Annotated in this window: 56 protein-coding genes and 1 pseudogene (1 of these 57 cut by a window edge); 37 read left to right on the top strand and 20 right to left on the bottom strand. The window is 64.4% G+C overall.

Annotated elements, in window-relative coordinates; all coding sequences use genetic code 11:
- Together AC0L21_RS26990 and acnA are read right to left on the bottom strand one after the other, a co-directional pair.
- Nucleotides 1–129: the beginning of a DUF1223 domain-containing protein gene (locus tag AC0L21_RS26990; protein ID WP_473264758.1), read on the bottom strand. The gene continues 648 nt to the left of window position 1, outside the view; only the first 129 of its 777 coding nucleotides appear in the window; its start codon is at nt 127–129; its stop codon lies beyond the left edge, outside the window.
- Between the two features lie 234 nt (nt 130–363).
- Entirely contained in the window at nt 364–3,084 is a 2,721-nt protein-coding gene (acnA, locus tag AC0L21_RS26985; protein ID WP_473264757.1) for an aconitate hydratase AcnA, read from the bottom strand.
- Nucleotides 3,085–3,326: 242 nt separating this feature from the next.
- Here acnA and ccmA point away from each other — a divergent pair, with 242 nt between their 5' ends.
- From ccmA to AC0L21_RS26960, 5 genes are all read left to right on the top strand, one after another.
- Nucleotides 3,327–3,929, top strand: a complete 603-nt coding sequence (gene ccmA, locus AC0L21_RS26980; RefSeq protein ID WP_473264756.1) for a heme ABC exporter ATP-binding protein CcmA — start codon at nt 3,327–3,329, stop codon at nt 3,927–3,929.
- A 280-nt stretch (nt 3,930–4,209) separates the two neighbouring features.
- Nucleotides 4,210–4,878, top strand: a complete 669-nt coding sequence (gene ccmB / locus AC0L21_RS26975; protein WP_007598845.1) for a heme exporter protein CcmB — start codon at nt 4,210–4,212, stop codon at nt 4,876–4,878.
- Between the two features lie 91 nt (nt 4,879–4,969).
- Nucleotides 4,970–5,758, top strand: a complete 789-nt coding sequence (locus tag AC0L21_RS26970) for a heme ABC transporter permease (RefSeq protein ID WP_473264755.1) — start codon at nt 4,970–4,972, stop codon at nt 5,756–5,758.
- Nucleotides 5,755–5,940, top strand: coding sequence for a heme exporter protein CcmD (gene ccmD / locus AC0L21_RS26965; RefSeq protein ID WP_007598841.1), 186 nt, complete (start codon nt 5,755–5,757; stop codon nt 5,938–5,940). The genes AC0L21_RS26970 and ccmD overlap by 4 nt, the downstream gene beginning before the upstream one ends.
- A 24-nt stretch (nt 5,941–5,964) precedes the next feature.
- A complete protein-coding gene (locus tag AC0L21_RS26960) occupies nt 5,965–6,549 on the top strand; it encodes a DsbE family thiol:disulfide interchange protein (RefSeq protein WP_473264754.1) in 585 nt (194 codons plus the stop codon).
- Between the two features lie 58 nt (nt 6,550–6,607).
- On the opposite strand, the gene AC0L21_RS26955 is transcribed toward AC0L21_RS26960, so the two are convergent.
- Together AC0L21_RS26955 and ftsY are read right to left on the bottom strand one after the other, a co-directional pair.
- Complete coding sequence (locus AC0L21_RS26955; RefSeq protein WP_007598838.1) at nt 6,608–7,210, bottom strand: septation protein A; 603 nt, start codon at nt 7,208–7,210, stop codon at nt 6,608–6,610.
- Nucleotides 7,211–7,213: 3 nt separating this feature from the next.
- On the bottom strand, nt 7,214–8,161 hold the full coding sequence (gene ftsY, locus AC0L21_RS26950; protein ID WP_473264753.1) for a signal recognition particle-docking protein FtsY: 948 nt from the start codon (nt 8,159–8,161) through the stop codon (nt 7,214–7,216).
- A gap of 60 nt (nt 8,162–8,221) precedes the next feature.
- Between ftsY and AC0L21_RS26945 the strand changes: the two genes are divergently transcribed.
- Both AC0L21_RS26945 and AC0L21_RS26940 read left to right on the top strand, forming a co-directional pair.
- Nucleotides 8,222–8,923: an RluA family pseudouridine synthase gene (locus AC0L21_RS26945; protein WP_473264752.1), complete on the top strand. Its 702-nt coding sequence runs from the start codon at nt 8,222–8,224 to the stop codon at nt 8,921–8,923.
- A gap of 185 nt (nt 8,924–9,108) precedes the next feature.
- Nucleotides 9,109–10,218, top strand: coding sequence for a DUF2336 domain-containing protein (locus AC0L21_RS26940; RefSeq protein WP_473264751.1), 1,110 nt, complete (start codon nt 9,109–9,111; stop codon nt 10,216–10,218).
- Nucleotides 10,219–10,525: 307 nt separating this feature from the next.
- Here AC0L21_RS26940 and mtaB read toward each other — a convergent pair whose 3' ends face one another.
- Both mtaB and dapF read right to left on the bottom strand, forming a co-directional pair.
- The gene (mtaB, locus tag AC0L21_RS26935; protein ID WP_473264750.1) at nt 10,526–11,779 is read right to left on the bottom strand and encodes a tRNA (N(6)-L-threonylcarbamoyladenosine(37)-C(2))-methylthiotransferase MtaB; all 1,254 of its coding nucleotides are present in this window, start codon (nt 11,777–11,779) and stop codon (nt 10,526–10,528) included.
- Nucleotides 11,779–12,654, bottom strand: a complete 876-nt coding sequence (gene dapF / locus AC0L21_RS26930) for a diaminopimelate epimerase (protein WP_473264749.1) — start codon at nt 12,652–12,654, stop codon at nt 11,779–11,781. The genes mtaB and dapF overlap by 1 nt, the downstream gene beginning before the upstream one ends.
- Before the next feature lie 219 nt (nt 12,655–12,873).
- Between dapF and AC0L21_RS26925 the strand changes: the two genes are divergently transcribed.
- A complete protein-coding gene (locus AC0L21_RS26925; protein ID WP_473264748.1) occupies nt 12,874–13,641 on the top strand; it encodes a GyrI-like domain-containing protein in 768 nt (255 codons plus the stop codon).
- Nucleotides 13,642–13,646: 5 nt separating this feature from the next.
- The gene (locus AC0L21_RS26920; RefSeq protein WP_473264747.1) at nt 13,647–14,363 is read left to right on the top strand and encodes an SIMPL domain-containing protein; all 717 of its coding nucleotides are present in this window, start codon (nt 13,647–13,649) and stop codon (nt 14,361–14,363) included.
- A gap of 194 nt (nt 14,364–14,557) precedes the next feature.
- Here the strand turns inward: AC0L21_RS26920 and AC0L21_RS26915 are convergent, their stop codons facing one another.
- A complete protein-coding gene (locus tag AC0L21_RS26915) occupies nt 14,558–15,622 on the bottom strand; it encodes an MBL fold metallo-hydrolase (RefSeq protein ID WP_473264746.1) in 1,065 nt (354 codons plus the stop codon).
- A gap of 330 nt (nt 15,623–15,952) precedes the next feature.
- Here AC0L21_RS26915 and ffh point away from each other — a divergent pair, with 330 nt between their 5' ends.
- The 7 genes from ffh (at nt 15,953) to AC0L21_RS26880 (ending at nt 21,914) form a co-directional block, all read left to right on the top strand.
- Nucleotides 15,953–17,500 carry a signal recognition particle protein gene (gene ffh, locus AC0L21_RS26910; protein ID WP_027514978.1) on the top strand — a complete coding sequence of 516 codons (1,548 nt, stop codon included), beginning with the start codon at nt 15,953–15,955 and terminating at the stop codon, nt 17,498–17,500.
- 86 nt (nt 17,501–17,586) lie between these two features.
- Nucleotides 17,587–17,919 (top strand): 30S ribosomal protein S16, encoded by a 333-nt coding sequence (gene rpsP / locus AC0L21_RS26905; RefSeq protein ID WP_007598827.1) that lies wholly within the window; start codon nt 17,587–17,589, stop codon nt 17,917–17,919.
- A gap of 9 nt (nt 17,920–17,928) precedes the next feature.
- The gene (gene rimM / locus AC0L21_RS26900) at nt 17,929–18,507 is read left to right on the top strand and encodes a ribosome maturation factor RimM (protein ID WP_473264745.1); all 579 of its coding nucleotides are present in this window, start codon (nt 17,929–17,931) and stop codon (nt 18,505–18,507) included.
- 117 nt (nt 18,508–18,624) lie between these two features.
- A complete protein-coding gene (gene trmD / locus AC0L21_RS26895) occupies nt 18,625–19,380 on the top strand; it encodes a tRNA (guanosine(37)-N1)-methyltransferase TrmD (RefSeq protein WP_473264744.1) in 756 nt (251 codons plus the stop codon).
- Nucleotides 19,381–19,490: 110 nt separating this feature from the next.
- On the top strand, nt 19,491–19,877 hold the full coding sequence (gene rplS / locus AC0L21_RS26890) for a 50S ribosomal protein L19 (RefSeq protein WP_007604265.1): 387 nt from the start codon (nt 19,491–19,493) through the stop codon (nt 19,875–19,877).
- A 325-nt stretch (nt 19,878–20,202) separates the two neighbouring features.
- Nucleotides 20,203–21,609 carry a 3-isopropylmalate dehydratase large subunit gene (leuC, locus tag AC0L21_RS26885; protein WP_473264743.1) on the top strand — a complete coding sequence of 469 codons (1,407 nt, stop codon included), beginning with the start codon at nt 20,203–20,205 and terminating at the stop codon, nt 21,607–21,609.
- A 95-nt stretch (nt 21,610–21,704) separates the two neighbouring features.
- Nucleotides 21,705–21,914, top strand: a complete 210-nt coding sequence (locus tag AC0L21_RS26880) for a hypothetical protein (protein WP_473264742.1) — start codon at nt 21,705–21,707, stop codon at nt 21,912–21,914.
- A 110-nt stretch (nt 21,915–22,024) separates the two neighbouring features.
- On the opposite strand, the gene AC0L21_RS26875 is transcribed toward AC0L21_RS26880, so the two are convergent.
- The 3 genes from AC0L21_RS26875 to AC0L21_RS26865 all read right to left on the bottom strand — a co-directional run bounded on the left by AC0L21_RS26875 (nt 22,025) and on the right by AC0L21_RS26865 (nt 23,307).
- The gene (locus tag AC0L21_RS26875) at nt 22,025–22,576 is read right to left on the bottom strand and encodes a hypothetical protein (RefSeq protein WP_473264741.1); all 552 of its coding nucleotides are present in this window, start codon (nt 22,574–22,576) and stop codon (nt 22,025–22,027) included.
- A 147-nt stretch (nt 22,577–22,723) separates the two neighbouring features.
- Entirely contained in the window at nt 22,724–22,984 is a 261-nt protein-coding gene (locus AC0L21_RS26870; protein WP_473264740.1) for a hypothetical protein, read from the bottom strand.
- A 41-nt stretch (nt 22,985–23,025) separates the two neighbouring features.
- A complete protein-coding gene (locus AC0L21_RS26865) occupies nt 23,026–23,307 on the bottom strand; it encodes a hypothetical protein (protein WP_473264803.1) in 282 nt (93 codons plus the stop codon).
- Nucleotides 23,308–23,461: 154 nt separating this feature from the next.
- On the opposite strand from AC0L21_RS26865, the gene AC0L21_RS26860 reads away from it, so the two are divergent.
- From AC0L21_RS26860 to AC0L21_RS26845, 4 genes are all read left to right on the top strand, one after another.
- On the top strand, nt 23,462–23,863 hold the full coding sequence (locus tag AC0L21_RS26860; protein WP_473264739.1) for a metallopeptidase family protein: 402 nt from the start codon (nt 23,462–23,464) through the stop codon (nt 23,861–23,863).
- An 88-nt stretch (nt 23,864–23,951) separates the two neighbouring features.
- Nucleotides 23,952–24,557, top strand: coding sequence for a 3-isopropylmalate dehydratase small subunit (gene leuD, locus AC0L21_RS26855; RefSeq protein ID WP_018459795.1), 606 nt, complete (start codon nt 23,952–23,954; stop codon nt 24,555–24,557).
- Between the two features lie 81 nt (nt 24,558–24,638).
- Nucleotides 24,639–25,424 (top strand): glycosyltransferase family 32 protein, encoded by a 786-nt coding sequence (locus tag AC0L21_RS26850; RefSeq protein WP_473264738.1) that lies wholly within the window; start codon nt 24,639–24,641, stop codon nt 25,422–25,424.
- Between the two features lie 271 nt (nt 25,425–25,695).
- Entirely contained in the window at nt 25,696–26,115 is a 420-nt protein-coding gene (locus tag AC0L21_RS26845) for a hypothetical protein (protein WP_473264737.1), read from the top strand.
- Nucleotides 26,116–26,166: 51 nt separating this feature from the next.
- On the opposite strand, the gene AC0L21_RS26840 is transcribed toward AC0L21_RS26845, so the two are convergent.
- Together AC0L21_RS26840 and AC0L21_RS26835 are read right to left on the bottom strand one after the other, a co-directional pair.
- Nucleotides 26,167–27,867: a caspase family protein gene (locus AC0L21_RS26840; protein WP_473264736.1), complete on the bottom strand. Its 1,701-nt coding sequence runs from the start codon at nt 27,865–27,867 to the stop codon at nt 26,167–26,169.
- Between the two features lie 109 nt (nt 27,868–27,976).
- The gene (locus AC0L21_RS26835) at nt 27,977–28,858 is read right to left on the bottom strand and encodes an HpcH/HpaI aldolase/citrate lyase family protein (protein ID WP_473264735.1); all 882 of its coding nucleotides are present in this window, start codon (nt 28,856–28,858) and stop codon (nt 27,977–27,979) included.
- Between the two features lie 111 nt (nt 28,859–28,969).
- Here AC0L21_RS26835 and AC0L21_RS26830 point away from each other — a divergent pair, with 111 nt between their 5' ends.
- On the top strand, nt 28,970–29,611 hold the full coding sequence (locus AC0L21_RS26830) for a carbonic anhydrase (protein ID WP_473264734.1): 642 nt from the start codon (nt 28,970–28,972) through the stop codon (nt 29,609–29,611).
- 112 nt (nt 29,612–29,723) lie between these two features.
- On the opposite strand, the gene AC0L21_RS26825 is transcribed toward AC0L21_RS26830, so the two are convergent.
- Nucleotides 29,724–31,865, bottom strand: a complete 2,142-nt coding sequence (locus AC0L21_RS26825) for a C1 family peptidase (RefSeq protein ID WP_473264733.1) — start codon at nt 31,863–31,865, stop codon at nt 29,724–29,726.
- A 300-nt stretch (nt 31,866–32,165) separates the two neighbouring features.
- Here AC0L21_RS26825 and AC0L21_RS26820 point away from each other — a divergent pair, with 300 nt between their 5' ends.
- Nucleotides 32,166–33,341, top strand: coding sequence for a zinc ribbon domain-containing protein (locus tag AC0L21_RS26820; protein ID WP_473264732.1), 1,176 nt, complete (start codon nt 32,166–32,168; stop codon nt 33,339–33,341).
- Between the two features lie 9 nt (nt 33,342–33,350).
- Here the strand turns inward: AC0L21_RS26820 and AC0L21_RS26815 are convergent, their stop codons facing one another.
- Complete coding sequence (locus tag AC0L21_RS26815) at nt 33,351–34,385, bottom strand: aspartate-semialdehyde dehydrogenase (protein WP_007598796.1); 1,035 nt, start codon at nt 34,383–34,385, stop codon at nt 33,351–33,353.
- A gap of 116 nt (nt 34,386–34,501) precedes the next feature.
- Here AC0L21_RS26815 and AC0L21_RS26810 point away from each other — a divergent pair, with 116 nt between their 5' ends.
- Nucleotides 34,502–35,290 carry a hypothetical protein gene (locus AC0L21_RS26810; RefSeq protein ID WP_473264731.1) on the top strand — a complete coding sequence of 263 codons (789 nt, stop codon included), beginning with the start codon at nt 34,502–34,504 and terminating at the stop codon, nt 35,288–35,290.
- A gap of 156 nt (nt 35,291–35,446) precedes the next feature.
- Nucleotides 35,447–35,833: a hypothetical protein gene (locus AC0L21_RS26805; RefSeq protein ID WP_027514960.1), complete on the top strand. Its 387-nt coding sequence runs from the start codon at nt 35,447–35,449 to the stop codon at nt 35,831–35,833.
- A gap of 70 nt (nt 35,834–35,903) precedes the next feature.
- Here the strand turns inward: AC0L21_RS26805 and leuB are convergent, their stop codons facing one another.
- Nucleotides 35,904–37,016 carry a 3-isopropylmalate dehydrogenase gene (gene leuB, locus AC0L21_RS26800; protein ID WP_473264730.1) on the bottom strand — a complete coding sequence of 371 codons (1,113 nt, stop codon included), beginning with the start codon at nt 37,014–37,016 and terminating at the stop codon, nt 35,904–35,906.
- A gap of 227 nt (nt 37,017–37,243) precedes the next feature.
- On the opposite strand from leuB, the gene AC0L21_RS26795 reads away from it, so the two are divergent.
- Nucleotides 37,244–38,428, top strand: a complete 1,185-nt coding sequence (locus AC0L21_RS26795; RefSeq protein WP_473264729.1) for a YbfB/YjiJ family MFS transporter — start codon at nt 37,244–37,246, stop codon at nt 38,426–38,428.
- Nucleotides 38,429–38,585: 157 nt separating this feature from the next.
- Here AC0L21_RS26795 and AC0L21_RS26790 read toward each other — a convergent pair whose 3' ends face one another.
- The 4 genes from AC0L21_RS26790 to AC0L21_RS26775 form a co-directional block, all read right to left on the bottom strand.
- Nucleotides 38,586–39,368, bottom strand: coding sequence for a molybdopterin-dependent oxidoreductase (locus tag AC0L21_RS26790; RefSeq protein WP_473264728.1), 783 nt, complete (start codon nt 39,366–39,368; stop codon nt 38,586–38,588).
- Between the two features lie 15 nt (nt 39,369–39,383).
- Nucleotides 39,384–40,013, bottom strand: a complete 630-nt coding sequence (locus AC0L21_RS26785) for a cytochrome b/b6 domain-containing protein (protein ID WP_473264727.1) — start codon at nt 40,011–40,013, stop codon at nt 39,384–39,386.
- Between the two features lie 183 nt (nt 40,014–40,196).
- Nucleotides 40,197–40,751, bottom strand: a complete 555-nt coding sequence (locus tag AC0L21_RS26780; protein WP_473264726.1) for a fasciclin domain-containing protein — start codon at nt 40,749–40,751, stop codon at nt 40,197–40,199.
- A gap of 360 nt (nt 40,752–41,111) precedes the next feature.
- Nucleotides 41,112–41,873, bottom strand: coding sequence for an SDR family oxidoreductase (locus AC0L21_RS26775; RefSeq protein ID WP_473264725.1), 762 nt, complete (start codon nt 41,871–41,873; stop codon nt 41,112–41,114).
- Nucleotides 41,874–41,972: 99 nt separating this feature from the next.
- On the opposite strand from AC0L21_RS26775, the gene AC0L21_RS26770 reads away from it, so the two are divergent.
- Nucleotides 41,973–43,502 (top strand): malonate--CoA ligase, encoded by a 1,530-nt coding sequence (locus AC0L21_RS26770; protein WP_473264724.1) that lies wholly within the window; start codon nt 41,973–41,975, stop codon nt 43,500–43,502.
- Nucleotides 43,503–43,707: 205 nt separating this feature from the next.
- On the opposite strand, the gene AC0L21_RS26765 is transcribed toward AC0L21_RS26770, so the two are convergent.
- Nucleotides 43,708–44,568, bottom strand: a complete 861-nt coding sequence (locus AC0L21_RS26765) for a sulfite exporter TauE/SafE family protein (RefSeq protein ID WP_473264723.1) — start codon at nt 44,566–44,568, stop codon at nt 43,708–43,710.
- A gap of 520 nt (nt 44,569–45,088) precedes the next feature.
- On the opposite strand from AC0L21_RS26765, the gene sdhC reads away from it, so the two are divergent.
- From sdhC to AC0L21_RS26710, 11 genes and pseudogenes are all read left to right on the top strand, one after another.
- Complete coding sequence (gene sdhC, locus AC0L21_RS26760) at nt 45,089–45,487, top strand: succinate dehydrogenase, cytochrome b556 subunit (RefSeq protein ID WP_473264722.1); 399 nt, start codon at nt 45,089–45,091, stop codon at nt 45,485–45,487.
- A gap of 38 nt (nt 45,488–45,525) precedes the next feature.
- Nucleotides 45,526–45,900 (top strand): succinate dehydrogenase, hydrophobic membrane anchor protein, encoded by a 375-nt coding sequence (gene sdhD, locus AC0L21_RS26755; RefSeq protein ID WP_179950130.1) that lies wholly within the window; start codon nt 45,526–45,528, stop codon nt 45,898–45,900.
- Nucleotides 45,901–45,903: 3 nt separating this feature from the next.
- Entirely contained in the window at nt 45,904–47,754 is a 1,851-nt protein-coding gene (gene sdhA / locus AC0L21_RS26750) for a succinate dehydrogenase flavoprotein subunit (RefSeq protein WP_473264721.1), read from the top strand.
- 42 nt (nt 47,755–47,796) lie between these two features.
- The gene (locus AC0L21_RS26745; RefSeq protein WP_473264720.1) at nt 47,797–48,579 is read left to right on the top strand and encodes a succinate dehydrogenase iron-sulfur subunit; all 783 of its coding nucleotides are present in this window, start codon (nt 47,797–47,799) and stop codon (nt 48,577–48,579) included.
- 188 nt (nt 48,580–48,767) lie between these two features.
- Entirely contained in the window at nt 48,768–50,939 is a 2,172-nt protein-coding gene (locus tag AC0L21_RS26740) for an ATP-binding protein (RefSeq protein ID WP_473264719.1), read from the top strand.
- Nucleotides 50,940–50,992: 53 nt separating this feature from the next.
- Nucleotides 50,993–52,948 carry an ABC transporter ATP-binding protein/permease gene (locus AC0L21_RS26735; protein WP_473264718.1) on the top strand — a complete coding sequence of 652 codons (1,956 nt, stop codon included), beginning with the start codon at nt 50,993–50,995 and terminating at the stop codon, nt 52,946–52,948.
- A gap of 162 nt (nt 52,949–53,110) precedes the next feature.
- On the top strand, nt 53,111–53,935 hold the full coding sequence (locus AC0L21_RS26730; RefSeq protein WP_473264717.1) for an FkbM family methyltransferase: 825 nt from the start codon (nt 53,111–53,113) through the stop codon (nt 53,933–53,935).
- A gap of 21 nt (nt 53,936–53,956) precedes the next feature.
- Nucleotides 53,957–54,343: a VOC family protein gene (locus AC0L21_RS26725; protein ID WP_473264716.1), complete on the top strand. Its 387-nt coding sequence runs from the start codon at nt 53,957–53,959 to the stop codon at nt 54,341–54,343.
- A gap of 72 nt (nt 54,344–54,415) precedes the next feature.
- Nucleotides 54,416–54,913, top strand: a complete 498-nt coding sequence (locus AC0L21_RS26720) for a pyridoxamine 5'-phosphate oxidase family protein (RefSeq protein WP_473264715.1) — start codon at nt 54,416–54,418, stop codon at nt 54,911–54,913.
- On the top strand, nt 54,913–55,155 hold the full coding sequence (locus AC0L21_RS26715) for a hypothetical protein (RefSeq protein ID WP_473264714.1): 243 nt from the start codon (nt 54,913–54,915) through the stop codon (nt 55,153–55,155). Before AC0L21_RS26720 ends, AC0L21_RS26715 begins: the two co-directional genes overlap by 1 nt.
- Before the next feature lie 186 nt (nt 55,156–55,341).
- Nucleotides 55,342–55,624, top strand: a pseudogene (locus AC0L21_RS26710) (OmpA family protein); the annotation flags it as partial.

Here is a 55,624-nt window from a genome sequence, read left to right as displayed (position 1 = left end):
TTCGACAACGGCGCGGGGATCAGCTTCGGCAGGACGAATGACGGCGACGATAGCACAGAGACCAAGGGCTCCCGACCAGAGGGCGCCGGACCAGCGTGAAACCAGATGAGAAGCCGTCATTATTGTCATGTCGAACGCCGCACACCATTGCTCGTGAGAGGGAAATCTTACCGCCGGATGGTCACCGTAGTCTTACGGGCCTCGCACTTTCGTCCGCCAAAGTAACCGTCCAAAGCGTGAGGTTCTCCGCCGGGCGGGCCCATCTGAAGCCTGCCGCAAACGCGTGAAGGCGGCCTTGTGATAGGCCGCCTTCGTGTAACCTACTACTCACTTCGCAGTGAGCCACCGTTCACAAGTCCGCGCTTACGCCGCGAGCTTGCGCAGCACGTAGTGCAGGATGCCGCCGTTGCGGTAGTATTCGAGCTCGTCCAGCGTATCGATGCGGCAGAGCAGCGAAACGCGCTGCAGCGAACCGTCGCCGGAGACGATCTCCGCGGTCAGCTTCTGGCGCGGCTTGAGCTCTCCGACGAGGCCGCGCAGCGTGACCTTCTCGTCGCCCTTCAGGCCGAGCGACGACCAAGAGGTGCCGTCCTCGAAGGTCAGCGGCAGCACGCCCATGCCGACCAGGTTGGAGCGGTGGATGCGCTCGAAGCTCTGGCAGATCACGGCACGGACGCCGAGCAGACGGGTGCCCTTCGCGGCCCAGTCGCGCGAGGAGCCATTGCCGTATTCGGCGCCGGCGAACACCACCAATGGCACCTGCTCCTGCTGATATTTCATCGCGGCGTCGTAGATCGACATCTGCTCGCCGTCGGGCCAGTGCTTGGTGAGACCGCCTTCCGGAATATTGCCGTCGGCGCCCTTCAGCATGAAGTTCTTGATGCGGATGTTGGCGAAGGTGCCGCGCATCATGACTTCGTGGTTGCCGCGGCGCGTGCCGTACTGATTGAAGTCGGCCGGACGCACCTGGTGCTCGCTGAGATATTTGCCCGCGGGCGAGGTGAGCTTGATCGAACCGGCCGGCGAGATGTGGTCGGTGGTGATCTTGTCGCCGAACATGGCGAGGATGCGGGCCTCGACGATGTCGGTGACCGGCTCCGGCTCCTTCTTCATGCCTTCGAAATAGGGCGGGTTCTGCACATAGGTCGAACTCATGTTCCAGCGATAGGTCTCGCTCTCGACGGTCTTGATCTTGCGCCAGTTGGTGTCGCCCTTGAACACGTCGGCATACTTTTTCTTGAAGATCGACGCGGTCACGAACTTCTTCATGAAGGCGTTGATCTCCTTGGTCGTCGGCCAGATGTCCTTGAGGTACACCGGCTTGCCGTCCTTGCCTTCACCGAGGGGCTCGACGGCGAGGTTCTTGGTGACGGTGCCCGCGAGCGCGTGGGCGACCACGAGCGGCGGCGAGGCCAGATAGTTCGCCTGCACGTCCGGCGAGACGCGGCCTTCGAAGTTGCGGTTGCCGGAGAGCACGGCAGCCGCGACGATGCCGTTGTCGTTGATCGACTTCGAGATCTCCTCGGGCAGCGGACCGGAATTGCCGATGCAGGTGGTGCAGCCGAAGCCGACCAGGTTGAAGCCGACCTTGTCGAGATCGGCCTGGAGACCGGAATCGGCGAGATAGGCCGCCACCACCTGGCTGCCCGGGGCCAGCGAGGTCTTCACCCACGGCTTTGCCTTGAGGCCCTTCGCGGCGGCGTTGCGCGCCAGCAGACCGGCGCCGATCAGCACGCTCGGGTTCGAGGTGTTGGTGCAGGAGGTGATCGCGGCGATCACGACGTCACCATGGCCGATGTCGAACTTCTTGCCGTCGACGGCAAAGCGCTTCGCCGGCTCCTCGGCCTTCTTGTATTCGCTGGCGAGCGCGAGCGAGAAGCCCTCGGCCACGGACGGCAGCGCAATCCGGCCCTCGGGGCGCTTCGGACCGGCCATCGACGGCACGACGTCACCGAGGTCGAGCGTCAGCGTCTCCGTGAACACCGGATCGGCCGACTTGGCGGTGCGGAACAGCCCTTGCGCCTTCGCATAGGCCTGCACCAGCGCGACGCGCGCCGAGGCGCGGCCGGAGGTCTTGAGATAATCGAGTGCAGCGGCATCGACCGGGAAGAAGCCGCAGGTCGCGCCATATTCGGGCGCCATGTTGGCGATGGTCGCCTTGTCGGCGACCGAGAGATGGTCGAGGCCGGGGCCGAAGAATTCGACGAACTTGCCGACCACGCCGAGCTTGCGCAGCATCTGCGTCACGGTCAGCACGAGGTCGGTCGCGGTGACGCCTTCCTTCATCGCGCCCTTCAGCTTGAAGCCGACGACGTTGGGCAGCAGCATCGACAGCGGCTGACCGAGCATGCAGGCTTCCGCCTCGATGCCGCCGACGCCCCAGCCGAGCACGGCGAGACCGTTGACCATGGTGGTGTGGGAATCGGTGCCGACCAGCGAGTCGGGATAGGCGACCTCGAAGGTGCCGGTCTTCTTGCCGACCGTCATCTTCTCCTTCTTGGTCCAGACCGTCTGGGAGAGATATTCGAGATTGACCTGGTGGCAGATGCCGGTGCCGGGCGGCACGACGGAGAAGTTCGAGAACGCCTTCTGGCCCCATTTCAGGAACTCGTAGCGCTCCTGGTTCTGCTTGTATTCCTCCGTGACGTTCTTGCCGAAGGCCTTGTTGTCACCGAAGAAGTTCACGATCACGGAGTGGTCGATGACGAGGTCGACCGGCACCAGCGGATTGATCTTCTCGGCATCGCCGCCGAGCTTCTGCATCGCGTTGCGCATCGCGGCGAGGTCGACCACGGCGGGAACGCCGGTGAAGTCCTGCATCAGCACGCGCGCCGGGCGGAAGGCGATCTCATGCTCCAGCGACTTCTTGCGCAGCCATTTCGACACCGCGACGATGTCTGCCTTCTTGACCGAGCGGCCGTCCTCGTTGCGGAGCAGGTTCTCGAGCAAAACCTTCATCGAGTAGGGGAGTTTCGAAATTCCCTTCAGACCATTCTTCTCGGCCGTGGGCAGGCTGTAATAGACATAGGTCTTGGCGCCGACCTTGAGGGTCTTTTTGCATTTGAAGCTGTCGAGCGAGGTCATGTAGGAAATCCCAATTGTTAGTTATACCCGGCAGGGTATTTTAACACCGTCAGCGTAGGCAGGCTGAGTCGCTTGCAGGGGCAGGTTGAGTTGCTGCATCAAGTAGTTCCGGGCTTATAGAAGCTTTCTAACCGGGCCGCCACAGCCACAAACGTGCCGCAGCAATCCGCGAGCCAAAAATTCCCATGCGCTACCGCAAGTTTTCCTGAGGCCTGACGTTGAGCGGGTTGGTACGAGGCGAGATGCAGCTTTCCGGACATGGGGTCACATGCGTGCGGGGCGGCCGCGAGGTGTTTTCCGGGCTCGATTTCGGGGCCGGCTCCGGCGAAGCCGTGGCGGTCGTCGGCCGCAACGGATCGGGCAAGACCTCGCTGCTGCGGCTGATCGCAGGCCTGCTCATTCCGGCGGGCGGCACGATCGCGCTGGCCGGAGGCGACGCCGAGCTGACATTGCCGGAGCAGTGCCACTATCTCGGCCATCGCGACGCCCTGAAGCCGGCCCTGAGCGTGGCCGAGAATCTGACATTCTGGGCCGATTTCCTCGGCGGAGAGCGTTTCGACGCCGGCGAGAGCCTCGCCATCGTCGGGCTCGACCATGCCGCCGATCTGCCCGCCGCCTTCCTGTCCGCCGGCCAGCGCCGCCGGCTCTCGCTGGCCCGCCTGCTGACAGTCCGCCGACCGGTCTGGCTATTGGATGAGCCGACCACGGCGCTGGATGTCGCGGGACAGGACATGTTCTCCGGATTGATGCGCGAGCACCTCAGCCGCGGCGGCCTGATCATCGCCGCCACCCACGCCCCACTCGGGATCGATTCGCGGGAGCTGCGGATCGGGGGGATGGCATGATTCCCGTTGACCCTCAGTTTTCCAAGCGGCTTGGCTCCGCCCTCTCCGTTCCCTCCCCCCTTGTGGGGGAGGGTCAGGGAGGGGGGTGCCACGCGGCGCACTCTCTCGGTTCTAGCGGTCGGCAGGCGGGCGCTCTGTTGCTGGCGCCACGGACCCAACAACCATCTCTCCCGCGGCTACCCCTCTCCCCCGCCCTCCCCCACAAGGGGGGAGGGAGCGCAGTTTGCCCTGGGCACGAGCCGGGCTCTTACGGCCGTCTCGCCGAGGAAAGAGTCACCCCATGACCGCCCTGTCCGCCCTGATTCGCCGGGACATCAGGATCGCGCTCCGTGTTGGCGGCGGGGCATTGATTGGCGTGCTGTTCTTTCTGACCGTGGTGGTGCTGATGCCGTTTGCGGTGGGGCCGGATCTGGCGCTGCTGTCGCGGCTCGGGCCGGCGATCCTGTGGCTGGGGGCGTTGCTGGCGAGCCTGCTCACCCTGGACCGGCTGTTCATGGCCGACCACGAGGACGGCTCGCTCGACCTGATCACGATGAGCCGGACTCCGCTGGAACTCGCCTGCGCGGCGAAGGCGCTGGCGCATTGGCTCGCGGCGGGCCTGCCGCTGATCGTCGCAACCCCCGTGCTCGGCCTGCTGCTCAACCTCGACATGGTCGCGACCGGCGCGGTGGCGCTGACGCTGCTCGCCGGCACCCCGGCATTGACGTTTACCGGCATGATCGGCGCGGCGCTGGCGGTGACGCTGCATCGTGGCGGCTTGCTGATGGCCGTCCTGGTGCTGCCGCTGTCCATCCCGGTGCTGATCTTCGGCGTCGCGGCCTCGCAGGCGGTGATCGTCGGACCCATGACGTTCGGCGCGCCGTTCTCGATCCTGTGCGCGCTGTCGCTGGTCAGCCTCGTGATCGGCCCCTTCGCGGCTGCGGCGAGCCTGAAGCATGGACTGGATTGAGAGGGACTGGGCTGACCTTGACCCCGATCAACTTTCGCTGCGGACTTTCGTGCTGATTGCGTGAGCGCTTACCGGTGATTATCAGGATACCATGACGCTGATCGACCTCGCCAACCCCACACGGTTCCTCGCGCTGACGGCGCGGCTGTTGCCGTGGCTTGCGGCTGCGACAATCATCCTGCTCGCGATCGGGCTCTATCAGTCCGCCACCGCGCCCGACGACTATCAGCAGGGCGCGACGGTGAAGATCATGTTCATCCACGTGCCCAATGCCTGGCTGTCGATGTTCGTGTGGGGCGTGATGAGCATCGCCTCGCTGGGCACGCTGGTGTGGCGGCATCCGCTCGCCGACGTCGCCGCCAAAGCGGCCGCCCCGATCGGCGCCAGCTTCACCTTCCTCGCGCTGCTGACGGGCTCGCTGTGGGGCCGGCCGATGTGGGGCACCTATTGGGAGTGGGACGCGCGGCTGACCTCGGTGCTGATCCTGTTCCTGATGTATCTCGGCCTGATGGCGCTGTGGCGCGCGGTCGACGATCCCTCCCGCGCGGCGCGCGCCGCCGCCGTGCTGACCCTGGTCGGCGCGATCAACCTGCCCATCATCAAATTCTCGGTCGACTGGTGGAACACGCTGCACCAGCCGGCCTCGGTGATGAGGATGGGCGGCTCGTCGCTTGACAAATCGTTCTTGATTCCGCTGCTGGTGATGGCGGTCGCGTTCACCCTGCTGTTCGTCACGCTGCATCTGGCTGCGATGCGCAACGAAATTTTGCGTCGGCGCGTGCGGTCTCTGCAGATGATGCAGGCGAGCCGTGTGGCGTTTTCGGAAGTCGGCACCGGCTCGCGCGAGGGCAGCGCGTCAAAAGAAGTCGGGGCGGCATGATCATGTCGCTCGGTCCCTACGCGCCCTTCATCGTGACGTCCTATGCCGCGGCCGCCCTCGTGGTCGTGATCCTGATCGGCTGGATCGTGCTCGATTATCGTAGCCAGACACAGCGCCTGCGCGAGCTCGAGCGCAGCGGCGTGACCCGCCGCTCCGGCCGCAGCGCGACGGATCGGCCATGAGAGATCAAGCATGAGAGATCGATCATGAGCGAGCAATCGACGTCCGCTCCGCCGCAGCGCCGCACCTTCCTGATGGTGCTGCCGCTGATCGCCTTCATCGGCCTGGCGTTGCTGTTCTGGTTCCGGCTTGGCAGCGGCGATCCCTCGCGGATCCCTTCCGCGCTGATCGGACGCCCCGCGCCGCAAACCACGCTGCCGCCGCTCGAGGGATTGCAGGCCGACAACGCGCAGATCCCCGGCCTCGATCCCGCTGCATTCAAGGGCAAGGTCAGCCTCGTCAATGTCTGGGCGTCCTGGTGCGTGCCGTGCCACGACGAGGCGCCGCTCCTGACCGAACTGGCAAAAGACAAGCGCTTCCAGCTCGTCGGCATCAACTACAAGGATGCCGCCGACAATGCGCGGCGCTTCCTCGGGCGCTACGGCAACCCGTTCGGCCACGTCGGCGTCGATGCCAACGGCCGCGCCTCGATCGAATGGGGCGTCTATGGCGTGCCCGAGACTTTCGTCGTCGGTCGCGAAGGCACCATCGTCTACAAGCTGGTCGGGCCGATCACGCCGGACAATCTGCGGACGGTGTTGTTGCCGCAGATGGAGAAGGCGTTGAAATAGCCACCGTCATTCCGGGACGATGCGACAGCATCGAACCCGGAATGACTCCAACCACTTCCTACCCCTTCCGCACATCGCCCGCCTCGGCCTCGCTCGCTTCCAGCGACGCCGGCTCGAGGTGATAACGCTTGGTCAGCGGCATCTGGGCGATGGCGAAGATCATGGTGATCGGCGTGACGCCGAACACCTTGAAGTTGACCCAGAAGTCGGTGCTCTGGGTACGCCAGACGATCTCGTTCAACACCGCCATGCCGGCGAAGAACAGCGCCCAGCGCAGCGTCAGGATGCGCCAGCCCTGCGGCGTCAGATTGAACATCTGGTCGAACATCACGGCGATGAAGGAGCGGCCGAACAACAGGCCGCCGCCGAGGATCGCGGCGAACAAAGCGTAGATGATGGTCGGCTTGAGCTTGATGAAGGTCTCGTCGTGCAGCACCAGGGTCAGCGTGCCGAACACCAGCACGATGACGCCTGTCACGATCGCCATGATCGGGATGTGGCGCGTCACAACATAGGAGGCGATCATCGCCGCGACGATCGCGACCATGAAGGCGCCGGTCGCGGCGAACAGGTTGAACTTCGCATTGACGAAGAAGAACACGAGCAACGGGCCGAGCTCGGTCGCAAGCTTGAACAGCGGATGCGGCTGGGTCTTGTCCATTCTTCAGCTTTCGATTCCGGCTATCGCGCGGGCGAAATCGCGCGCGGTGAACGGCGCGAGATCGTCCACGCCTTCGCCGACGCCGATGAAATGCACCGGCAGTTTGAATTTCTCCGCGAGCGCCACCAGAATGCCGCCGCGGGCGGTGCCGTCGAGCTTCGTCATCACGAGACCGGTGACCCCGGCGGTGCGATGGAAGGCCTCGACCTGCGATAGCGCGTTCTGGCCGACAGTGGCGTCCAGCACAAGCAGCACCGCATGCGGCGCAGTCGCGTCCACCTTGCGGATGACGCGCACGACCTTTTCGAGCTCGTTCATCAGCTCGGCCTTGTTCTGAAGCCGCCCGGCGGTGTCGATCAGGAGCACGTCGACGCCCTGCTCCTTCGCCGCCGTCAGCGCGTTGAAGGCGAGGCTAGCTGAATCCGAGCCTTGCGCACCTGATATGACGGGCGTCCTGGTGCGTTCGCCCCAGACCTTGAGCTGCTCGATCGCCGCTGCGCGAAACGTGTCGCCGGCGGCCAGCATCACCTTGCGGCCTTCGGACGCGAATTTCTGCGAGAGTTTCCCGATGGTGGTGGTCTTGCCGGAGCCGTTGACGCCGACCACGAGGATGACGAACGGCTTCTTGCCGGCGTCGATCTCGAGCGGCTTGGCCACCGCCGCCAGCACCTTCTCGACCTCGGTCGCGACGACGTCCTTGACCTCGTCCGCCGAGATCGCCTTGTCGTAGCGGCCGGTGCCGACGGCATCCGCGATCCGCACCGCGACCGAGGTGCCGAGGTCGGCGCGCAGCAGCACGTCCTCGATGTCATCGAGCATGGCGCGGTCGAGCTTCCGCTTGGTGACGAGGTCGGCGACCGCGGTCCCGAGCGAGGACGAGGTGCGCTTCAGCCCGTCGGACAGGCGGCGCCACCAGCTCAGCTTGGGGGTCTCGGGGGTGGTATCGTTCATGGTGGCGGTGTGTTAGCCGTTCCGGCTCGCAAACGAAAGTCTTGACCGAAAGTGCTGCAATTGCTCGATGTTCCCGAATTGACCGCTGACGAAATCCTGGCGCGCGTGCTCCATCGCGACGGATTGATGCTGGTCATCGACAAGCCGGCCGGCCTGCCGGTGCATCGCGGACCCAAGGGCGGGGCCAATCTGGAAACCTCCTTCGACGCGCTTCGTTTCGGCCTGCCGCGGCCGCCGGTGCTGGCCCACCGGCTGGACAAGGACACCTCGGGTTGCCTCGTGCTCGGCCGCCATCGCAAGGCGACGGCGTCGCTCGGCCTGCTGTTCAAGCATGGCAAGATCGGCAAGACCTACTGGACCATCGTCGAGGGCGGCCCCACTGAGGACGAAGGCACCATCGACATGCCCCTCGGGCGGCTGAACGCCGAACGCGGCTGGTGGCAGAAGCCCGATCCCGAGGGCCAAAAGGCCATCACCAACTGGAAGGTGATGGGCCGGGGCGACGGCCTGACCTGGCTCGCCATGGAACCGGTGACCGGGCGGACTCATCAATTGCGGGTGCATTCGTCGGCGACCGGCTGGCCGATCTTCGGCGATAACATTTACGGCAACGGCCCGCGCTTCGGCGAGCCGAAGCTGCACCTGCATTCCCGCGAGATCGTGGTGCCGATCTCCCGGAACAAGGAGCCGGTCCGCGTGGTGGCGCCGGCCCCTCCCCACATGCACGAGCGGCTCCGCGCCTGCGGGTGGAACGGAGAATAGTGGCACTGTCGTTCACCTCTCCCGCAAGCGGGGGGAGGGAGCGCAGTACCTCCGCGGCGAAAGCGAGATGCCGCTCGAAGCCACCAGCTCTCCCTATAGTTTACGAAACGTTCAGTGCTCGTCGCTAATGATAACGGTTGCTTAGAACAAGCTTCCGTCAATCTGCTCAGGACGAGCTGCGCGTCATGTCCACGGCCGAGTTATCGATCATCGACGAGGTCGAGTCCGCGCTTCGGACTGGCTCCGCGGAAAAGGGCCTGGCAACAGCCCGCCGCGTCACCGACCTGTTCCTGTCCTCCGCCGGCAGTTTCGACGACGAGCAGATCGCGCTGTTCGACGACGTGCTCGATCGCCTGATCGGCACCATCGAGCTCCGCGCCATCGCCGACATGGGCGCACGCGTTGCGCTCGCCGAGATCAGCGCGCAGCTCGCCCCGATCGCGCAGGCGCCGCCATCGGTCATTCGCCGCCTCGCCAACAATGACGAAATCCGCATCGCCGGTCCCGTGCTGCAGGAATCCGCGCGCCTCGACGACGGCGCGCTGGTGCAGATCGCATCATCCAAGGGCGAACCGCATCTGCTCGCAGTCGCCGGACGCTGGTGGCTGAAGGAGATCGTCACCGATGCGCTGCTGGCGCGACGCTATCCCAGCGTCAGCCGCCGGCTCGCCGCCAATCCCGGCGCGCGCGTGTCCGGAAACGGATTTGCCGTCATCGTCGGACAGGCCGAGGCCGACCCCGAGCTCGCTGTCAGCGTTGGCGTCCGCGTCGATCTGCCGTCGGACCTGCGTCGTCAATTGCTGCGCTCGGCGAGCGATGCCGTGCGGACCCGCCTGTTGTCGCGCGCGCTGCCGCATCTGTTCGAGGAGATCCAGACCGCGATCGCCGCCGTCACCGCCGGTGTCGAGCGCGAGATGTCGGGCGTCCGCGATTTCGAAGGTGCCAAGCGCGCCGTCGCAGGCCTCAAGGCGGCCGGCCAGCTCAGCGAAGCGACGCTGCTCGGCTTCGCCACGCAACGGCGCTACGAAGAAGCGGTGGCCGCATTGGCCGCATTGGCGGGATCGACCGTGGAAGTGATTCGCCCGCTGATGCAAAGCCTGCGCGAGGACGGCCTGCTGGTGCCGTGCAAGGCGGCGCAACTCAGCTGGGAAACAACCGCGGCCGTGCTTCAGAGCCGGTTTGCGAGCGGCGCGATGAAGCCGCCCGATATCGCAAGGGCTCAAAGCCATTACGCGCGCATGACCCCGGAGAATGCGCGGCGGACGCTGCGGTTCTGGCAGGTACGGGCGTTGTAGGCGCTTGCTGCGCACCACACGCTTCGGTGTCATCACCCGCGAAAGCGGGTGATCCAGTATTCCAGAGACGTTAGTGGGATACGGAGAAGTCGCGGCGTACTGGGTCGGCCCGGGAAGCCCGGCCGCCCCCCCCGGTTTTTGGTTTGGGGCGCCCCCAAAAATGCCCCCCGACCCCGCCCCACCCCCCAACCCCCCCCCCCCCCCCCCCCGGCGCCGCCCCCCCCCCCCCCCCCCCCCCCTTTCTTCCCCCCCCCCCCCCCCCCCGCGCCGCGGGGCCCCCCCCCCCCCCCCCCCCCCACGACACCGGTTATGTGGTGAGGCGCTCGCCATCATTGCCCGCGATCCGCAGCGACACCACACTCCCCACACGCTCGCCCGCAATCGCCACCGGCAGATAGTGCTCCGTCCGTCCCTGCCCGTCGCTCTCGATCAGCACCTCACGCGTGGCGCCGATCTCGGCTTGCAGCCGCTGGCGCAATGCCGCTTCGCCCGTCGCACGTAGCCGTTTCGCACGCTGCTTGATTGCGCCGCCCGCCACCTGCGGCATTCGCGCGGCTGGCGTGCCGGGACGCGGCGAATAGGGGAAAACGTGGAGGAAGGCCAGGCCGCATTCCTCGACCAGGTCGATCGAGCGCGAGAACATCTCCTCGGTCTCGGTCGGAAAGCCCGCAATGATGTCGGCACCCAGCGCGATATCCGGGCGCAGGCGGCGGACCTGGTCGCAGAACGCGATGGCGTCGCCGCGCGTATGCCGCCGCTTCATGCGCTTCAAGATCATGTCGTCGCCGGACTGCAGCGACAGGTGCAGATGCGGCATCAGCCGCGCATCGCCGGCGATGGCATCCAACAGGTCGCTGTCCGCCTCGATCGAATCGATCGAGGAGATGCGCAGGCGCCTCAGCTCCGGCACATGCCGCAAGATCTGCTTCGTCAGCATGCCGAGTTTCGGCGCGCCCGGCAGGTCAGTGCCGTAACTGGTGAGATCGACCCCGGTCAAGACGATCTCGGCATGGCCGCGCTCGGCCAATGCCCGCACCTGATCGACCACGGCGCCCATCGGCACCGAGCGCGAATTGCCGCGGCCGAACGGAATGATGCAGAAGGTGCAGCGATGGTCGCAGCCGTTCTGCACCTGCACGAACACGCGCGGCAGGCCCCGCGCAAATCCGTCGACGAGATGCGGCGCCATCGCCTTCACCGCCATGATGTCGCTGACGGCGATTTTTTCGCTCGCACCGAGATCGAACGCCGCCCGCGCCGCGCGCCATGCGGACGATCGCATCTTGTCGTCATTGCCGACGACGCGGTCGACCTCGGCCATCTCGGCAAACATGCCGCTTTGCGTCTGCGCCGCGCAACCGGTGACGACGATGCGCGAACCCGGCCGCTCGCGCTTCAGCTTGCGGATCGACTGCCGCGCCTGCGCCACCGCCTCGTTGGTCACGGCGCAGCTGTTGATGACGATGGTATCAGCGAGTCCCGCGCCCTCGGCCTCGCGGCGGATCACCTCGGCCTCGAAGGCGTTGAGGCGGCAGCCGAAGGTGACGATGTCGACGCTCATCACCCGACCGGCGCGAACAGCGCGGGATCGAAATTGCCTTCATATTCGAAGGTCGCCGTGCCCGTCATCAGCACGTGATCGTCGCGCTCGCGCCATTCGATCCCGAGCTTGCCGCCGGGCAGCGTGATCTCGACATTGCGCTCGGCGCGCTTCAGCCGCGCCGCCGCAACCGCCGTGGCACAAGCGGCCGAGCCGCAGGCCCTGGTCAAGCCGGCGCCGCGCTCCCAGGTGCGGATCGTGATGTGCTGGGAATCGACGATATGGGCGAGCGTGATGTTGGCGCGCTCGGGGAAGATCGGGTGGTTTTCCAGCAGCGGACCGAAACGCTCGAGATCGTAGGCGTTGACGTCATCGACCCAGAAAATCGCATGCGGATTGCCCATGCTGACCACCGACGGCGAATGCAGGATCGGATTGTCGATCGGGCCGATCTGCAATTCGATGTAGCGGGTGTCGCGGAATTCCTGGTCGAGCGGAATGTCCTGCCAGCCGAACTTCGGCGCGCCCATGTCCACCGTATAAAGATCCGGCGCCGGACCCTGCCAGGCGTTGAGCAGGCCCGCGGCCGTCTCGAACGTTGCATTGGTCTGGCCGGTCTTCTCGAAGACGCGGCGCACCACGCAGCGCATGCCGTTGCCGCAGGCGCCGGCCTCGGAGCCGTCACAGTTGTAGATGCTGATGAAAGCTTCGGTGCCGTCGAAGCGCGGCTTCTGGAGCACCATAAGCTGGTCGTAGGGCACGCCGCCTCGGGCCGATGCCACTGCGCGGGCATCGTCGGGGGTGATCTTTGAGGTGGAATCGCGCATGTCGACAACGACGATCTCGTTGCCGATGCCGTTCATCTTGGCAAATGCGTGGTTGGCCAGCGCGCTCATGAAAATTCCCGAATTTCGCCTGCCTTATATGGCGATCCTTGGCGGCTTGGCCAGTGATTTGCCGACAAGAGCCAGGACGCTGCCATGACGCATCTGTCATGGGACGAATTCGGCGCTCGCGTGTTAGAACGGCGAAATTCGCGCGATCCGGGACATGCGGCCGGGTTAAGGCCTCGGGGACGCAAGGCCTTGGCGGATAAGCTATTGGGGAGAATAAAAATGTTCAGGTTTCGTCGTCTCGCTTTAGCCGCGCTGATCCCGGCAGCGGCCTTGTCGTTTGGTCTGTCCGCCACGCTGGCCCAAACGCCTAGCCCGGCGCCGGCCGCATCGGCGAGCCCCTCGCCGGCCCCGTCAGCTTCGCCCGCCCCGGCCGCGAGCGCTGCACCCGTGGCCACGCCCTCGCCGGCGGGCAGCGCCTCGCCAAGCCCTGCAACGTCCCCTGCCCCCTCGCCCGCCGCCAGTGCCTCACCCAGCCCGGCCACTCCGCCCCCGGCTGCCGCCGCGACGCCGGCTCCCGTGCAGACGGCCGATCCCTTCGGCCAGGAGACCACGCTCGAGTCCAGGAAGGTCGTGATGGTCAAGGGCACTGCCAATTGGGACTCGGCCTTCGACACGCTGATCGACGCCTTCAAGGCACTGAACACGCTGCTGGACAAGCAGGGCATCAAGCACGCCGGCAATTCGATGATCGTCTACACCTCGACCGACGACACCGGCTTCACCTTCCTTGCCGAGATCCCGGTCGAGCAGGACCCGAAGAACCTGCCCAAGGACATGAGCATCGGCAAATCGCCGGAGGGCAAGGCCCTGAAATTCGTCCATCGCGGTTCCTACGACAACATGGACAACACCTACGAGGCGATCACCAATCATCTCGACGACAAGAAGCTGGAAGCCAAGGACACCTTCATCGAGGAGTACCTCACCGATCCCCTGAAGACGGCCGAGGACAAGCTCGTGATCAATGTATTCGTGCCGCTGAAGTGAGACCGATGAAAAAGCCTGCCATCCTTTTGACCTCCCTTGTTACGTGCTTTGCCGCCGTGCTGCTGGCAACGCCTGCGCTTGCCGACGATTTTCCGTCCGCGATTTCGGTGAGCGGCGAAGCCACGATCTCCGCCGCGCCTGATCTGGCGCAGATCGACGCCGGCGTCGCCAACGACGCCAAGTCTGCGAAGGAAGCGTCCGACGCCAACAACGCCGCGATGGGCAAGGTGCTGCTGGCGCTGAAGGGCGCAGGCATTGACGAGAAGGATTACCAGACCTCGCGGCTGTCGCTGCAGCCGCAATACGGTCAGAACAAATCCACCGGCGCCTCGCCCGTGGTCGGCTTCCGCGCCTCCAACCGCGTCACCGTGAAGATCCGCGACGTGACCAAGGTCGCCGCCATCATCGACACGCTGGTCGGCGCCGGCGCCAACGATATCGGCAACATCTCCTTCGAGGTGACGCAGGCCTCGAAATTGCTCGACGATGCCCGCGAGAAGGCTGTCGCAGACGCTCGCCGCAAAGCGGAGATCTACGCCAAAGCCACCGGCGTCACGCTCGGCGCGCCGCTCAGCGTGTCCGAAGGCGGCGCCCCGATGCCGCTGTTCAAGGGACGCATGGCCGCAGCTCCGATGGCCGCACCGCAGGCCGCGGTCGCGCCGGGCGAGGAAACGCTGGCGGTGACGGTGAATGTGAGCTGGGCGATCAAGACGGGGCCGTAGGCCCTAAGAGGCACAACTGCCGGCCACAACAACGGTGTCGTCCCGGCGCAGGCCGGGACCCATAACCACAGGGAGTGGTTGTGACGCGACAAAGGTAACTCCGAATCTTCGCCAAACTTCTCCCTGTGGCTATGGGTCCCGGATCTGCGCTCCGCTTGTCCGGGACGACAGCGGAGATAAATCGCACGGGCGAGTCAGATCTCCACCACCTGCCCGGGCTTCATCGCCACAAATCTTTCCTGCGGAACCTTCGCGGCGTCGAGTGCCTCGACCAGCGCCTTCGCCGGCGCATCGATTGCTTCATCGGTCAGCTGGAACGTGCCGTGGTGATGCCCGAGTGCGGCTTGCGCGTCGCAATCCGCGAGCGCCTTCACCGCGTCTTCCGGGTTCATGTGCTGATCGCGCATGAACCAGCGCGGCTCGTAGGCGCCGATCGGGAGGATCGCCAAGCGTAACGGGCCGTGCTTCTCGGCGACGCGGCGGAAATGCCCGCCATCGCCATAGCCGGAATCGCAGACGACGTAGATTTTCCCCGCCGGCGTCTCCAGCACGAAACTCGCCCACAGCGCCTTATTGCGATCGAACATCCCGCGCGCCGACCAGTGCCGGGTCGGCACCAGCGTCACGGCGATGCCGCCACCGAGTTCGACGCGATCATGCCAGTCGAACGCGTCCACCTTGATCGTCGCATCGGTGCTGCGCATCGTGACGTCATTGCCGAGCGGGGTCACCACACGCGGGGCAAAGTTCTTGGCGAGCCGCGACAGCGTCGCGATGTCGAGATGGTCGTAATGGCCGTGCGAGACCAGCACGACATCGATCTTCGGCAAATGATCGAACGCAATGCCGGGATCGTTGTGCCGCTTCGGCCCGGCGAAGCTGACGGGCGAGACCCGCGTCGACCAGACGGGATCGACGAGAATGTTGAGGCCGCCGGTCTGGATGAGCCAGCTGGCGTGGCCGACGAAAGAGAGCCGCACCTTATCGCCGTCGACGCGGTCCGGCGGGGTGTCGGCGTGGGGGCTCGGCGCCCAATCCGGCCAGGTCGCGCGCTGCCGCTTGCCGCCGAATTGCCAGCGCAGGACCTCACGAAGCGATTTCGGCGGCGCGCCGTCCGGATCGAAGAAGGTCAGTCCGTCGAAATGGTCGGAGGCCGGGCCGTCGTAGGTTTTCATGCGAGACATCCAAAGGGAGGGCACGCCGACCAATGCGCCGGCACCGGCGAGCAGTCCGAAAAGGCGGCGGCGGGTGATCGGCACGGATCTGGGTTCAGGGATGGTCGGAGGGGCAAGACATCACCGCTATATGGGCGGGGTCTGCGGAAAAGGAACCCGCCGCAAGAAAGTTCATCTTTTCAAGGCTTTGCCTTCCAAAGCCGCCCCGGCCACCCTAACTTTCCTTGACTTTCGGGCGGCCGCGGCGTTTAACCCGGCCACTTTCTCGGAAAGGCTTTCTTTTCGACCCGCCGACTGGTCCCAGAGGCCAGAGGCCAACGCCCGACAGCGCTGTGCGCCCTCGGGCGTGAAGGTGTTTGGATTTTCTGCTCCCTTCCCCGCGCTTGCGGGGGAGGTGGAAAAGGGACAACGGCATTGTTCGACAATCTGTCGGAACGGCTTGGCGGCATTCTCGATCGTCTGACGGGGCGCGGTGCGCTGACCGAAAAGGACGTCGACGCCGCCATGCGCGAGGTGCGCCGTGCGCTGCTGGAAGCCGACGTCGCCCTCGAAGTGGTGCGCAGCTTCACCGAACGCGTCCGCGAGCAGGCGATCGGCGCCACCGTTGTCAAATCGGTGACACCCGGCCAGATGGTGGTCAAGATCGTCCATGACGAACTGATCAACACGCTCGGCGCCGAAAGCCAGACGATCGACATCAATTCCGTGCCGCCGGTGCCGATCATGATGGTCGGCCTGCAAGGCTCCGGCAAGACCACCACCACCGCAAAGCTCGCCCGTCGCATGGTCCAGCGCGACAAGCGCAAGGTGCTGATGGCCTCGCTCGACATCTACCGTCCCGCGGCGATGGAGCAGCTGGCCGTACTGGGCCGCGACCTCGACATTCCGACGCTGCCGATCGTTGCCGGCCAGCAGCCGGCGCAGATCGCAAAGCGCGCGCTCGAGGCCGGCAAGCTCGGCGGCTACGACGTCGTGCTGCTCGATACCGCCGGCCGCACCACGCTCGACGAAGAGATGATGGCGGAAGCGGCAGCCATCAAAGCCGCTGCCAATCCGCATGAAGTGCTGCTGGTGGCAGACAGCCTCACCGGCCAGGACGCCGTCAACCTCGCCCGCGCCTTCGACGAGCGCGTCGGCCTCACCGGCATCGTGCTGACACGAGTCGACGGCGACGGCCGCGGCGGCGCCGCGCTGTCGATGCGCGCGGTCACCGGCAAGCCGATCAAGCTGCTCGGCACCGGTGAAAAGACCGACGCGCTGGAGGACTTCCACCCCGACCGTATCGCCGGCCGCATCCTCGGCATGGGCGACGTCGTCTCGCTGGTCGAACGCGCTGCCGCCAACATCGATGCCGAAAAGGCCGCGCGCACCGCAGAGCGGATGCGCAAGGGTCAGTTCGACCTCAACGACATGCGCGAGCAGCTGTCGCAGATGGCCAATATGGGCGGCATCAGCGGCCTGATGGGCATGATGCCCGGCATCGCCAAGATGAAGAACCAGATCGCGGCCGCCGGCATCGACGACAAGATCTTGAAGCGCCAGGTCGCGGTGATCGATTCCATGACGCGCGACGAGCGCCGTCATCCCGATCTGCTCAAGGCCAGCCGCAAGAAGCGCATCGCCGCAGGTTCCGGCCAGAGCGTCGAGCAGGTCAACAAGCTGCTCAAGATGCACCGGAACATGGCCGACATGATGAAGGCCATGGGCTCCGGCAAGCGCGGTCCGCTCGCCGGCATCGCGCAGGCCATGGGTTTTGGCGGTGGCATGAAGCCGCCTTCGCCGGAAGAGATGAAGGCGCTGCAGGAGAAGATGCAGGGTGGCGGCGGACAGGGTCTGCCCAGCCTGCCGAAGGATTTGCCTCCCGGGCTGCGCCAGGGTCTGCCGAACGTTCCGGGCCTGACCGGACTGAGCGGCAAGCCGATGCTGCCGGGCCTCGGCGGTTTCCCCGGCAAGAAGAAATGAGGAATTCGTCGCGGGAGATCGCAACGGTCTCGTGCAACGCGGAATACCAATCAACCGAACAAAACGTACTTTGAAGGAGAACTTAGATGTCCGTCGTTATCCGTCTCGCCCGTGCCGGCACCAAGAAGCGCCCCGTCTATCACGTCGTCGTCGCCGATTCGCGCTTCCCCCGCGACGGTCGCTTCATCGAGCGTCTCGGCTATTTCAACCCGCTGCTGCCGAAGGACAACGAGACCCGGCTGAAGCTCGACATGGACAAGGTGAAGGCCTGGCTCGCCAAGGGCGCGCAGCCGTCGGACCGTGTGTCGCGCTTCCTCGACGCCGCCGGCGTCAAGAAGCGCGAAGTGCGCAACAACCCCGAGAAGGCCGTGCCGCGCAAGGAGCGCAAGGCGCAGGCCGAAGCCGCCGCGAAGGGTTAAGGCGAGATCATGCCGGCGCTGGTCTGCGTCGCGCGGATCGGCGCCGCGCATGGCGTGCGCGGCGCGGTCAAACTGTGGACCTTCACGGAAGATCCGTTTGCCGTGCGCAGCTACGGTCTGCTCTCGTCCAAGGACGGCAAGCGCCAGTTCGAGGTCGCAACGGCGCGCACGGCCAAGGATCATCTGGTCGCGACGTTCAAGGGCGTCACGACCCGCGATGAGGCCGAGCGGCTCAACGGCATCGAGCTCTACGTCGCGCGCGAAAAGCTGCCCGCGACGGACGAGGGCGAATATTATCACACCGATCTGATCGGGCTCGCCGCCGTGACCACGGCGGGCGATGCGCTCGGCCGCGTGCTCGCGATCCACAATTTCGGCGCCGGCGACATCATCGAGATCGCACCGCCCACAGGCACCACGATGCTGCTGCCGTTCACGGACGCGGTGGTGCCGGAGGTCGACATCGCCGGCGGCCGCGTCGTGATCGCGCTGCCGCAGGAGATCGAGGCAGAGGACACGGAGGAGGATTCCTCCCCGAGTCGTCCCGGCCTAGTGCGCAACTTGCGCACGGGGGGCCGGGACCCATAACCACAGGCCAGAATTTTTGGCTAAGCTGATCGCTCCAGCCGTCGCAAAACGAAGTGCGGTGGTTATGGGTCCCGGATCTGCGCTCCGCTTGTCCGGGACGACAATAACTGAGATCCGATGACCACCTCCTCACCCTGGCGCGCGACGGTGCTGACGCTGTTTCCGGAGATGTTTCCGGGGCCGCTCGGCGTGAGCCTGGCTGGCCGGGCGCTCGCTGGCGGGCTCTGGGAACTGGAGGCGCGGGACATCCGGGCCTCGGCCACCGACCGCCATCGCAGTGTCGATGACACCCCGGCCGGCGGTGGACCGGGCATGGTGCTTCGGGCCGATGTTCTGGCGGCCGCCATCGATGCCGCCGCGATCGGCCCGGACCGGCCGAAACTGCTGATGAGCCCGAGGGGTCGGCCATTGACCCAGGCCCGTGTCCTGGAACTGGCCAAGGGCCCGGGTCCCCTGATCGTCTGCGGGCGGTTCGAGGGGGTGGACCAGCGCGTGATCGACGGGCGAGGCCTGGAGGAGGTCTCGATCGGCGATTACGTGCTCTCCGGCGGTGAAATCGCAGCCCTGGCCCTGATTGACGCCTGCGTCCGGCTGCTACCGGGCGTGATGGGCAAGGAAGCCTCGGGAACCGAGGAAAGCTTTTCGGACGGCTTGCTCGAATACCCCCAGTACACCCGCCCGCAGCTGTTCGAGGGGGCACCGATCCCTGATGTCCTGACCTCCGGTGACCATGCCAAGGTCGCCAGCTGGCGGCGGGCGGAATCCGAGGCCCTGACGGCGGCCCGGCGACCGGATTTGTGGGCCGAGATCCCGAGCAAAGTCCCGAATCGGGCCGGACGCCAAAAAACACCAAAAAACAAGACAGACGGGTGACAAACGCTCCGGCTTGCCTTATAGCAGCGGCCACATCCGCAATGGCTGGATAAACGAATTTCGCGCAGCCCCCGTTTTCCAAGGCTGGGCGCGCCGATGGAGATTTACCCATGAACCTGATCCAACAGCTCGAAAAAGAGCAATTCGACAAGCTCTCCGCCAGCAAGGAGATCCCGGAGTTCGGCCCCGGCGATACCGTGATCGTCAACGTGAAGGTCGTCGAAGGCGACCGCACCCGCGTGCAGGCCTATGAAGGCGTTTGCATCGGCCGTTCCGGCGGCGGTCTCAACGAGAGCTTCACGGTGCGCAAGATTTCGTACGGCGAAGGCGTGGAGCGCGTGTTCCCGGTGATGTCGCCGATGATCGACTCGATCAAGGTGGTGCGCCGCGGCAAGGTGCGTCGCGCCAAGCTCTATTATCTCCGCAACCTTCGCGGCAAGTCGGCCCGCATCGTCGAGAAGAAGCAGGACCGCCCGGCTGCTGCCGTCAACGAGTAAGCTCCGCTTACAGGCGAGTTATCGAGAGCGCGGGGCTAAACCCCGCGCTTTTTTGTTGCGTCAGCCGTGCGCGTCAAAGCCCTCGCGATTCCGGTTCGGCCTGCTATATATTCTTGGAATGTTTCCAGATTTGACCAGCCTCTCGCCCGTCAAGCGCGTCGTGATCGACGATCGCTCGCGGCTGCCCGGCCGGTTCTTCGGACGCTTCGCGACCTCGGCAACGTCAGAGCTTACGCGCGCAGCCTAAAAGCTGCGCTGACGATTTTGTTGCCCCGCGCGCCAGCCGCGCAACCCGCTCGACACAACATTCCTGGAGCTGACGCTCATGTCCAAGCCGACCACATTGTACGACAAGATCTGGAACGACCATCTGGTGCACGAAGCCGAGGACGGCACCTGCCTGCTCTATATCGATCGCCATCTCGTGCACGAGGTCACTTCACCGCAGGCGTTCGAAGGCCTGCGCGCCACCGGGCGCAAGGTCCACGCACCCGAGAAGACGCTGGCCGTCGTCGATCACAACGTGCCGACCACCGACCGCACCAAGCCGAACCCGGACCCTGAAAGTATCGAGCAGATCAAGGCGCTGGCCGACAACGCCAGGGAATTCGGCATCGAATATTATGACGAGTTCGACAAGCGTCAGGGCGTCGTCCACGTCATCGGCCCCGAGCAGGGGTTCACGCTGCCCGGCACCACCATCGTCTGCGGTGACAGCCACACCTCGACGCATGGTGCGTTCGGCGCGCTCGCGCACGGCATCGGCACGTCGGAAGTCGAGCATGTGCTGGCGACGCAGACGCTGATCCAGAAGAAGGCGAAGAACATGCGCGTCACCGTCGACGGCAAATTGCCTGACGGCGTGACGGGCAAGGACATCATCCTCGCGATCATCGGCGAGATCGGCACCGCGGGCGGCACCGGCTACGTGCTCGAATACGCCGGCGACGCGATCCGCGCGCTCAGCATGGAAGGCCGCATGACGGTCTGCAACATGTCGATCGAAGGCGGCGCGCGCGCCGGCCTGGTCGCGCCGGACCAGAAGGCGTTCGACTTTCTGCGCGGCCGTCCGAAGGCACCGAAGGGCGCGGATTGGGACGCGGCGATGCGCTACTGGGAGAAGTTGCGCTCGGACGAGGGCGCGCATTTCGACCACGAGCTGCGGCTCGATGCAGCGAAGCTGCCGCCGATCGTGACCTGGGGCACGAGCCCTGAAGACGTGATCTCGGTCACCGGCAGCGTGCCGGATCCCGACAAGATCGCGGACGAGGCCAAGCGCCTGTCGAAGCACCGCGCGCTGAAATATATGGGCCTGACCGCGGGGACGAAGATCACCGACATCAAGCTCGACCGCATCTTCATCGGCTCCTGCACCAACGGCCGGATCGAGGATCTGCGCGCCGCCGCCAAGATCGCGGAAGGCAAGCAGGTCGCAGGCGGCGTCAACGCCATGGTCGTGCCGGGCTCCGGCCTCGTGAAGGAGCAGGCCGAGGCTGAAGGTCTGGACAAGATCTTCATCAAGGCCGGCTTCGAATGGCGCGAGCCCGGTTGCTCGATGTGCCTCGCGATGAACCCCGACAAGCTGGCTCCCGAAGAGCGCTGCGCCTCGACGTCGAACCGCAACTTCGAGGGCCGCCAGGGCTTCAAGGGCCGCACGCATCTGGTGTCGCCGGCGATGGCGGCGGCCGCGGCGATCGCGGGTCACTTCGTCGACATCAGGGAGTGGCGGTAAGCCGCTCGCTTTAATTTGAGCGATTGCGGCAAACCGCCGTTAATCCGCAGCGCCGACACTGCGTCCTCGCGAGGGTTTCGCGAGGACACGAGCTCATGGCCAGCAAGCCTGAATATGTCGATCTGATCAGCGCGGCGACGCCCCAGCATCGGCGGCGCGCGGCACCGCTGCGCATGGTCGCCAAGCCCGAGGCCGAGGAGACCTCGAAGCTCAGCCGCTGGCCGCCGGCGATGTTCAAGCAGTGGAAGGTCGAGAACCTGACGCGATGGACGTCGGCGACGTGGAAACTGAAGGATTGGGTTTAACCGACGTTCTCCGTCATGGCCGGGCTCGTCCCGGCTATCCACGTTCTTAGACTTGCACAGAAAGATCGTGGATGCCCGGGACAAGCCCGGGCATGACGACACAACTCACATTACCAATAGCGGTACGGATGGTGCCAGCGATGCCAGCGGCAGACGCGGCGCGGGCCGTAATAGGTCCAGATGACCCGGCAGCGGCGCGGATGGTGATAATAGGGATAGTAGCCGCCGTAATAGCGCCGGTGGAAATGACGATAGCCGTAGTGCGGGCGATAGACGCCGTAGCGATGGAATCCGCCTCCACCATAGTGGTGAATTCCGCCGTAGCGATAGCCGCCGCCATGAAAGGCCGGCGCGGCGCGGAAGCCACCCGCGTGGAAACCACCGCCGCGGAAGCCACCGATATGTCCTCCGCCACCGTGGAAGCCGCCTCCACCGTGGAAACCGCCGCCGCCATGGAAGCCGCCGCCACCATGCCCACCGCCGCCGTGGCGAACCTGGATCATGTCGTCACTTGCGGCCTTCGCCGCAGGCAACGCGGTCGGATTGATTGGAGTCATCGCTTCAGCACGACGCGTCGTTCCGGCCGACAGCATCAGCGTCGCGGCGGCCGCAATCCCGAGCAAGCGCATCGGGCTTGCCCTGAGACCCAATATTCTCAGCATGGACTTCTCCCTGAATCTGGACAGCGGAGTTGCGACGCTCGCTCCCGGCTCGCGTCATCCCTGTTCATTGGCGGTCGCTCCCAAGATTAAATTAGGGACAGCGACGTGAATGCCTCATGAATGAACGACGTGCGCCGCACCGCGACGTCACCACCACGGCCCGAAGCCGAGCACGAACGGTGCCGGCACGCCGTAGGGATAAGGGCGGTAGAAGACCGGCCGCGCGTAGTAATGCGGATCGGGACGCGGGGCGTATCGCGCGACGTCGGACCGCACATGTCGGCGCCCGTCGAACACCGCGCGCCCGGCCGACGCATCGGGCAGCTTCGTCACCCTGTGCGCAGCGGACGCGTGAGGCAGGCCTGCGGCAAGCCCGACGGCAACCGCCAATGCGAACCATCTCGTCATGACGACCTCCGCCTCAGGCGCGCGACGGCATCGCGCTCGTATCAGCCCCGGCGCCAGTAGCAGCTCATATGCGGCACGATCACCGTGCCGCTCGGGCGATATTCCTGCACATAGGTGGCGTTGCACTCGCGGACCGCATCGGGACCGGGATTGTAGCGAGGATAGACGCCATCCGGACTGTAATAGGGCGTGACGCGCAGGCGCGCCGGGGGCCGCTTGCGCGGCGGCGGCAGATCGTCTCGGGAGGCCGCCTGGGCGAGCCTGATCCCGGAAGCCGCGGTCTGGGCCTCCGCGCCAACGCAAAACTGCGAAAACAACCCCATGCACAGTAGCGTCAGCGCTGTTTTCGCTCGCATTTTTCCGCCCATTTAAACGTCCACTTCGAGGCCTACGCTCCCCGTTTTGATGGCGCCCGTCAACCTCGCCGCGCTTATAAAGCCGGATGCATCGCGGCGAAACCCACGCTATGAGAGGCCCATGTGGACGGAATTGAAAGCGCCTTCGCTGGCCGAAATGGAAGCGATGGCGCACGAAGTGTTCGAACGCCTGCCGGCGGAGTTTCGTAGGCTGTGCGAGGGCGTGATCATCCGCGTCGACGACTTCCCGACCGAGGAGGTCCTGGACGAGATGGCATGCGAGAGCGAGTTCGACCTGCTCGGCCTGTTCCAGGGCGTCGGCCTGCCGCAGCAGAGTTTTGCCGACGTGGCGCGGCTGCCCAACATGGTCTGGCTCTACCGCCGGCCGATCCTGGATTACTGGGCCGAGCACGACGAAAGCCTCGGCCATATCATCCGCCACGTCCTGATCCACGAGATCGGCCATCATTTCGGCCTGTCGGACGACGATATGGCGGCGATCGAAGCTCAAGAGCCCGGTTAGGCAGACGAGATCTGTCGAATTCGGCCTAGGATTTCCGCCCCGATCGCGATAAATACCGGTTCCCTAGACCACCCGGGAAAGCGCAACCATGGACAAGTTCACCACGCTGGAAGGCGTCGCGGCGCCGCTGAAGATCATCAATGTCGACACCGACATGATCATTCCGAAGCAGTACCTCAAGACCATCAAGCGCACCGGCCTTGGCAAGGGGCTCTTCTCCGAGCAGCGCTACAAGGACGACGGCAGCGAGAATCCCGATTTCGTCCTCAACCAGCCCGCCTATCGCAATGCGAAGGTGCTGGTCGCCGGCGACAATTTCGGCTGCGGCTCGAGCCGTGAGCACGCGCCCTGGGCGCTGCTCGACTTCGGCATCCGCTGCGTGATCTCGACCTCGTTCGGCGACATCTTCTACAACAACTGCTTCAAGAACGGCATCCTGCCGATCCGCGTGGCCCAGGAAGACCTCGACAAGCTGTTCGACGACGCCGAGCGCGGCGCCAACGCGACGCTGACGATCGACCTGCCGAACCAGGAGATCCGCGGCCCCGACGGCGGCAAGGTCAAGTTCGAGATCGACCCGTTCCGCAAGCACTGCCTGATCAACGGCCTCGACGACATCGGCCTGACGATGGAGAAGAAGGCCTCGATCGACACCTATGAGGACAAGCTCAAGCGCGAACGCGCCTGGGCCTGAAATTGATCTGAGTTTCGAGCCCCGGTGCTGACAGCGCCGGGGCTTTTTCTTTGCCAGTGTTGTCCTCTATAGCTTGCGCCCATGCTGCCTGACATCGTCACCTTCTGGCATGGCCCGATGGACGCCCTGCGCCAGACCTGTCTGCGCTCGCAGCTGGCTGCTGGCCACAAGGTCACGGTCTACAGTTTTGACACCATTCCCGGCCTGCCCGCGGGCATCGGCAACGCGGATGCCGAGGCGATCCTGCCGCATGCGTTCTCGGAACGATTGCGGCCGCCGCAGCCGGACGGCAGCTGGCGCGACTGGACCACGCTTCAGTTCAGCGACTTCTTCCGCATGAAGCTGATGGCGAAGGGCCTTGGCCTCTGGCTCGATGCCGACGTGCTGCTGCTCCGGCCCGTCGAGATCGATCGCGCAAAGCCCTATTTCGCGTGGGAGCGTCCGCGCCAGCTCGGCAACTCCGTAATTTACCTGCCGCCCGGACACGGCATCGTTGCCGCCTTCGAAGAGCTGATGGAACAGGAGGAGCTGACGCCGAACTGGCTGTCGCTGCGCCATCGCGTCACGTTTGCGATGCGCCGCCTGCGCGGCGGCTCGAACCGCCTCTCCGACATCCGCGTCGCGATCTTCGGGCCGGCGGCACTCACCGCGCTCGCGCGCCGCACCGGCGAGCTGCACTGCGCCTTGCCGAAGCAATCGTTCTACGCCGTGCATGCCGAGCCAAAACTGTTCTTCGATCCCTCGAGCTATCTTGGCCTCGTCACCGACCGCGAGATCATCGGCCTGCACATCTCGCCCAAGGGAAGGGGTAGTGAGAAACCGATCCCGGGCAGCCTGTATGCGTGGGCGGCGGAGCGGTTCGGCTAGCTGCCGCGCAAGAGGTGCGCTCCCTCTCCCGCTTGCGGGAGAGGGCTGGGGAGAGGGTGTCTCCACAACGGGATAATCCCCTAGAGGAGAGAACCCTCACCCGGCGCGCGGGACGATGCTTCGCATCGCCCGGACGCGCCGACCTCTCCCGCAAGCGGGAGAGGTGCACCGGAGGCCGCGGTCCCATCATCGCTGTTTGATCCAGCGCAACGCGCACCTGCACCATTGTGCCTAATCTCGCTCCAATTCCGCCGTTCGAATGGAGCTTCGCATGAGCACCGCCACCAGGCCTTATCCCATTGTCCAGGACCTCATCGAGTCCTTTGCAAGCTGGCTGAAGCATCGCCGCGAGCTGAACGAGATCCGGCAGCTCGACCGCGCCGATTTCGATCGGATCGCGCAAGATCTGCGGATCGCGCCTGACGATCTGGAGGAGCTGGTCCGCCACGGCAAGCACTCCGCCGACGAGCTGCCGAAGATGCTGGAGCAGCTCGGCATCAGCGCCGAAGGGCTCGGCCGCGCGCAGCCCCTACTGCTGCGCGACATGGAGCGGGTGTGCGCGCTTTGCAGCCACAAAGGCCGGTGCGATCGCGAGCTGGCCGACGGCACCGCCGCGGAGAACTACCACGGCTTCTGCGCAAATGCCTCGACGCTGGAGTCGCTCGATCGCGCGGATCACGCACATCGCTGAGGCATTGCCCTCATCAAGGGATTGGTTTAGCGGCCGGATGTCCCGCCGGGGCTAGATCACGCCCGTTCGGGCACAAGCCTCGCGCCGGGCAAATCCTTTGACGAGTTTTCTGCAAGCACGATAGCGCTCTTCCATGCTCGTCCCACTGACATTGCCTGGCGGGCTCGGTTCGGCCGCGCTTTCCTTTTTGGCAGCATGAGGCTGCGAGGTTTTCTCGCGCTTGCTTGAAGGATCAACATCCTCCGGCACCGGCACGAGCTTCCAGACAGGGCGGAGCTCTATGTTCGCCTTCTCAGTTGGATTTTCCTTGTTGACGGACGACAGCGCAAGGACGTTCTTGTCCATCCTGACGGTGACGGGTGTTCCGCTGATGGAGAATTTGTCGCTCACAATGTATTCGGCAAACGATCGGTACCCCGCCTCATCCTTCACCCACGATGCCTTTGTCGGCGGCCCCCAGAGGTAGTGTCCCTTGGCTAAGCCGGTGGCAGAGACCTCCGTAACGATCAGCATGGCATACCGCCCTTTGCCATTCGTCCATCCACGCTTGTTGGACCACACGCCGACGAATCTGGAGTTGGCATTGAGTGGATCATTCTGATCAGGCGAGATAGCGAAGCTTGGCAGTTTGAGTTGCTGAGCGGCCGCGATGGCTGCCACTTTCTGATTATCTTCGGGCGCAAATAGATTTCGGACGACGGTTTTTGCGTCCGGTTTCGGAGGGGCAGCTGGAGATGAGAGCACCGCAAGTTCGTTGGCCTTGAAATTCTTGACCCGCTGGCGCGCTTCTGCGGCGTGGCTGCTGCGGGGATACCTGGCCAGAAACTCCTCGTAGAGGCCTGCCACCGTGGAGGTCTGGATAGCCAGCCAAAACTTCTCGTCTTCCGCGGCATCTGCGGGCGCGGGAGCCGACGCGACTGGCGTTTGAGCGCTCGCCACAGGAGCTCTCAGGTAAATCTCTTCCTTCGATAAAGAGCCGTATACGAAAGGCTGCTGCTCGCGTCTGGTGGCCGCCATCACGTCGTCACGAACACGACGAAACAGAAACGATATCTCCAGCCCCGGCGTTTCAATGTGGCGAAGGAGCGATGCCGTGAATGGGCTGTTCCGGCCGTCCCCGTCACTTGCCGTCGTACCGTCCCGCGCGGCGTACGCAATCAGAACGTTATCGGATGGCTCCGTCGGAGCGAGTCCGCGAGCCACGGCCCGGGTGCTCAGCGAGCGCCTCATCTTTGCGGCAAAAGGATTGTTGCGGCATGCGTCCAGTATCACAAGGCCCAACTTTCGTGCCTTCGAGACCTGAAGGCTCACCGAGCGCAGGCTGATGGCCTCGCTTTCGATGTCGGTATCGCTGCGCAGCTCTGCGCCGACCGGAATCAGCCAGTTCTCGCCGCTGACCTCCATGCCGTGTCCGGCATAGAAAACGACCGCAAGGTCTGCTCCCTCGGCAGAGCGGCCGAACTCGACGACAGCTTTCCTCATCTCCTGCGCCGTGGCGTTCTTGACCTGGGTGACTTTGAAATCAAGCCGCTCCAGCGCGCGACCAACGTCTGCCGCATCGCGCGTCGGGTTCGGCAATTCGGGCACCTTCTCATAGGCACCGTTTCCAATGACGAGCGCAACCCGAGCCTGCTGCGCAAGCGCCGGCGTGGCGAATGAAAATGACGTAACGAGAAGGACTGCCAGGAAAAAAATGCGCATCAAATGCTCGCCCGGATCAATATCGAGCGTGAGCGTAGCATTGTCTTTCACCACCGCAACGGGAAAAGCCGGGATCGTGGTCGTTCAGAGAACCGCCGCTCCCCGAGCAGACCGGATAACCGCATCAATGTTCGTTCGGCTTGGGCGCAACCGCCTGCGCCTAGCCCTTCCCCATCGCCGCAATCGCATCCGCGATCTCGATCGTGCGACGCGCCATGTCGGCGTGCAGCCGCTCCACCATGGCGCCGTCGAGACGGATCGCGCCGCGCGAGACGTTCTCCGGCAATTCGAACGCGGCGATGATCTTTCGCGCGCGCGCGACGTCCTCTTCGGGCGGGGTGAAGATCGCGTTGCAGGCTTCGATCTGCGAGGGGTGAATCAACGTCTTGCCGTCAAAACCTAGATCGCGGCCTTGCGCGCATTCGGTGGCGAAACCATCGGAATTGGCGATGTCGCTGTAGGGGCCGTCGAGAATTTCGAGGCCATGGGCGCGCGTTGCCAGGATGCAATGGGTCATCATCGGGATCATCGCCGCGCGGCCCGGCAGCATCTTGATGCGCGTCTCGCGCGAGATGTCGTTGGGGCCGAACACGAAGCCTGACAAGCGCCGCGCTGGATCGCGTCCGGCGGCAGCGAGTTCCTCGGCATGCAGCACCGCGCGCGCCGTCTCGATCATGGCCCAGACTTTTACGGTCGGCGCTGCGCCGAGCTCGGCGAGACGGCGGCCGATCGTGTCGAGGTCCCCGACGCTTGAAACCTTTGGAACCAGGATGCCGTCCGGCGAGGCCTTCGCCGCCATCGCGACGTCGTCGGCCCACCAGGGCGTGTCGAGGCCGTTGGTCCGGATCAGGATCTCGCGCTTGCCGAACCCTTTGGCCGCGATCGCGGCGGCAATGCCGTCGCGCGCCACCGCCTTGGCGTCGGGCGCGACGGAGTCTTCCAGATCAAGGATCAGGCCGTCGGCGGCGAGATTACGCGCCTTTTCCAGCGCGCGGGGGTTGGAGCCGGGCATGAACAGATGGCTGCGGCGCGGGCGGGTCATGCAAGCGTTCCTTCCGGTTTCCTCATCTGTATTCTGAACGAAGCCGATAGCATCTGGCCTGCCTATTCGAAAGGCTTGTTCGCTCCTGCGGTATATGATTAGGCATAGGCCATGAACACATTCCCAGAGCATTTGCTGGAAGGCTACAAGGCCTTCGCCACCCAGCGGCTGCCGACCGAGCAGACCCGCTACCGCGAGCTGTCGGTGAAGGGGCAGTTCCCTGAAGTGATGGTGATCGGCTGCTGCGATAGTCGCGTCTCGCCCGAAGTGATCTTCGACGTCGGGCCGGGCGAACTCTTCGTGGTCCGCAACATCGCCAATCTGGTGCCGGTGTATCAGCCCGACGGCAACGCGCATGGCGTCTCGGCGGCGCTGGAATATGCCGTGACGGTGCTGAAGGTGAAACACATCGTGGTGCTCGGGCACGCGCAGTGCGGCGGCATCCGCGCCTTTGTCGACAAGATCGAGCCGCTCACGCCCGGCGACTTCATCGGCAAATGGATGCAGATGTTCATCAAGCCGGGCGAGGTCGTGGAGCAGCGCGACCACGAGACCATGGCGCAATTCGTCGAGCGCATCGAGAAGGCCGCGGTCTTCCGCAGCCTGGAAAACCTGATGACCTTCCCGTTCGTGCAGAAGGCGGTCGAGAGCGGCCAGATGCAGACCCACGGCGCCTATTTCGGCGTCGCGGAGGGATCGCTGTTCGTGCTGGACAAGGCGGCGAAGGAATTCAGGAGCGTCAGGGACGCTTGACCAAGGCGCCTCTGGAGCCATTTCCGTTCTGATGCAATCGGAGTGAGGCTCAAAGTTCTCCTTACGACGCGTTTCATTTCGCGAACCGTTATCCACTTCGTTCGAAAACGCTCTAGAAACCTCGCAGGTCGGTGACGGGCTTCGAAGGCGTCTTGCCGATGATGCGGCGGATGGTACGGTTCACGACGTCCAGATTATTGTCGAAAGATCCATGATTGGCAGGGATCGTTTCGTCCTTGTTCGGCTCGTGACGCGTCGGAACCTCCGTTTCGCTGATTGGCGGGTCGAGGACGACATCATCGCTCGCACTCGCCCACGCCTCCAGGATCTTCTGCGAACCTGCCATGAAAGTATCGTCGTCCACCCGCCATTTCCGCCAGACTTTCTGCAATCCCAGGACCGGGGTCTTGTGGTCAGGCTCCAGGGCCCGGGAGACCAGATACAACAGCGATTTGGAGTAGAGGGCAGGAACGCAGGGATCGCGCGTTTCGTTGGCATCGCTGAGCACGTCGACAAACGTCGTCTCGGGATCAGCGACCTTATCCGCGAAGGCACTGCCGTATTTGTCGGACGCAAACGCGACCGTGCAGGCCGGCGCCCAAAGATGGATGGAGCTGGCCTTCAGGCCGCGGGCTTTCATGGGGCCTAGAAAATACCCGTGCATGATGGCCCCGGCGGAATGTCCGACCAGATGAATCTGCGGCCGCTGACTCTTGCTCATCTGGCCGAGCCCGCGCTCAAGCTCTCGTGCCGCGACGGCAAGCCCCCCGCCCGCACGACTTGCGCCGGCGGCTCTGAATTTCATGTTCTCCCAGATCGCCTTGACGCCGGCATCGCGCGCGAATACCTCGAAGGCACGATCCTTGATCTCGTCGATCTTGCTTCTCAGCCAGCCCTTGTCCGCTCCCGCCGGCAAAACCAGCTTCTCCGCGGCGCTCTTCAGAATATCTGCGGCCGATTCCAGAAGACCCGTCTGCCAGACCACGAAGATCGGCATGATGCGATTGGCCTCGAACCACGGCCCGAGCACGCGCGCCCTGGCGATACCTTCGTCGCGGCTGTTGAGCCCGCCGTGAAGAATGATCGCCAGCTCGGAAAATCCCTGCTGGGCCGCCCGGTCGAGGCATTGCTGGACCACCACCGCGACGGCGTCGTCGCCGGAGTTCGCCTCGACGAGCTCGCGTTCGGCGCTGCCATTGTGGCCGATGAAGATGATGTGCTTGGCCTCTTCGCCGTTGATCCAGGGAGAAACGGCACTCGTATCGCCTGCCACGTCGGAACGAAGCATCGCCCGTTCGCGAAGCCGCTCGTCCAGCGAAAGGTCGGTTCGCATCGACGGGCTCACGAAGTGATGCGGTTGATGCGCAAGATTCGCTCCGCTTTGCTTGCCTTTGATCGGCGGCAGTGTCACGCGCATGGGTGCGCCGAGCGTCAGTGCCCAGGCGTCGGTCCCGTAGCGGGTCCAGTCCTCGTAAGTCAGCAGGCCAAACCCATGAAATCCCCAATGGGGGCCCCACGAGTTCTGCACGATGAAGCCGTCAGGCGTATAACCGACCAGCGCGAAGGCGTGGCCGCCGACGTCATTGGGCTTTTTTGGCGGGAGAATGAGCGCCGCCTCGAGCGTCTTGCAGTTGTTGCGAACGCGGTCCCAGCCGTCGTGGACGTCGGCGGATACGTAGATCGCGTGCGTTTCGTAGATCGCTGACTGCATGTCGACGATGGATTTGCCGTCGACGCGATAATAGGCTCCGAGAGGCGTCAGCGGTGCATCCGTATCCCATCCACTCCGGGGCGTCCCGGGCCTCTGCCGCCTCTCGAAGTTCGGCCAGAATTTCTCGCCACAAACGCCGTGCTTGTGAAATCCCTTCATGGCTCCGCGACAGCTCGATCCTTCGTAATCCTCTCCCTTCCATTCGTCATAGAGACGCGCGTTCTGGTACAACATCCGCGCACTTCGCCGGGCGACCGGCTGGGCGGCTTTCGGGTCGCCGGCTGCGATCGGATTTGCGTTTGCGAGCTCCCACTGGAGATAGTTCACGACGCCGGCGAGGCCGAACCCGGTGCAGGACCCTTCCTGGCCCTGATCGAGAACCATGTCTGCGTTGCGATAGACCAAGAACCAGCGCTCGATCAACTCGTCGGACGGATAGACCTGCGGCAGGCTCACCAGCCTCGAACGATAGGGCAGGTCACGGAAATCGAAACGATCCGGACGCGCGTCGAATTTGCGGTCGAGCAAAAATCTGGTCGGCATGCGGCATCCCCCCTGTCGTCATGCGCAAGGCTCGCGCACCTTTGCTCGGCACCAAGCACTTCGCATGCTCTAATTTTGGTAGATGTATGATATTTCAACAACTTCAGTGTGCAAGGACTTTTGGGCGGCGTAACGCGACAAGTGGGCGCAGCTCCATGACCACCTGCGGCCGGCGCCCCTGAATTCGCCGCTCCGGCGAACGGCTGGTGACAATCCAGACCGGTTGCTGCATTCTTTCCCGGTTGAGCTTACCAAAGATCGTTTCTTCAGGTTGTTTCATGGCATGCGAGGAGGATGGCGATGGCCGTCGAATGCGCCTCCTGCAGGACGCCGAACTCCGACGGCGCCAGGTTCTGCAATGAATGCGGCAAATCGCTTCATGCTTACCCCGATGCGTTGAAGGAGCTGGTCGAGTCCACGGTTCAGGAGCGGATCCAGGAGGTCTTCGACAAACGCTACAAGGATCAAAAGGTCGTCGAAGTCGAGACAGCCGAAGCCATTGCGAGCCGTTTGACCGATTGGGCCAAACTGTTCGGTTTCTTTGTCGGCATACCAATTGGATTGCTCGTCCTGATCTTGGGCGCCCTGGGGATCAAGCAATACAGCGACTTCTCCAAGCAAGTGGAGAACGTCAAGCAAGAAGTTGCGGACAAGCTGAAAGACGGTCGAGCAACGGCCGAAAAGCTGAAGGCCGATGGTGATGTGCTGGCGGGGGACTACAAGAAATTGCGCGACGATTTCGCGGATTTCGATGCCTTGCGCGAACAGATCAAGACCCTCTCCACAAAGGTCGACGTCATCGGAGAGAAACTCGGCTTCACGCCGACATCGAAGATATCGGCCGCCGCCAAGGCGCGGCTGGAAGAGGCGTTCAAGAAATTCCAGGACTACCTGAAAGGGCTCGGCTACCGGGCTTCCGGCGCATCACTCAACATCGACATCCGCGAGCGCATGGATCTTGGAATGATCGCCTATTACGACGGAGCCAAGCGCATGATGGTCATCGACAGCAAATACGCGATGGAACCGGCGGTCGTGAACAGGGAATACATGCATCACGCCCTGTATCCGAGTCGACTGCCCGACGTCGTCGACGGCCCGCTCGCCGTCTATCTCGCCATCGAATCCGGTCTCGCCTGGTACTTTCCGTGCAGCTTCGCCAACAATCCGAATCCCAGCCCGACAGCCGCCGATTGGGATTTAACGAAGAGGAGGCGCTTCAGCGAGATGCAGCTCACCCTGGGCTCCGCGACACTCGACGGCACCGAGATATGGGGGAGCGCCTTCTGGGAGCTGCGCAGCCTGCTACAGCAAGCCAAAGCCGACAAGCTTCTCTTCGACGCCTGGTTCAAGATCCAGCCCGACGACGTGAAGACGGGCGGCGGCGCCAGTTTCGTCCGCAAGCTCATCGAGCTTGATCCGGCGCACCAGGACGAAATCCGCGCGGTTTTTACCCGGCGCGGACTTCCACTGTGAATTGAGCCTCTACGCCGCCTTCTTCTTCGCGCTGATCAGCTTGCGATTGATCAGGACTTCGGCGATCTGGATCGCGTTGAGCGCGGCGCCCTTGCGTAGATTGTCCGATACGCACCACAGCACGAGACCGTTCTCCACCGTCGCGTCCTCGCGGATACGGCTGATATAGGTGGCGTCCTCGCCGGCCGCTTCATACGGCGTGGCGTAGCCGCCGGGCTCATGCTTGTCGATGACGAGACAGCCCGGCGCCTTGCGCAGGATGTCGCGCGCTTCGTCCGCGCTGATCGGATTCTCGAACTCGATGTTGACGGCCTCGGAATGGCCGACGAAGACAGGCACGCGCACGCAGGTCGCGGAGAGCTTGATCTTGGGATCAAGAATCTTCTTGGTCTCCGCCATCATCTTCCACTCTTCCTTGGTGTAGCCGTCCTCCATGAAGACATCGATTTGGGGGATGACGTTGAAGGCGATGCGCGCGGGAAACTTGTTATTGACCAGCTCCTGGTTGGTGTAGACGGCCTTGGTCTGCGAGAACAGTTCGTCCATCGCATCCTTGCCGGCGCCCGACACCGATTGATAGGTCGAGACCACGACGCGCTTGATCGTCGCCTTGTCGTGCAGCGGCTTGAGCGCGACCACGAGCTGCGCGGTCGAGCAGTTCGGGTTGGCGATGATGTTCTTCTTCTTGAAGCCCGCTGTCGCGTCCGCATTCACTTCCGGCACGATCAGCGGCACGTCCGGATCCATGCGCCAGGCCGAGGAATTGTCGATCACGACGGTGCCGGCGGCGCCGATCTTCGGCGACCATTCCTTCGACACCTCGCCGCCGGCCGACATCAGGCAGATGTCGACGTCGGAGAAGTCGTAATGCTCGAGCGCTTTGACCTTCAACGTGCGGTCGCCGTAGGAGACCTCGACGCCCATGCTGCGGCGTGAGGCCAGGGCCACCACCTCGTCCGCGGGGAATTTGCGCTCATCGAGGATGTTGAGCATTTCCCGTCCGACATTGCCGGTCGCGCCGACGACTGCGACTTTGTAACCCATCGTTCACTCTCCGACGAAAAAGCTCTTTCCTGAAGCTGAGGCTTAAACAGGAAGAGCAGCGCTTCTATGCGAGAACCGGCCTCAAGACAACGTTGGACCATGCCTTAGGGACGTGGATGCAGTCGCCCGAGGCCAGCACGGCCGCAAACCCCACCCAGATCCATCTGGCGCTTGCAGCCTTCGCCGACGAGGTCGTCGGCACGCTGGCGCGCCTGTTCGCCTATGTGGGGGCTTTGGTGCTGTTTGCCATCCTCGGCCTTGCGGCACTCGGCCAGCTGCCAAACTTGGGCGACGATGATGCTGCGCTGAAGCCGGGTTGGGCCGTGGCCGACCGCTCGCCTCCGGGGTTCGCCCTCAGCCGGGTCGAATCGTCAGACAAAACAGCTTCTTACACCATCTTCAGGCATCCCGAAGGCGGCCGCAGGGACGTGATGCGCTGGGCCAACGAGGCGGACAGGCCCGTGGCCGAGCTCGAGATTTACCGGGAAGGCGGCGAATTCGACGTGGCGCGCCCGGCAACTCTGGATCTGGCCGCCCGGATGGGACTGGGCACCACGACCCCACTGGAGCAAGCCGGCCTGATCGACACCAAGTTCGGCCCCGTCGCCCTATTCCAGCCGACCGGCACTGCGGAGGGCGCGCGGGCCTGCCTCGGCTACCTCAAGCGCAGCGAGGAGCCGGCGCTCCAGATCTCCGGATTCTCCTGCCAGGGCGACAGCCTGCCCGCCCGGCGCGCAGCGATCGCCTGCACGCTGAACCGGCTGACGCTGCTGACCTCGGGCAACGAGCCGAAGCTGGCCGAATTGTTCGCCCATGCAGAGCTGAAGCGCCGCCCCTGCACGCCGCCGGGCTCGTCGGACTGGCTGCTCGGCGCCGCCAATGCGCAATTGCGCGGCGCGCTTTGACCGGCATTAAGCTCAAGTGGCTGTATCCATGCAACTTTTGCCGGCGCGCACGATTATTCAGCGCTGGTGTGACCCAATAGACCTAGTTGCAGCCGCCCCGGCCGGGTTAGTATGTGGGCGAAATTGATTGGCGGCTTGCCGCCTGAAGGGGACGTGATGAGCTCGAATTTCTCTGCCGCGAACAAACTGGCGATGTGGCTTGCGGCCGGCGCCGTGATTGCCATGTCCTCAGCCTTCGCGACACCCGCCTCGGCCGACACCAAGAAGCAGCGCTATGACAGCGGCCGTCACTATTACGGCCCGAGCGGCCCCAATTCGAGCTATCAGCAGGGCCGCACCCGCATCTATGTGAGCAAGCGCTCCTGGCTCGACGGCGGCACCGAGGTCAATCCGGGCGACCGCAAGTTCTCCGACTACGCCTTCCCGCCGGCAGTGGGCTATCCGACCTTCGCCCGCGAAAATCTCAACCGCCCGATCGATCGCCAGCCGCTCAGCACGCCGCAGGATGTTGGCGGCTATCCGCAGAATTTCCCGCTGTACTGAGGCGGACATATCGACCGAATCAAAATGGCCGGGCTCGCGCCCGGCCATTTTTGTTTGTCGTGTAGCCCGTTTAGGCGTGCAGCTTCTGCAATTCCTTCAAGATCGCTTCGCCCATCTGCGTGGTCGAGGCGGCGATGGTGCCTTCCGACTTGATGTCGGCAGTGCGCAGGCCGCTGGCCAGCACCGCGGCGATCGCGGCGTCGACCTTGTCGGCGAGCGCGCCCATGTCGAAGGAGTAGCGCAGCGCCATGCCGAACGACGAGATCATCGCGATCGGATTGGCGAGGCCCTGGCCTGCGATATCAGGCGCCGAGCCGTGCACGGGCTCGTACAGCGCTTTGCGCTTCTTGCTCTTGACGTCGACTTCGCCGAGCGAGGCCGAGGGCAGCATGCCGAGCGATCCCGTCAGCATCGCAGCGATGTCGGACAGCATATCGCCGAACAGATTGTCGGTGACGATGACGTCGAACTGCTTCGGCCATTTCACCAGCATCATGCCGCCGGAATCGGCGAGCTGATGCTCAAGCGTGACATCGGGATATTCGCGCTTGTGGACCTGGGTCATGACCTCGTTCCAGAGCACGCCCGACTTCATGACGTTGCGCTTCTCCATCGACGTGACCTTGTTCTTGCGCTTCTTGGCAAGTTCGAAGGCGACGCGGCCGATGCGCTCGATCTCATAGGTGTCGTAGACCTGGGTATCGATGGCGCGCTTCTGGCCGTTGCCGAGATCGGTGATGGTCTTGGGCTCGCCGAAATAGACGCCGCCGGTGAGCTCGCGCACGATCATGATGTCGAGGCCCTCGACCGCCTCGCGCTTCAGGCTGGAGGCCTCCGCCAGCGCGGGGTAGCACACGGCGGGACGCAGGTTGGCGAACAGACCGAGATCCTTGCGCAGACGCAGCAGGCCGGCTTCGGGGCGTACCTCGTAGGGCACCGCGTCCCATTTCGGGCCGCCGACCGCACCGAAGATGATCGCGTCGGCGTCCCTGGCCTTGGCCATGTCGCCTTCCGAGATCGACACCTTGTGCGCGTCATAGGCCGAACCGCCGACGAGGCCGGTGTCGGTCTCGAACTTGGCGATCCCCGCCGAATTGAGCCAGTCGATCAGCCGCTTCACCTCGCCCATCACCTCGGGGCCGATACCGTCGCCGGGAAGCAGCAGCAGTTTGTGGGTCGCCATGGTCGTTATTCCTCCGTTTCGTCATGGCCGGGCTTGACCCGGCCATCCACGTCTTGCCTCGGGTGCAGAAGAACGTGGATGCCCGGCACAAGGCCGGGCATGACGGCATCTCGTGAATTTCGGCCGGAGTGCTAGAGCGGCGTTGCGTGCTTGGCAAGACACCATTGCCGCCTCGCGGCTGTGCAAGGCGGGCAGGGCCTGCCACACTGCGCATGCCGGAGTACCCCTTGCACGCGCCTGACCGCCCTCCACCCGATGCCCACCCCGCACGGTTGATCCTGACCCTGTCGCTGGCCGCGACAGTTGGGCTGGGTATCGGCCGCTTCGCCTATTCGCTGGTGCTGCCGGACATGCGGGAAGATCTCGGCTGGTCCTACTCGGCGGCCGGTTTCATGAACACCATCAACGCCGTCGGCTACCTCGCGGGCGCGCTTGTGGCGTCCCGGCTGATCGAGCGCGTGGGCTGGTCGGCCGCGATCCGCGGCGGAACCCTGGCCTGCGTCGCGGCGCTCGCGACTTGCGCGCTGACCGGGAATTTCGTTGCGCTGAGCCTGGCCCGTCTCGTGCTGGGCGTTGGCGCGGCGGCCGGCTTCGTCGCCGGCGGCGCGCTGGCCGCTTCCATCGCGCAGTCGCGCCCGGAGCGGGCCAATTTCCTGCTCAGCCTGTTCTATGCCGGACCCGGCATCGGCATTCTCGCCTCGGGCCTGATCGCCCCGTTCACGCTGCAATATTTCGGGCCGGGCTCGTGGTGGATAGTGTGGTGGGCGATGACATTGCTGTCCGTCGTCATGACCGTGCCGCTGTTCCTGGTCCGCATCGAGAGCGGCGTGCGGTTCTCGCAAGGCAGCCTCGGCGCCTTCGCGATTCTTCCCGTGCTGGTCTATCTCGCCGGCTACTTCCTGTTTGGCGCGGGCTACATCGCCTACATGACCTTCATGATCGCCTATGTACGCGACGGCGGCGGCGGGGCCGCGGCGCAGGCCGCGTTCTGGAGCCTGATTGGCCTGAGCGCCTTCGTCACGCCATGGGCCTGGCGCCGCGTGCTCGCGCTCGATCGCGGCGGACTGGCCACCGCCATCATCCTCGGCACCAACGCGCTGGGCGCTGCCCTGCCGATGCTCGGGCATTCGCCGGCATGGCTCGCGGTCTCCGCGGTCGTGTTCGGCGTCGCCTTCTTCGCCGTGGTCGGCTCGACCACCGCCTTCGTCCGCTTCAACTATCCGCCCGAGGTGTGGCCGACCGCGATCGCGGCGATGACGATCTCGTTCGGCGTCGGCCAGACACTGGGGCCGATCGTGGTCGGCGCGATCACGGACGCACTGGGGAGCTTGAGTTACGCGCTGAATGTGTCGGCAGCGCTGCTGGCGCTGGGCGCGGTGGCGGCGCTGTGCCAGCGCAAAGTGGGGCCTTGACCGGTGTCGTCCTGGCGAAAGCCAGGACCCATTACCCCACAGAGGAGTTTGGCGAAAATTCGTGGTTGCTGGTCTTCGTCAAACTGAACCCTGGGGTAATGGGTCCTGGATCTGCGCTTCGCTTGTCCAGGACGACGGTAAGGCCAGGTCCGCGGAGCTAGCTCCCGCTGAACGAATTATATCCCTGGTCTTCCCAATAGCCGCCCTTGTAGTCGTTGGTGACTTCCATCGACACCACGTATTTCGGGTTCTTGAAGCCGAGCTTGGTCGGCACGCGGATTTTCATCGGGAAGCCGTAGGCGCGCGGCAGGATTTCGCCGGCGTATTTGAACGTCATCTGGGTCTGCGGATGCAGCGCGGTGCGCATGTCGAGCGGTGAATTGTAGCCGTCCTTGTCGGCGCACTGGAACCAGACATACTTCGCACGCGTGTCGGCGCCGATCAGCTTGAGGAAGTCGCGCATCGGCGTGCCGGTCCAGCTGCCGATCGCGCTCCAGCCCTCGACGCAGATGTGACGGGTGATCTGCGTGACCTGCGGCAGCTTGTACAATTCCGGAAGCGTCCACGACTTCTTGTTGTCGACGAGGCCGCGGACTTCGAGCTTCCAGGATTCGCCGTCGACATCGGGCGCGTCGTCGAGATCGTAATAGGCGTTGAACGGAAACGGTTTGGTGATCGCGCTCTCGGGAAACGTCGGCGCCAGCGCGTCGGGATTGAAGATGAAGGCCTGCACGGCATCGTTGAATTTCGAAACCGACTTCAGCATCTCCTCGGCGGAGGACGAGTCCATCACGTCGCAGCCGGTGAGCAGCGTCAGCGCCCCTAAGCTGGCGCCGCCCGCGATGAAGCGGCGGCGGCTGACCTCTGGCATCGTCTTGATGGAATCCTTGATCAGCAGCCGCTTGTCGACGCCGGGGATCAGGAATGAGCGCTTGGCCATGACTCTCTCTCCGCTCTAGCGGCCGATGATCATCGCGCGCAGGCTCTTCGGCACCAGCAGCGCGAGTAAAACGTGAATGACGAGGAAGGCGCAGATCGCGGCCATGCAGAAGAAATGGATGTAGCGCGCGGTCGGATAGTCGCCGAACAGGCTCACGAGCCAGTGCAATTGCACCGGCTTCCACATCCCAAGGCCCGACAGCACGATGATCACGCCGACCAGGATGATGCCGGCATAGAGCACGCGCTGGACGTAATTGTAGACGGTGAGATCGGCATGGCCGAGCTTGAAGGTCAGCGCAGCCCTGACATCGTGGAGCACGCCGGACGGGGTGATCGGCAGCAGTTTCTTGCGGAAGCGGCCGGTGGCAAAACCGGTGACGAGATAGGCAAGGCCGTTGATCATTAACAGCCACATCGCCGCAAAGTGCCAGAGCAGGCCGCCACCGAGCCAGCCGCCGAGCGTGTAGTCGCGCGGAAAGCTGAAACCGAACAGCGGCGAGGCGTTGTAGATCTGCCAACCCGACAGGATCATCAGGATCATGGCGAGCGCGTTGATCCAGTGCATGACCCGGACCCAGGCCGGCTGGATCACTTTGGCCGGGGTGGTGCTGACCTGCTCGTCGGTGACTGTGAGGCTCGACATGGCGGTTCCGTCCTGAACATCGTCTGACAGCAATTATACGCCGATGCTTCCGCTTTCGTTACGCCCTGCCCGGCATCGAATCGATACCGGCGGGCTATCGTGGTCACAATAAAGCGAGCCGGGGACCCCCGGCTCGCCATTTCGTCGCATCCGGTTCGGGGGTGAAGCCGGACCGCGCGGTATTTACGTCGCCGGCATCAGCACGGTGTCGACCACATGGATCACACCGTTCGACTGGTTGACGTTGGAGATCGTCACCATCGAGGTGCCGCCCTTGGCATCGACGATCCAGACCTTGCCGTCCATCTTCTTCACCGTCAGCTCCTCGCCTTCGGCGGTCTTCATCTTCTTGCCGTCGGTGAGGTCGGACGCCTCGAGCTTGCCGGGCACGACATGATAGGTGAGGATCTTGGTCAGCGTCGCCTTGTTCTCGGGCTTGACCAGGGTGTCGACGGTGCCGGCCGGCAGCTTGCCGAAGGCGGCGTTGGTCGGCGCGAACACCGTGAACGGGCCCTTGCCTTCCAGCGTCGGCACCAGGCCGGCCGCCTTCACCGCCGCCACCAGCGTGGTGTGGTCCTTCAAGTTGACGGCATTCTGGACGATGTTCTTGGACGGGAACATCGCGGCGCCGCCGACCATGACGGTCTTTTCCTCGGCGCGGGCGGGCGCGACGACGGTCGCGGTGATGGCCAGCGCGCTGAAGGCCGCAGCGGTGAGATAGGCAATACGCTTCGACATGGAGGGTCTCCCGATTGGATTGTGACCGGCGATTGCCGGCGTTCGAGTTGGGCAACAACGGTGGCTGCGACCTGTGAACGTGAAGCAGCAGCGCCGTCGTTGGCTCGAATTACGGGAGGGTTTGCGAAGCGGTTTCGAACAAAACTTCTTTGTGATGGGTGAAACTAAGTGCGGGTGTGTTCGTGGGGGCGCACTCCCCGTCGTCGTCCTGGCGAAAGCCAGGACCCATTACCTCAGGGAGGAGTTGCGGTGCGACGCTGGCTACTCCGAGTCTTCGCCAAACGACTGCCCGGGGAATGGGTCCTGGATCTGCGCTGCGCTTGTCCAGGACGACGATGGCGATGAGACTCGCGCTACACCTCAATCCCTGTTGTGCGGCGTCTGAATGAACCCGCGATTATGCGTCGGGCTGATCAAGAGCTCGTTGATGCACACTCGCGCCGGCATGCTTGCGATGAAGGCGATGGTGCGGCCGAGATCTTCCGATTGCAGCATCCTGGCCTGCTCCTCTTCGCTCGGCACCACCGGGCGCAGCTTCAGGATCGGGGTCGCCACCTCGCCCGGCATCAGGCAGCAGGCGCGCAGGCCATTGACGCATTCGTCCATGTTGAAGGAATGGGTCAGCGCCAGCACCGCATGCTTGGTTGTGGTGTAGGCCGGGCCCGGCATTTTCGAGACGTGGCGGCCGGCCCAGGACGAGACGTTGATGATGGAGCCGTCCTGTTGCTTGCGCATCGTCGGCAACACCGCGCGCATGCAGTAGAGCACGCCGTTGAGATTGACCTGGACCAGCTTATCCCAGCCCTCCAGTTCCATGTCCTTCCAGCTGCGCTTGGGGACATTGATGCCGGCATTGTTCACCAGCAGGTCGATCCGGCCGTGCTTCGCGACGATCTGATCGGCCGCCTTCTGGGCCGCGGCGGAGACGGACACGTCCAGCGCAATGGCCTCGGCGGCCCCGCCCGCCCCAGTGATCTTCGCAACCACGGTATCCAGGGCGTCCTTGCGCCGGCCCGAGACCACCACCGTCCAGCCGTCAGCCGCCAGCGCCTCGGCGCCGGCCTCCCCGATCCCGCTGCCGCCGCCTGTCACCCAGGCCACGCGTTTCCCGTTTTTGGTCATGCAAACTGTCTCCGTTGCTTCATCGGGGCGGTTTTTGCTAATCCAGCCCTCGGTTTTGACCGGCATTGTGGTCAAGCCTTGCGGTCGAGGAAATCTTGCATGAACCAAGCTGCCAACGCCAATTTGTTTTCCCGCCTGTTCGACGGCATCGACGATCCGAAGCGCCTCGCGATCGAGACGCATGACGGAGGGCGCATCAGCTATGGTGATCTGATCGCCCGGGCCGGACAGATGGCCAATGTACTGGTCGCGCGCGGCGTGAAGCCCGGCGACCGCGTTGCGGTTCAGGTCGAGAAATCCGTGGCCAACATCGTGCTGTATTTGGCCACCGTGCGGGCCGGCGCGGTCTACCTGCCGCTCAACACCGCCTATACGCTGAACGAGCTCGATTACTTCATCGGCGACGCGGAGCCCTCGCTGGTGGTCTGCGATCCCGCCAAGGCGGAAGGGCTTGCCCTCATCGCCGCCAAGGTGAAAGCGAAAGTCGAGACGCTCGGGGCTGACGGCAAGGGCTCGCTGACGGACGCCGCTGACAAGGCGAGCAGCGAATTCACTACGGTCCCGCGCGCAAGCGACGATCTCGCCGCGATCCTCTACACGTCGGGCACTACCGGCCGCTCCAAGGGCGCGATGTTGACCCACGACAATCTGGCGTCGAACTCGCTCTCGCTGGTCGGCTTCTGGCGCTTCACCGACAAGGACGTGCTGATCCACGCGCTGCCGATCTACCACACCCACGGCCTGTTCGTGGCGACCAACGTGACGCTGTTCGCGCGGGCGTCGATGATCTTCCTGCCGAAGCTCGATCCGGATCTGATCATCAAGCTGATGGCGCGTGCCACGGTGCTGATGGGGGTGCCGACGTTCTATACCCGTCTGCTCCAGAACGCTGCACTGTCGCGCGAAACCACAAAGCAAATGCGGCTGTTCATCTCGGGCTCGGCGCCGCTGCTGGCGGAGACCCACCGCGAATGGTCGGCCCGCACGGGGCATGCGGTGCTCGAGCGCTACGGCATGACCGAGACCAACATGAACACCTCGAATCCCTATGACGGGGAGCGCGTGCCCGGCGCAGTCGGCTTTCCGCTCCCCGGCGTCTCCGTTCGCGTCACCGATCCCGAGACCGGCAAGGAGCTGCCGCGCGACGAGATCGGCATGATCGAGGTCAAGGGCCCGAACGTGTTCAAGGGCTATTGGCGCATGCCGGAGAAGACGAAGGCGGAATTCCGCGACGACGGTTTCTTCATCACCGGCGACCTCGGCAAGATCGACGCCAAGGGTTACGTCCACATTCTCGGTCGCGGCAAGGATCTCGTCATATCCGGCGGCTTCAACGTCTACCCAAAAGAAATCGAGAGCGAGATCGACGCCATGCCAGGCGTGATCGAATCCGCTGTGATCGGCGTGCCCCACGCCGATTTCGGCGAGGGCGTTACGGCGGTGCTGGTCTGCAACAAGGGCGCCGATGTGACCGAGGCCGCGGTGTTGAAGGCACTCGACGGGCGCTTGGCAAAGTTCAAGATGCCCAAGCGGGTGTTCGTCGTCGACGAGCTGCCGCGCAACACCATGGGCAAGGTGCAGAAGAACGTGCTGCGCGATACGTACAAGGATCTTTACGCGAAGAAATAGGGGCGTGCTGTAACAGTATGACAGCGCCAATTTCGCTGTCGTCCTGGCGAAAGCCAGGACCCCTTACCCCGAGGGGTGGTTTGGCGAAGACTCGTGGTTGTCAGTCTCGAGTCACACTTCTGGCTGGGCAATGGGTCCTGGATCGGCGCTCGCTCCGCGAGCTTGTCCAGGACGACTATGAAGAGACAGTGCGCGATAAGCTCCGTCAGAGCCCGCCCAGCAAACTCAGCACAAACCGGCTGCCGACGATAAACAGATAACACCCGAACGCGACTTCCAGCCTCCGCTTGGACATCGCATGCGCGGCTCTGACGCCAAGCGGCGCCGTCACAAGGCTCATCGGCATCACCAGCACGGCGCCGATCAGCGAGACGTAGCCGAGCGCGAACGGGACTTGCAGGGCTGCAACGCCGGGATAGTGCGCGGCCGCAGGCCAGCCGGCATAGATGTAGCCGAGCGCGCCGGGGATCGAGATCAGCACCGCGAGGGCCGACGATGTCGCCACGGCCTGATGGATCGGACGGCCGTAGAACGTCATCAGCAGATTCGAAAACAATCCACCACCGATGCCCATCAAGGTCGACAAAATGCCGACGCAGAAGCCGTAGATTCGCATCAGCGGCCCCTTCGGCAGATCATCGCCGAGCTTCCAGCTCTCGCGCGCGAAGATCAGCCGTACCGCGGCCGACCAGGCGACGGCGACGAACACGATCTTGAACAGCCGCTCCGGTGCGTAGCGCGCGACCACGCTGCCGGCGACGACGCCGATCAGGATCGGCAGCCACCAGACCCGAAGGATCGCAAGATCGACGGCGCCGCGCCTGTAGTGCGCCTGGAACGAACGGATCGAGGTCGGAATAATGACAGCAAGCGAGGTACCGATGCAGAGCGGCATCCGCACCTCCAGCGGCACACCCGCGATGCGGAAGCACTCGTAGAATACCGGCACCAGAATCGCGCCGCCGCCGATGCCGAACACGCCGGCCAGGAATCCGGAGAGCGCGCCCGTTGCGATCAGCAGCAGCGCGAGCTCGGCGATCTCCTTGATATCAAGTCCTGCAATCACCCCTGACCTGCCCCGGCGATAGCTCGCAACTTCTCCGATGCATCGCTCGGACAGCTGCCCGCAATGCTCTAGGCGATCTGATTTGGCGGGTCGACCGCCGCATCGCCGGTCTGGGGTGGGATGCGGGCTGCGCATATCCGCCCGTCTCGCGAAAAATCGGTGCATTTGGCGGAAATTGGAGGTTGCTTGCCGACCATCGCTGCCGGTTCGAACGTCATGAACTGACTGGTTCCAACCCTCGCTGGTCTGCCCCGGCTTAGAGCCGTTCCAATAATAATTTCAATGCGCCCCAGCTCTCCCGGCAAGTGATGAATTGACGTTCTGTCTTTCCTCGGTGCACCATTGCTCTGGTATACCAAGCGCCCGATTGGCCTTGTTACATCAAGGGCCTAGAGCTGAACCCAAGTTCGATTTATGGCGATTTGGTGATTGCGCAGGTGAAATCGACTCCGTAAATAGAGCCGACCTTTCGCGATCCCCGCGCGCCCCATGCTGGGCCGCAATAAAGCAATTGAAGCCCATGACCGCACGGATCGAACGACCGCTTTCACCGCACATACAGACCTACCGCTGGACCCTGACGATGGCGCTCTCCATCGTCCATCGCGCCACCGGAATTGCCCTCTACGCCGGAACGCTGCTGCTGGCCTGGTGGCTGATTGCGGCGGCCTCGGGCCCCGCCGCCTATAGCCACGTCCAGGCCTTCACCGGCAGCATCATCGGCCGGCTGATCGTGTTCGGCTTCACCTGGGCGCTGATGCACCACATGCTCAGCGGTATCCGGCATTTCGTCTGGGACCTCGGCTACGGCTTCAAGGCCAATGAGCGCGAAGCGTTGACCTGGGGCGCGTTGATCGGTGGCATCGTGCTCACGGTCCTGGTCTGGATCATCGCCTACGCGATCGGAGGGGGACGGTGAGTTTCGACGAATCCCACGGCTCTCCGAAGGGCTCCTCCATGCGCACCCCGCTCGGCCGCGTGCGCAATCTCGGCGCGGCGCATTCGGGCACCTCCGATTTCTGGCGCCAGCGCATCACCGGCGTCGCCATGACGCTGCTGATGATTCCCGTGATCGTGATCGTGATGATGCTGCTCGGCCGCAACCAGGCCGGTGCCGCACAGATTCTCGGCTCGCTGCCGGTCGCGGTGATCCTGCTGCTCTTCATCTTCGCCAGCGCCTGGCACATGAAGATCGGCATGCAGGTCGTGATCGAGGACTACATCCATAACGAGAAGCTGAAGCTCATCTCGATCATGCTCAACAACTTCTTCTCGTTCGCCGTGGCGCTCGCCTCGACCTACGCGATCCTGAAACTTTCCTCCGGAGTCTAAGCCATGCCAACCGGAACATCGGCCACAGATACCAATGGCAAGGCCAACGGCGCTCCCGCCACCAACGGCAAGGCCTATCCGATCGAAGACCACACCTACGACGTCGTCGTGGTCGGCGCCGGCGGCGCGGGCTTGCGCGCCGTGGTCGGCTGCAGCGAAGCCGGCCTCCGCACCGCCTGCATCACCAAGGTGTTTCCGACCCGCTCGCACACCGTCGCGGCGCAGGGCGGCATCTCGGCGTCTCTCGGCAACATGCACAAGGACGACTGGCGCTGGCACATGTACGACACCGTGAAGGGGTCGGACTGGCTGGGCGACCAGGACGCGATCGAATACATGGTGCGCAACGCGCCCGAGGCGGTCTACGAGCTCGAGCACTGGGGCGTGCCGTTCTCGCGCACCGAAGACGGCAAGATCTACCAGCGTCCGTTCGGCGGCATGACGATGGACTACGGCAAGGGCCAGGCGCAGCGCACCTGCGCCGCCGCCGACCGCACCGGCCACGCCATGCTGCACACGATGTACGGCCAGTCGCTGCGCCACGCGGCCGAGTTCTTCATCGAGTTCTTTGCCATCGATCTGATCATGGACGACCAGGGCACCTGCCGCGGCGTCATCGCGCTCAAGCTCGACGACGGCACGCTGCACCGCTTCCGCGCCCAGTCCGTGATTCTGGCGACCGGCGGCTATGGCCGCGCCTATGCGTCCTGCACCTCGGCGCACACCTGCACCGGCGATGGCGGCGGCATGGTGCTGCGCGCCGGCCTGCCGATGCAGGACATGGAGTTCGTGCAGTTCCACCCGACCGGCATCTACGGCTCCGGCTGTCTCGTCACCGAAGGTGCGCGCGGCGAAGGCGGCTATCTCGTCAATTCCGAGGGCGAGCGCTTCATGGAGCGCTATGCGCCCTCCGCCAAGGATCTGGCCTCGCGTGACGTCGTCTCGCGCGCGATGACCATCGAGATTCGCGAAGGCCGCGGCGTCGGCAAGAAGAAGGACCACATCTTCCTTCATCTCGACCATCTCGATCCCGCGGTTCTGGCCGAACGCCTGCCGGGCATCTCGGAATCCGCAAAGATCTTCGCCAATGTCGACGTGACGCGCGAGCCGATCCCGATCGTGCCGACCGTGCACTACAACATGGGCGGTATCCCGACGAACTATCACGGCGAAGTCCTGACCAAGAAGGACGGCGACGACAACGCCATCATCCCCGGCCTGATGGCGATCGGCGAAGCCGCTTGCGTCTCCGTGCACGGCGCCAACCGCCTCGGTTCCAACTCGCTGATCGACCTCGTGGTGTTCGGCCGCGCCGCGGCGCTGCGCCTGGCCGAGAAGCTCACCCCGAACGCCAGCCAGCCGGAATTGCCGGCGAACTCGTCCGACCTGGCGCTCGGCCGGCTCGACCACTACCGCTACGCCTCCGGCGGCACGCCGACCGCGAAGCTGCGCGAAGGCATGCAGCACGTGATGCAGAACAATTGCGCGGTGTTCCGGACCGGCGACATCCTGAGCGAAGGCCAGAATTTGATCGAGAAGGTCCACAGCGGCATCACCGACATCGCCGTGTCCGACCGTTCGCTGGTGTGGAATTCCGACCTGATCGAGACGCTCGAATTCGACAATCTGATCGCGCAGGCGGTGGTGACGATGAACTCGGCCGCCAACCGCACCGAGAGCCGCGGCGCTCATGCCCGCGAGGACTTCTCCGAGCGCGACGACAAGAACTGGATGAAGCACACGCTGGCCTGGCTGGAAGATTCCGGCAAGGTCAAGATCGAGTACCGCCCGGTTCACGACTACACCATGACCAACGACGTCCAGTACATTCCGCCCAAAGCTCGCGTTTACTAAACGGCGCGCGTGTACTGAGCGAACAGCGAAAGCTTTATCGAAATGGTTGAATTCGCACTTCCGAAGAACTCAAAGATCAGCGGCGGCAAGACCTGGCCGAAGCCCGCGGGCGCGACTGAAACTCGCGAGTTCCGCGTCTATCGCTGGAATCCGGACGACGGCAAGACTCCGAGCGTCGACACCTATTACGTCGATACCCATGATTGCGGGCCGATGGTGCTGGACGGCCTGATCTGGATCAAGAACAACATCGACCCGTCGCTGACCTTCCGCCGCTCCTGCCGCGAAGGCGTCTGCGGCTCCTGCGCGATGAACATCGACGGCCAGAACACGCTGGCCTGCACCCGCTCGATGCACGACGTGAAGGACGGCGCGGTGAAGATCAATCCGCTGCCGCACCAGCCTGTCGTGAAGGACCTCATCCCCGATCTCACGAATTTCTACGCGCAGTACGCTTCGGTCGAGCCGTGGCTGAAGACGACCTCGCCGACGCCGCAGAAGGAATGGAAGCAGAGCCACGAGGACCGCGAGAAGCTCGACGGCCTCTACGAGTGCATCCTCTGCGCGTGCTGCTCGACCTCATGCCCGAGCTATTGGTGGAACAGCGAGCGCTATCTCGGTCCCGCCGCGCTGCTCCAGGCCAACCGCTGGGTATCGGATTCGCGGGATGAGGCAACCGGCGAGCGGCTCGACAATCTCGAGGACCCGTTCCGCCTCTATCGCTGCCACACCATCATGAACTGCGCCAAGGCCTGCCCGAAGGGCCTCAACCCGGCGGAGGCCATCGCCGAGCTCAAGCTCAAGATGGTCGAGCGCCAGATCTAGGCGTCATTCATGCTGCGATCCCCGGCCGGAATGGCCGGGGCATTCTACGGCGGGCGCGTGTTCGAGTAGATTTTGCTCCGCCCCTGCGCGCGCACGCCCGCGGGTTGCAATCTCTGGTTCCCGTCACGAGCCGCTTCCTTCCCGGCGCGAAATTCAAGTAAGCTCTCCGGTGTGGGACCGGAGCGACCGTGCAGGGCGCACAACGCAATTCGCTGAGATTGCTGCAGTGGATGATGGCTGCGTCCCTGGCGCTGCCGATTGCGCTGTTCGCGATCGCCGCGTCGATCTCCTACACCTCGACCAAAGACATCGCCGACCGCGAGATCGAGCGCACCCTCGATGTCGCGCATGAGCATGCGCTCAAGGTGTTCGAGACCATCGACCGCAGCCTTGCCGAGATCAACGAGGTGGTGCGCGGCATGCCCGACGACATCATCCGCTCGCGCGAACCGGCCCTGCACCGCCGCCTGAAGCAGCTGACCGATTCGCTACCGCAGCTCAAATCGGCATGGATCTTCGACGCGGACGGAAAGTCGCTGGTCAACAGCCTCGCCTCGCCGCCGCCGGCGCAGAGCTTTGCGGATCGTGACTACTTTGCCGCCCATGTCGACCAGAGCATCGGCAGCTACATCGGTGTTCCCCTGACGCCGCGCCAGCCTTATCAGGGCGCGCGCTTCTTCGGGGTCAGCCGCCGCCGCGGCTCCGACGACGGCAGCTTCATCGGCGTGATCCAGGCCTCTGTTCTGCCGGAATATTTCGAGAGCTTTTATGCCCGGATCGGCTCCGATCCCGGCAGCTTCCTCGCGATGGCACGCACCGACGGCGTGGTGCTGGCGCATCTTCCGCGGCTGGATCGCGACCTCAGGCTCGATCCCAACGGGCCGGTCGGCCGCAGCATCGCAGCTCACCCCGAGCATGGCCTCATCACCATCGCCTGGCCATCGGACGGGGTCGAGCGGCGCATCGGCTACCGACGCATCGCCGAATACCCGATCTATGTCAGCGCGGGGTTGGTGACCTCGGCAATCCGCGCGCGCTGGTTCGCCACCATGGGCCAGCATCTGGTGTTCGGCATTCCCGCCACCGCGCTGCTGTTTCTGCTGCTGGCGTTCGCGTTCCGGCGCACCCAGCATCTCCAGGCCGAGGCCGCCGCGCGGCGCGAAGCCGAGGAGGCGCTCAAGCACAGCCAGCGCCTGGAGGCGCTCGGCCAGCTCACCGGCGGCGTCGCGCACGACTTCAACAATCTCCTGACCGTGATTCGCGCCTCGGTCGACCTGCTGAACCGGCCGCAGCTGAGCGAGGAGCGGCGCCAGCGCTACATCACCGCCATCGCCGACGCGGTCGGGCGCGCGGCCAAGCTGACCTCGCAGCTGCTCGCCTTTGCACGGCGCCAGACCTTGAAGCCGGAAGTGTTCGACGTCGGCGCGCGGCTGCAGTCGCTGCACGACATGCTCGCGACACTGCTCGGGCCCGCGATCGACATCGCGATGCGGCTGCCAGCCGAACCCTGCCTCATCAATGCCGATGCGAGCCAGTTCGAGACGGCGTTGATCAACATGGCGACCAATGCGCGCGATGCCATGCACGGCAAGGGCAGGATCGTTTTCAAGGTCGAGGCCGCGGCGACCATTGCGGACATGCGGGCTCCGGTGTCGGGCAACCCTGATCTTTCAGGCAGCCATGATCTTGCTGGCAAACACGGCTTCGTCGGCATTGCCGTCAGCGACACCGGCATCGGCATTCCGGCTACGCGGCTCGAGCGCATCTTCGAGCCGTTCTTCACCACCAAGCAGGTCGGCCACGGCACCGGTCTCGGGCTGTCCCAAGTGTTCGGCTTCGCCCGCCAGTCCGGCGGCGAGGTGACAGTCACCAGCGAGGTCGGCCACGGCAGCACCTTCTCGCTCTATCTGCCGCGCGTGGCGCCGCATTTGCTGCCGCAGCGGCAGGCACCGAACACGGCCCCGGCCATGGCCGGCAGCGGCATGTCGGTGCTGCTGGTCGAGGACAATATCGAGCTCGCCAATTTCGCGGCCGACGGCCTCACCGAGCTCGGCTACAGCATCACGCTGGTCGACAACGCAACCGATGCGCTCGCCGAGCTGGTCCTGGATTCCGATCGCTTCGATGTCGTTTTCTCCGACATCGTGATGCCCGGCATGACCGGGCTCGATCTCGCGCAGGCGGTCCGCGACCGCGGCATCGGCGTGCCGGTCGTGCTGACCACCGGCTACAGCGAGGCGCTGTCCCAGGATGGCAAGATCGATTTCGAGTTCGTGCAGAAGCCCTATGCGATCGATCAGCTGTCGCGCGTGCTGCACCGGATCGCACGGCGCCGGGTGCGCGACGGCGCCGCCGAATGAGCTGACGCTGGGAACCGGCGGGAACCTTTTGATTTCTCTTGCGTTATCCGGCCATGCAAAAGCCGGCCAGAAAGCGTGAAGCGGGCAAGAAGCCGCCCATTGTCGAAATCGTCGGCGAGACCGGGGAGGAAGTGGATCCGCCGCCGCCCGAGCGGGTCGAACCCGACCCGGAGCTATCGCCCGAAGAGGCCGAGCAGGCCCGCAAGGACTATCTCCTCACCCGCTTCTGGATCAGCGCGCGCGGCTTCTGGGGCCGCAACGGCGACCGGCTGGCGTGGCTCTACTCCATCGGCCTCGGCGTGCTGATCGTCCTGACCGTAGGCTTCCAATACGGCATCAATGTCTGGAATCGGGCGATCTTCGACGCGATCGAGAAGCGCGAGGCGTCCACCGTTTTCCATCTCACCGCAGTGTTCTTCCCGCTCGCGATCGGCAGCATCGTGCTCGGCGTGGCGCAGGTGTTCGCGCGCATGGGCATCCAGCGGCGCTGGCGGGCGTGGCTGACGGCCAGCGTGCTGACGCGCTGGCTTGGCAACGGCCGCTATTACCAGCTCAATCTCGTCAGCGGCGACCACAAGAATCCGGAATACCGGATCGCGGAGGATCTGCGCGTCGCGACCGATTCGCCGGTGGATTTCCTCGCCGGCGTGACGTCCGCGCTGCTGTCGGCCGCGACCTTCATCGTCGTGCTCTGGACCATCGGCGGCGCGCTCACCGTCACGCTTGCGGGATCGTCGGTGACCATCCCCGGCTTTCTGGTGATCGCCGCGATGCTTTATGCAGGAATCGCATCGGGCTCGATCCTGGTGATCGGCCGTCAATTCGTGCAGGTCTCCGAGGACAAGAACCAGGCCGAGGCCGATTTCCGCTACACGCTGACGCGCGTGCGCGAGAACGGCGAGAGCATCGCGCTGCTCGGCGGCGAGGAAGAAGAGCGCGACGGCATCGACCGCAATTTCACCAACGTGCTGCGGCAATGGGCGCGGCTGGCGGGTCAGCACATGCGCACCACGCTGGTGTCGCAGGGATCGAGTCTTGTTGCTCCCGTGGTCCCTCTCCTGCTCTGTGCCCCAAAATTCCTCGATGGCAGCATGACGCTGGGTCAGGTCATGCAGGCGGCTTCTGCCTTCACCATCGTGCAGAGCGCGTTCGGCTGGCTGGTCGACAATTATCCGCGGCTCGCCGACTGGAATGCCTGCGCGCGCCGCATCGCCTCGCTGATGATGTCGCTCGACGGCCTCGAGCGCGCCGAGCAGGGCGACGGAATCGGCCGCATCAAGCGCGGCGAGACCAGCAACGACGCCATGCTGGAGCTGAAGGATCTCTCCGTCACACTCGATGACGGCACCGCCGTGGTCGGCGAGACCGAGGTGGTGATCGAGCGTGGCGAGCGGCTGCTGGTGGCCGGCGAATCCGGCACCGGCAAGAGCACGCTGGTGCGCGCCATCGCCGGGCTCTGGCCATGGGGTGGCGGCAGCGTCAATTTCCATCCCGACCGGCGGCTGTTCATGCTGCCGCAGCGACCCTACGTTCCCTCGGGCTCCTTGCGCCGCGCGGTTGCCTATCCCGGCGCGGAAGACGACTGGACCGTCGAGGAGATCGGCGAGGCCCTGCACAAGGTCGGCCTCGACCATCTCAAGGAGAAGATCGAGGAAGAAGCACCGTGGGACCAGACCTTGTCCGGCGGCGAGAAGCAGCGCCTCGCCTTCGCGCGGCTGTTGCTGCACAACCCTGATATCGTCGTGCTCGACGAGGCGACCTCGGCGCTCGACGAGAAGAGCCAGGACAAGATGATGAAGATGGTCACCGACGAGCTGCCGAAAGCGACCATCGTCAGCGTCGCGCACCGTGTCGAGCTGGAGGCATTCCACAGCCGCAAGATCGTGCTGGAGCGCCGCAAGGGCGGCGCAAAACTCGTCAGCGACATCGACCTGATCCCGCGCAAGGGCAAGCGCAAGCTGCTCGGCCGCTTCCTGCGCCAGCGCAAGGCTCCGAAAAAGGCGGCCTGACCTGTAGCCCGGATGGAGCGCAGCGCAATCCGGGAAAGTCTGTCCGCGCGGCAAGACCCCCGGATTACGCTACGCTCCATTCGGGCTACCGGCCTCTCGTGAACGATTGGAGTCCCCGGCGAATCCGGCTATGCATGCGCCGCTTGCAACGAGGACTTTGACTTGCCGAACGACAATGCCCCTTCGTCCGCGCCATTTGGCGCGTTTGCGCCGAACCCGGCGCAGGCCGCGATCATTCGCCTCGCGGCACAGTCGGGGCTGAAGCGCGGCGCGTTCCGGCCGTGGCTGTCGCGATTGGTGAACCTGCTGCGCGGCGGTCCCGTCGACGTGGAGTACCAGGGCGCGTCGTTTCGCTTCTATCACCAGGGCAGCGCGACCGAGCGCGGTGCGCTGTTCAATCCCGATTACAATCTCGACGAGCTCGACTTCCTGCGCCAGCACACCCCGGCGGGTGGCGTATTCGTGGACGTCGGCGCCAATGTCGGCACCTTTGCGCTGGTGATGGCGCGACAGGTCGGCCCATCAGGCAAAGTGGTCGCGATCGAGCCGCATCCAATGACCTTTGGACGGCTCTCGTTCAACCAGGCCGCGTCGAAAGCGACGCAAGTGCGCCTGGTGCAGGCGGCTGCCGGCGACAGCGACGGCGAACTGATGATCGAGAGCGGGGGCGGCAATCTCGGCGCCACGCATGTCGTCACCGGCACCGCCAGCGCGGAGGCCATCAAGGTTCCCTCGCTGCGGTTGACGCGCATTCTCGACGAAGCCGGCGTCACCAAGGTGGACGCGTTGAAGATCGACGTCGAGGGCTTTGAGGATCGCGTGCTGATCGAATTCTTCCGCGACGCGCCGCAATCGCTCTGGCCGCGCGCGGTGGTGATCGAGCATCTGTCGCAAAAGGAATGGCGGGACGATTGTATCGCTGACATGGTCGCGCGCGGCTTTGTGGTTGCGCGCAAGTCACGGAGCAATACGTTTCTGTCGCGCTGACCATGAACGACGGAGGTTACGATGATCGACCATATGGGCTTCCCGGTCTCCGACTATGAGCGTGCCAAGGCGTTCTACGCCAAGGCATTGGCGCCGCTCGGCTACAGCCTGATCATGGAGGTCACCCAGGAGCAGACCGGACACGATCCGGCCGCGGGCTTCGGCGCCGACCGCAAGCCGGATTTCTGGATCGGCGGCGAGGGCGCGCTGAACAAGCCGGTACATGTCGCGATTCTGGCGAAGGACCGCGCCACGGTGGATGCGTTCTACGACGCGGCGATTGCGGCGGGCGGGCGCGACAACGGGCCGCCGGGCATCCGGGCGCATTATCATCCGACCTATTACGGCGCCTTCGTGCTCGACCCTGACGGACACAACATCGAGGCGGTTTGCCACGCACCGGAATAGACAAGTTCCATTCTTCGGCCGGAACCTCGTTCCGCACGCGCCGTTGTCGTCCCTTGCAAGAAGGAGCACGACATGGCCAACGACAATGCCCGCGATATCGACGGCGATTTGGATCGCGTGTGGGATCTGATGAAGACGATCGGATTCGCGATGCTGGTGACGCGCGATGGCGACAAGCTCCGCGCGCGACCGATGAGCGCCTATCTCGATCGCAACGCGGACACGATATATTTCCTCACCGACGCGCGGCGTCACAAGGACGAGGAGATCGCGCGCAATCCGTCGATCAACCTGTCGTTCGCGGATGCGGGCAGCCAGAAATACGTGTCGCTGACCGGCACCGCTGTCGTTTCCAATGACCGTGCGAAGATCAAGGAGCTGTTCTCGACACCGGCCAAGGCGTGGTGGGATTCTGCGGAAGATCCCAACATCCGCGTGCTCAAGATCACGCCTGACGATGCCGAGTTCTGGGACTCGCCCGGCACCGTAATCTCCTATGTGAAGATGGCGGCCGCGGCGGTGACGAACACGCGGCCCGATCTCGGCGACAACCGCAAGGTCTCGATGTAATGCCGATCGAGCCGCCCGAGATTCCACCTTCGACACCGGCCACGCCCACCGAGCCGCCACCGGGGATTCCGCCGGGCAATCCGCAGCCTGAAATCGCGCCGCCGGTGCGCGAGCCCGGCTCGCCAGCGCCGCCCGACGAATTGCCGGGCCGCATGCCCGAAGAGATTCCATCACGCGGACCGAACGGACCGCTCACGCCGAATCCCGCGACGGACGCAAGTCCGCCGCGGGATCGCGCATGAGGCGACGCATCACATCCAAGGCAATTGCAACCTGCGTCTGAATGCGCAATGAACGTCACCATAGTGAGGTGATTTGCGTGCAGAAATAAATCGGGCCGCGTCCGCTGCGTCCGCCACAATCCGGCCTAACGCGTAGCTGTTCATCCCAACACTTCGTCAAAGAACCTTCCGGGGAAGTTCACCATCATGACTAATCTTCGTTTCGTGCTGCTTGCCACCACGGCTCTGACCGCGATGCAATTCGCAAGCTCCGCATCGCATGCGCAAGGCGCGGCGCCGCTCGTCGTGGCACAGGCGCAGCCACAAGAGACCGGCCCTGACGGAAAACCGAAGCAGCCGCCGAAGGGACCGCCAGCGGCCGCGCCGCCTGCGGCGCCCGCGCGCCCGGCCGCACCGCCGCCCGCAGCTGCACCGCCCCATCCGCCCGCGCCGCCTCCGCCGGCTGCCGCACCGCCGCGCCCGGCTGCGC

Source organism: Bradyrhizobium sp. WSM4873 (assembly GCF_055811355.1).
This window is presented reverse-complemented; position numbering and strand designations above follow the sequence as displayed.

Excerpts from the sequence above, each read along its gene's own strand:
- acnA (WP_473264757.1), bottom strand. The coding sequence starts at position 3,084 with ATGACCTCGCTCGACAGCTTCAAATGCAAAAAGACCCTCAAGGTCGGC.
- ccmA (WP_473264756.1), top strand. The coding sequence starts at position 3,327 with ATGCAGCTTTCCGGACATGGGGTCACATGCGTGCGGGGCGGCCGCGAG.
- ccmB (WP_007598845.1), top strand. The coding sequence starts at position 4,210 with ATGACCGCCCTGTCCGCCCTGATTCGCCGGGACATCAGGATCGCGCTC.
- AC0L21_RS26970 (WP_473264755.1), top strand. The coding sequence starts at position 4,970 with ATGACGCTGATCGACCTCGCCAACCCCACACGGTTCCTCGCGCTGACG.
- ccmD (WP_007598841.1), top strand. The coding sequence starts at position 5,755 with ATGATCATGTCGCTCGGTCCCTACGCGCCCTTCATCGTGACGTCCTAT.
- AC0L21_RS26960 (WP_473264754.1), top strand. The coding sequence starts at position 5,965 with ATGAGCGAGCAATCGACGTCCGCTCCGCCGCAGCGCCGCACCTTCCTG.
- AC0L21_RS26955 (WP_007598838.1), bottom strand. The coding sequence starts at position 7,210 with ATGGACAAGACCCAGCCGCATCCGCTGTTCAAGCTTGCGACCGAGCTC.
- ftsY (WP_473264753.1), bottom strand. The coding sequence starts at position 8,161 with ATGAACGATACCACCCCCGAGACCCCCAAGCTGAGCTGGTGGCGCCGC.
- AC0L21_RS26940 (WP_473264751.1), top strand. The coding sequence starts at position 9,109 with ATGTCCACGGCCGAGTTATCGATCATCGACGAGGTCGAGTCCGCGCTT.
- mtaB (WP_473264750.1), bottom strand. The coding sequence starts at position 11,779 with ATGAGCGTCGACATCGTCACCTTCGGCTGCCGCCTCAACGCCTTCGAG.
- dapF (WP_473264749.1), bottom strand. The coding sequence starts at position 12,654 with ATGAGCGCGCTGGCCAACCACGCATTTGCCAAGATGAACGGCATCGGC.
- AC0L21_RS26925 (WP_473264748.1), top strand. The coding sequence starts at position 12,874 with ATGTTCAGGTTTCGTCGTCTCGCTTTAGCCGCGCTGATCCCGGCAGCG.
- AC0L21_RS26920 (WP_473264747.1), top strand. The coding sequence starts at position 13,647 with ATGAAAAAGCCTGCCATCCTTTTGACCTCCCTTGTTACGTGCTTTGCC.
- rpsP (WP_007598827.1), top strand. The coding sequence starts at position 17,587 with ATGTCCGTCGTTATCCGTCTCGCCCGTGCCGGCACCAAGAAGCGCCCC.
- rimM (WP_473264745.1), top strand. The coding sequence starts at position 17,929 with ATGCCGGCGCTGGTCTGCGTCGCGCGGATCGGCGCCGCGCATGGCGTG.
- trmD (WP_473264744.1), top strand. The coding sequence starts at position 18,625 with ATGACCACCTCCTCACCCTGGCGCGCGACGGTGCTGACGCTGTTTCCG.
- rplS (WP_007604265.1), top strand. The coding sequence starts at position 19,491 with ATGAACCTGATCCAACAGCTCGAAAAAGAGCAATTCGACAAGCTCTCC.
- leuC (WP_473264743.1), top strand. The coding sequence starts at position 20,203 with ATGTCCAAGCCGACCACATTGTACGACAAGATCTGGAACGACCATCTG.
- AC0L21_RS26880 (WP_473264742.1), top strand. The coding sequence starts at position 21,705 with ATGGCCAGCAAGCCTGAATATGTCGATCTGATCAGCGCGGCGACGCCC.
- AC0L21_RS26875 (WP_473264741.1), bottom strand. The coding sequence starts at position 22,576 with ATGCTGAGAATATTGGGTCTCAGGGCAAGCCCGATGCGCTTGCTCGGG.
- AC0L21_RS26870 (WP_473264740.1), bottom strand. The coding sequence starts at position 22,984 with ATGACGAGATGGTTCGCATTGGCGGTTGCCGTCGGGCTTGCCGCAGGC.
- AC0L21_RS26865 (WP_473264803.1), bottom strand. The coding sequence starts at position 23,307 with ATGGGGTTGTTTTCGCAGTTTTGCGTTGGCGCGGAGGCCCAGACCGCG.
- AC0L21_RS26860 (WP_473264739.1), top strand. The coding sequence starts at position 23,462 with ATGTGGACGGAATTGAAAGCGCCTTCGCTGGCCGAAATGGAAGCGATG.
- leuD (WP_018459795.1), top strand. The coding sequence starts at position 23,952 with ATGGACAAGTTCACCACGCTGGAAGGCGTCGCGGCGCCGCTGAAGATC.
- AC0L21_RS26850 (WP_473264738.1), top strand. The coding sequence starts at position 24,639 with ATGCTGCCTGACATCGTCACCTTCTGGCATGGCCCGATGGACGCCCTG.
- AC0L21_RS26845 (WP_473264737.1), top strand. The coding sequence starts at position 25,696 with ATGAGCACCGCCACCAGGCCTTATCCCATTGTCCAGGACCTCATCGAG.
- AC0L21_RS26835 (WP_473264735.1), bottom strand. The coding sequence starts at position 28,858 with ATGACCCGCCCGCGCCGCAGCCATCTGTTCATGCCCGGCTCCAACCCC.
- AC0L21_RS26830 (WP_473264734.1), top strand. The coding sequence starts at position 28,970 with ATGAACACATTCCCAGAGCATTTGCTGGAAGGCTACAAGGCCTTCGCC.
- AC0L21_RS26825 (WP_473264733.1), bottom strand. The coding sequence starts at position 31,865 with ATGCCGACCAGATTTTTGCTCGACCGCAAATTCGACGCGCGTCCGGAT.
- AC0L21_RS26820 (WP_473264732.1), top strand. The coding sequence starts at position 32,166 with ATGGCCGTCGAATGCGCCTCCTGCAGGACGCCGAACTCCGACGGCGCC.
- AC0L21_RS26815 (WP_007598796.1), bottom strand. The coding sequence starts at position 34,385 with ATGGGTTACAAAGTCGCAGTCGTCGGCGCGACCGGCAATGTCGGACGG.
- AC0L21_RS26810 (WP_473264731.1), top strand. The coding sequence starts at position 34,502 with ATGCAGTCGCCCGAGGCCAGCACGGCCGCAAACCCCACCCAGATCCAT.
- AC0L21_RS26805 (WP_027514960.1), top strand. The coding sequence starts at position 35,447 with ATGAGCTCGAATTTCTCTGCCGCGAACAAACTGGCGATGTGGCTTGCG.
- leuB (WP_473264730.1), bottom strand. The coding sequence starts at position 37,016 with ATGGCGACCCACAAACTGCTGCTGCTTCCCGGCGACGGTATCGGCCCC.
- AC0L21_RS26790 (WP_473264728.1), bottom strand. The coding sequence starts at position 39,368 with ATGGCCAAGCGCTCATTCCTGATCCCCGGCGTCGACAAGCGGCTGCTG.
- AC0L21_RS26785 (WP_473264727.1), bottom strand. The coding sequence starts at position 40,013 with ATGTCGAGCCTCACAGTCACCGACGAGCAGGTCAGCACCACCCCGGCC.
- AC0L21_RS26780 (WP_473264726.1), bottom strand. The coding sequence starts at position 40,751 with ATGTCGAAGCGTATTGCCTATCTCACCGCTGCGGCCTTCAGCGCGCTG.
- AC0L21_RS26775 (WP_473264725.1), bottom strand. The coding sequence starts at position 41,873 with ATGACCAAAAACGGGAAACGCGTGGCCTGGGTGACAGGCGGCGGCAGC.
- AC0L21_RS26770 (WP_473264724.1), top strand. The coding sequence starts at position 41,973 with ATGAACCAAGCTGCCAACGCCAATTTGTTTTCCCGCCTGTTCGACGGC.
- sdhC (WP_473264722.1), top strand. The coding sequence starts at position 45,089 with ATGACCGCACGGATCGAACGACCGCTTTCACCGCACATACAGACCTAC.
- sdhD (WP_179950130.1), top strand. The coding sequence starts at position 45,526 with ATGCGCACCCCGCTCGGCCGCGTGCGCAATCTCGGCGCGGCGCATTCG.
- sdhA (WP_473264721.1), top strand. The coding sequence starts at position 45,904 with ATGCCAACCGGAACATCGGCCACAGATACCAATGGCAAGGCCAACGGC.
- AC0L21_RS26745 (WP_473264720.1), top strand. The coding sequence starts at position 47,797 with ATGGTTGAATTCGCACTTCCGAAGAACTCAAAGATCAGCGGCGGCAAG.
- AC0L21_RS26735 (WP_473264718.1), top strand. The coding sequence starts at position 50,993 with ATGCAAAAGCCGGCCAGAAAGCGTGAAGCGGGCAAGAAGCCGCCCATT.
- AC0L21_RS26725 (WP_473264716.1), top strand. The coding sequence starts at position 53,957 with ATGATCGACCATATGGGCTTCCCGGTCTCCGACTATGAGCGTGCCAAG.
- AC0L21_RS26720 (WP_473264715.1), top strand. The coding sequence starts at position 54,416 with ATGGCCAACGACAATGCCCGCGATATCGACGGCGATTTGGATCGCGTG.
- AC0L21_RS26715 (WP_473264714.1), top strand. The coding sequence starts at position 54,913 with ATGCCGATCGAGCCGCCCGAGATTCCACCTTCGACACCGGCCACGCCC.